The 57,671-nt window shown below is 52.1% G+C and carries 57 protein-coding genes and 2 tRNA genes (2 of these 59 only partly in view); 51 read left to right on the forward strand and 8 right to left on the reverse strand.

The window, feature by feature from the left end; all coding sequences use genetic code 11:
* Positions 1-254: the start of a S8 family serine peptidase gene (locus KNP79_RS03700; protein ID WP_215191325.1), read on the reverse strand. It extends 3,412 nt beyond the left edge of the window; 254 of the gene's 3,666 nt are visible here — the first part of the coding sequence; its start codon is at positions 252-254; the stop codon falls past the left edge of the window.
* Between the two features lie 343 nt (positions 255-597).
* Between KNP79_RS03700 and KNP79_RS03705 the strand changes: the two genes are divergently transcribed.
* From KNP79_RS03705 to KNP79_RS03830, 26 genes are all read left to right on the forward strand, one after another.
* Positions 598-1,227 carry a class I SAM-dependent methyltransferase gene (locus tag KNP79_RS03705; protein WP_251132861.1) on the forward strand — a complete coding sequence of 210 codons (630 nt, stop codon included), beginning with the start codon at positions 598-600 and terminating at the stop codon, positions 1,225-1,227.
* Complete coding sequence (locus tag KNP79_RS03710; protein ID WP_021065678.1) at positions 1,224-1,691, forward strand: S-ribosylhomocysteine lyase; 468 nt, start codon at positions 1,224-1,226, stop codon at positions 1,689-1,691. Before KNP79_RS03705 ends, KNP79_RS03710 begins: the two co-directional genes overlap by 4 nt.
* A complete protein-coding gene (locus KNP79_RS03715) occupies positions 1,692-2,630 on the forward strand; it encodes a PLP-dependent cysteine synthase family protein (protein WP_215189972.1) in 939 nt (312 codons plus the stop codon). It abuts the gene before it with no gap.
* On the forward strand, positions 2,596-3,753 hold the full coding sequence (locus tag KNP79_RS03720; RefSeq protein WP_214797266.1) for a bifunctional cystathionine gamma-lyase/homocysteine desulfhydrase: 1,158 nt from the start codon (positions 2,596-2,598) through the stop codon (positions 3,751-3,753). The genes KNP79_RS03715 and KNP79_RS03720 overlap by 35 nt, the downstream gene beginning before the upstream one ends.
* A 122-nt stretch (positions 3,754-3,875) precedes the next feature.
* Positions 3,876-4,763: an EamA family transporter RarD gene (gene rarD, locus KNP79_RS03725; protein WP_214797265.1), complete on the forward strand. Its 888-nt coding sequence runs from the start codon at positions 3,876-3,878 to the stop codon at positions 4,761-4,763.
* Positions 4,764-4,854: 91 nt separating this feature from the next.
* Positions 4,855-5,520 (forward strand): deoxyribose-phosphate aldolase, encoded by a 666-nt coding sequence (gene deoC / locus KNP79_RS03730; RefSeq protein WP_029595219.1) that lies wholly within the window; start codon positions 4,855-4,857, stop codon positions 5,518-5,520.
* A 77-nt stretch (positions 5,521-5,597) separates the two neighbouring features.
* Entirely contained in the window at positions 5,598-5,792 is a 195-nt protein-coding gene (gene rpsU, locus KNP79_RS03735) for a 30S ribosomal protein S21 (RefSeq protein WP_029334745.1), read from the forward strand.
* A 33-nt stretch (positions 5,793-5,825) separates the two neighbouring features.
* Entirely contained in the window at positions 5,826-6,275 is a 450-nt protein-coding gene (locus KNP79_RS03740) for a GatB/YqeY domain-containing protein (RefSeq protein WP_034778124.1), read from the forward strand.
* A 136-nt stretch (positions 6,276-6,411) separates the two neighbouring features.
* Positions 6,412-6,924, forward strand: coding sequence for an NfeD family protein (locus KNP79_RS03745; protein WP_034778122.1), 513 nt, complete (start codon positions 6,412-6,414; stop codon positions 6,922-6,924).
* Positions 6,921-7,901 carry a flotillin-like protein FloA gene (floA, locus tag KNP79_RS03750; protein WP_034778121.1) on the forward strand — a complete coding sequence of 327 codons (981 nt, stop codon included), beginning with the start codon at positions 6,921-6,923 and terminating at the stop codon, positions 7,899-7,901. The genes KNP79_RS03745 and floA overlap by 4 nt, the downstream gene beginning before the upstream one ends.
* Positions 7,902-7,906: 5 nt before the next feature.
* Positions 7,907-8,347, forward strand: a complete 441-nt coding sequence (locus tag KNP79_RS03755; RefSeq protein ID WP_034778119.1) for a hypothetical protein — start codon at positions 7,907-7,909, stop codon at positions 8,345-8,347.
* A gap of 134 nt (positions 8,348-8,481) precedes the next feature.
* Positions 8,482-9,438: a PhoH family protein gene (locus KNP79_RS03760; protein WP_034779973.1), complete on the forward strand. Its 957-nt coding sequence runs from the start codon at positions 8,482-8,484 to the stop codon at positions 9,436-9,438.
* 18 nt (positions 9,439-9,456) lie between these two features.
* On the forward strand, positions 9,457-11,538 hold the full coding sequence (locus KNP79_RS03765) for an HD family phosphohydrolase (protein WP_034778117.1): 2,082 nt from the start codon (positions 9,457-9,459) through the stop codon (positions 11,536-11,538).
* On the forward strand, positions 11,516-11,992 hold the full coding sequence (gene ybeY, locus KNP79_RS03770; protein ID WP_034778115.1) for an rRNA maturation RNase YbeY: 477 nt from the start codon (positions 11,516-11,518) through the stop codon (positions 11,990-11,992). The genes KNP79_RS03765 and ybeY overlap by 23 nt, the downstream gene beginning before the upstream one ends.
* Positions 11,989-12,339, forward strand: a complete 351-nt coding sequence (locus KNP79_RS03775) for a diacylglycerol kinase family protein (protein WP_034778113.1) — start codon at positions 11,989-11,991, stop codon at positions 12,337-12,339. The genes ybeY and KNP79_RS03775 overlap by 4 nt, the downstream gene beginning before the upstream one ends.
* A gap of 35 nt (positions 12,340-12,374) precedes the next feature.
* Positions 12,375-13,283: a GTPase Era gene (gene era, locus KNP79_RS03780; protein WP_214753083.1), complete on the forward strand. Its 909-nt coding sequence runs from the start codon at positions 12,375-12,377 to the stop codon at positions 13,281-13,283.
* A 3-nt stretch (positions 13,284-13,286) separates the two neighbouring features.
* On the forward strand, positions 13,287-14,036 hold the full coding sequence (gene recO, locus KNP79_RS03785) for a DNA repair protein RecO (RefSeq protein WP_034778111.1): 750 nt from the start codon (positions 13,287-13,289) through the stop codon (positions 14,034-14,036).
* A gap of 287 nt (positions 14,037-14,323) precedes the next feature.
* The gene (glyQ, locus tag KNP79_RS03790; protein ID WP_371743415.1) at positions 14,324-15,217 is read left to right on the forward strand and encodes a glycine--tRNA ligase subunit alpha; all 894 of its coding nucleotides are present in this window, start codon (positions 14,324-14,326) and stop codon (positions 15,215-15,217) included.
* Entirely contained in the window at positions 15,210-17,264 is a 2,055-nt protein-coding gene (glyS, locus tag KNP79_RS03795; protein WP_215191329.1) for a glycine--tRNA ligase subunit beta, read from the forward strand. The genes glyQ and glyS overlap by 8 nt, the downstream gene beginning before the upstream one ends.
* A 21-nt stretch (positions 17,265-17,285) precedes the next feature.
* Entirely contained in the window at positions 17,286-17,915 is a 630-nt protein-coding gene (ccpN, locus tag KNP79_RS03800; RefSeq protein WP_034778102.1) for a transcriptional regulator CcpN, read from the forward strand.
* Positions 17,902-18,750: a pyruvate, water dikinase regulatory protein gene (locus KNP79_RS03805; protein ID WP_214711413.1), complete on the forward strand. Its 849-nt coding sequence runs from the start codon at positions 17,902-17,904 to the stop codon at positions 18,748-18,750. Before ccpN ends, KNP79_RS03805 begins: the two co-directional genes overlap by 14 nt.
* 107 nt (positions 18,751-18,857) lie before the next feature.
* Positions 18,858-20,678 carry a DNA primase gene (gene dnaG, locus KNP79_RS03810; RefSeq protein WP_233004389.1) on the forward strand — a complete coding sequence of 607 codons (1,821 nt, stop codon included), beginning with the start codon at positions 18,858-18,860 and terminating at the stop codon, positions 20,676-20,678.
* Positions 20,679-20,713: 35 nt separating this feature from the next.
* Complete coding sequence (gene rpoD, locus KNP79_RS03815) at positions 20,714-21,808, forward strand: RNA polymerase sigma factor RpoD (RefSeq protein WP_034778096.1); 1,095 nt, start codon at positions 20,714-20,716, stop codon at positions 21,806-21,808.
* 132 nt (positions 21,809-21,940) lie between these two features.
* A complete protein-coding gene (gene cccA / locus KNP79_RS03820) occupies positions 21,941-22,279 on the forward strand; it encodes a cytochrome c550 (RefSeq protein ID WP_215191331.1) in 339 nt (112 codons plus the stop codon).
* A gap of 97 nt (positions 22,280-22,376) precedes the next feature.
* The gene (locus tag KNP79_RS03825) at positions 22,377-23,093 is read left to right on the forward strand and encodes a tRNA (adenine(22)-N(1))-methyltransferase (protein ID WP_034778092.1); all 717 of its coding nucleotides are present in this window, start codon (positions 22,377-22,379) and stop codon (positions 23,091-23,093) included.
* The gene (locus KNP79_RS03830) at positions 23,093-24,205 is read left to right on the forward strand and encodes a Nif3-like dinuclear metal center hexameric protein (protein ID WP_215191333.1); all 1,113 of its coding nucleotides are present in this window, start codon (positions 23,093-23,095) and stop codon (positions 24,203-24,205) included. The genes KNP79_RS03825 and KNP79_RS03830 overlap by 1 nt, the downstream gene beginning before the upstream one ends.
* Before the next feature lie 48 nt (positions 24,206-24,253).
* Here KNP79_RS03830 and KNP79_RS03835 read toward each other — a convergent pair whose 3' ends face one another.
* On the reverse strand, positions 24,254-25,207 hold the full coding sequence (locus KNP79_RS03835; RefSeq protein WP_214753094.1) for a 4-hydroxy-3-methylbut-2-enyl diphosphate reductase: 954 nt from the start codon (positions 25,205-25,207) through the stop codon (positions 24,254-24,256).
* Positions 25,208-25,327: 120 nt separating this feature from the next.
* On the opposite strand from KNP79_RS03835, the gene KNP79_RS03840 reads away from it, so the two are divergent.
* The 5 genes from KNP79_RS03840 (at position 25,328) to KNP79_RS03860 (ending at position 30,980) form a co-directional block, all read left to right on the forward strand.
* The gene (locus KNP79_RS03840; RefSeq protein WP_215191335.1) at positions 25,328-27,091 is read left to right on the forward strand and encodes an ATP-binding protein; all 1,764 of its coding nucleotides are present in this window, start codon (positions 25,328-25,330) and stop codon (positions 27,089-27,091) included.
* Positions 27,088-28,026: a sugar ABC transporter substrate-binding protein gene (locus KNP79_RS03845; protein WP_034778085.1), complete on the forward strand. Its 939-nt coding sequence runs from the start codon at positions 27,088-27,090 to the stop codon at positions 28,024-28,026. Before KNP79_RS03840 ends, KNP79_RS03845 begins: the two co-directional genes overlap by 4 nt.
* A 52-nt stretch (positions 28,027-28,078) precedes the next feature.
* Positions 28,079-29,431, forward strand: coding sequence for a DEAD/DEAH box helicase (locus tag KNP79_RS03850; protein WP_353047329.1), 1,353 nt, complete (start codon positions 28,079-28,081; stop codon positions 29,429-29,431).
* 81 nt (positions 29,432-29,512) lie between these two features.
* A complete protein-coding gene (locus KNP79_RS03855) occupies positions 29,513-30,415 on the forward strand; it encodes a deoxyribonuclease IV (RefSeq protein ID WP_034778080.1) in 903 nt (300 codons plus the stop codon).
* 1 nt (position 30,416) lies between these two features.
* Entirely contained in the window at positions 30,417-30,980 is a 564-nt protein-coding gene (locus tag KNP79_RS03860; RefSeq protein WP_214797324.1) for a hypothetical protein, read from the forward strand.
* 33 nt (positions 30,981-31,013) lie between these two features.
* Here the strand turns inward: KNP79_RS03860 and KNP79_RS03865 are convergent, their stop codons facing one another.
* The 3 genes from KNP79_RS03865 to KNP79_RS03875 form a co-directional block, all read right to left on the reverse strand.
* Entirely contained in the window at positions 31,014-31,184 is a 171-nt protein-coding gene (locus KNP79_RS03865) for a DUF1427 family protein (RefSeq protein ID WP_021065708.1), read from the reverse strand.
* Between the two features lie 92 nt (positions 31,185-31,276).
* Positions 31,277-33,442 (reverse strand): RNA degradosome polyphosphate kinase, encoded by a 2,166-nt coding sequence (locus KNP79_RS03870; RefSeq protein ID WP_215191337.1) that lies wholly within the window; start codon positions 33,440-33,442, stop codon positions 31,277-31,279.
* Positions 33,439-34,971: a Ppx/GppA phosphatase family protein gene (locus KNP79_RS03875; protein ID WP_215191339.1), complete on the reverse strand. Its 1,533-nt coding sequence runs from the start codon at positions 34,969-34,971 to the stop codon at positions 33,439-33,441. The genes KNP79_RS03870 and KNP79_RS03875 overlap by 4 nt, the downstream gene beginning before the upstream one ends.
* 189 nt (positions 34,972-35,160) lie before the next feature.
* Between KNP79_RS03875 and KNP79_RS03880 the strand changes: the two genes are divergently transcribed.
* The 4 genes from KNP79_RS03880 to KNP79_RS03895 are packed head-to-tail and all read left to right on the forward strand — an operon-like array spanning position 35,161 to position 38,633.
* A complete protein-coding gene (locus tag KNP79_RS03880) occupies positions 35,161-35,919 on the forward strand; it encodes a metal ABC transporter ATP-binding protein (RefSeq protein ID WP_034778073.1) in 759 nt (252 codons plus the stop codon).
* Positions 35,916-36,779 carry a metal ABC transporter permease gene (locus KNP79_RS03885; protein ID WP_034778071.1) on the forward strand — a complete coding sequence of 288 codons (864 nt, stop codon included), beginning with the start codon at positions 35,916-35,918 and terminating at the stop codon, positions 36,777-36,779. The genes KNP79_RS03880 and KNP79_RS03885 overlap by 4 nt, the downstream gene beginning before the upstream one ends.
* Positions 36,766-37,176: a Fur family transcriptional regulator gene (locus tag KNP79_RS03890; protein ID WP_034778069.1), complete on the forward strand. Its 411-nt coding sequence runs from the start codon at positions 36,766-36,768 to the stop codon at positions 37,174-37,176. Before KNP79_RS03885 ends, KNP79_RS03890 begins: the two co-directional genes overlap by 14 nt.
* Before the next feature lie 59 nt (positions 37,177-37,235).
* On the forward strand, positions 37,236-38,633 hold the full coding sequence (locus KNP79_RS03895) for an NAD(P)H-hydrate dehydratase (RefSeq protein WP_215191341.1): 1,398 nt from the start codon (positions 37,236-37,238) through the stop codon (positions 38,631-38,633).
* Positions 38,634-38,664: 31 nt separating this feature from the next.
* Here the strand turns inward: KNP79_RS03895 and KNP79_RS03900 are convergent, their stop codons facing one another.
* Together KNP79_RS03900 and ispG are read right to left on the reverse strand one after the other, a co-directional pair.
* A complete protein-coding gene (locus KNP79_RS03900; RefSeq protein ID WP_233004382.1) occupies positions 38,665-39,246 on the reverse strand; it encodes a hypothetical protein in 582 nt (193 codons plus the stop codon).
* A 71-nt stretch (positions 39,247-39,317) separates the two neighbouring features.
* Positions 39,318-40,439, reverse strand: coding sequence for a flavodoxin-dependent (E)-4-hydroxy-3-methylbut-2-enyl-diphosphate synthase (gene ispG / locus KNP79_RS03905; protein WP_021065716.1), 1,122 nt, complete (start codon positions 40,437-40,439; stop codon positions 39,318-39,320).
* Between the two features lie 271 nt (positions 40,440-40,710).
* Between ispG and KNP79_RS03910 the strand changes: the two genes are divergently transcribed.
* Positions 40,711-42,342, forward strand: a complete 1,632-nt coding sequence (locus tag KNP79_RS03910) for a methyl-accepting chemotaxis protein (protein ID WP_251132862.1) — start codon at positions 40,711-40,713, stop codon at positions 42,340-42,342.
* A gap of 15 nt (positions 42,343-42,357) precedes the next feature.
* Here KNP79_RS03910 and KNP79_RS03915 read toward each other — a convergent pair whose 3' ends face one another.
* Positions 42,358-42,834 carry a hypothetical protein gene (locus KNP79_RS03915; RefSeq protein WP_251132863.1) on the reverse strand — a complete coding sequence of 159 codons (477 nt, stop codon included), beginning with the start codon at positions 42,832-42,834 and terminating at the stop codon, positions 42,358-42,360.
* Between the two features lie 181 nt (positions 42,835-43,015).
* On the opposite strand from KNP79_RS03915, the gene KNP79_RS03920 reads away from it, so the two are divergent.
* The 15 genes from KNP79_RS03920 to KNP79_RS03990 all read left to right on the forward strand — a co-directional run.
* Positions 43,016-44,659 (forward strand): Na/Pi cotransporter family protein, encoded by a 1,644-nt coding sequence (locus tag KNP79_RS03920; RefSeq protein ID WP_215191345.1) that lies wholly within the window; start codon positions 43,016-43,018, stop codon positions 44,657-44,659.
* A gap of 108 nt (positions 44,660-44,767) precedes the next feature.
* Positions 44,768-44,844, forward strand: a tRNA-Met gene (locus KNP79_RS03925).
* Positions 44,845-44,848: 4 nt separating this feature from the next.
* A tRNA-Ile gene (locus KNP79_RS03930) sits at positions 44,849-44,922 on the forward strand.
* 126 nt (positions 44,923-45,048) lie between these two features.
* Entirely contained in the window at positions 45,049-46,518 is a 1,470-nt protein-coding gene (locus tag KNP79_RS03935; protein WP_215191347.1) for an alpha-amylase, read from the forward strand.
* Between the two features lie 84 nt (positions 46,519-46,602).
* On the forward strand, positions 46,603-47,211 hold the full coding sequence (locus KNP79_RS03940; protein ID WP_214711426.1) for a superoxide dismutase: 609 nt from the start codon (positions 46,603-46,605) through the stop codon (positions 47,209-47,211).
* A 222-nt stretch (positions 47,212-47,433) separates the two neighbouring features.
* Positions 47,434-49,434, forward strand: a complete 2,001-nt coding sequence (locus KNP79_RS03945) for a peptidoglycan D,D-transpeptidase FtsI family protein (RefSeq protein ID WP_251132864.1) — start codon at positions 47,434-47,436, stop codon at positions 49,432-49,434.
* Between the two features lie 152 nt (positions 49,435-49,586).
* Positions 49,587-50,525: a PstS family phosphate ABC transporter substrate-binding protein gene (locus tag KNP79_RS03950; protein WP_034778056.1), complete on the forward strand. Its 939-nt coding sequence runs from the start codon at positions 49,587-49,589 to the stop codon at positions 50,523-50,525.
* Positions 50,526-50,608: 83 nt separating this feature from the next.
* Positions 50,609-51,553 (forward strand): phosphate ABC transporter permease subunit PstC, encoded by a 945-nt coding sequence (gene pstC, locus KNP79_RS03955; protein WP_138859246.1) that lies wholly within the window; start codon positions 50,609-50,611, stop codon positions 51,551-51,553.
* 1 nt (position 51,554) lies between these two features.
* Positions 51,555-52,466: a phosphate ABC transporter permease PstA gene (gene pstA, locus KNP79_RS03960; protein ID WP_034778052.1), complete on the forward strand. Its 912-nt coding sequence runs from the start codon at positions 51,555-51,557 to the stop codon at positions 52,464-52,466.
* A gap of 103 nt (positions 52,467-52,569) precedes the next feature.
* A complete protein-coding gene (gene pstB / locus KNP79_RS03965; protein ID WP_052090224.1) occupies positions 52,570-53,331 on the forward strand; it encodes a phosphate ABC transporter ATP-binding protein PstB in 762 nt (253 codons plus the stop codon).
* 15 nt (positions 53,332-53,346) lie between these two features.
* Positions 53,347-54,009: a phosphate signaling complex protein PhoU gene (gene phoU / locus KNP79_RS03970; RefSeq protein ID WP_034778050.1), complete on the forward strand. Its 663-nt coding sequence runs from the start codon at positions 53,347-53,349 to the stop codon at positions 54,007-54,009.
* A gap of 118 nt (positions 54,010-54,127) precedes the next feature.
* Entirely contained in the window at positions 54,128-54,895 is a 768-nt protein-coding gene (locus tag KNP79_RS03975) for a DUF4912 domain-containing protein (RefSeq protein WP_215191351.1), read from the forward strand.
* A 14-nt stretch (positions 54,896-54,909) separates the two neighbouring features.
* Positions 54,910-57,111 (forward strand): 1,4-alpha-glucan branching protein domain-containing protein, encoded by a 2,202-nt coding sequence (locus tag KNP79_RS03980; protein ID WP_215191353.1) that lies wholly within the window; start codon positions 54,910-54,912, stop codon positions 57,109-57,111.
* A gap of 84 nt (positions 57,112-57,195) precedes the next feature.
* Entirely contained in the window at positions 57,196-57,360 is a 165-nt protein-coding gene (gene rpmG, locus KNP79_RS03985; RefSeq protein ID WP_255313299.1) for a 50S ribosomal protein L33, read from the forward strand.
* A gap of 54 nt (positions 57,361-57,414) precedes the next feature.
* A protein-coding gene (locus tag KNP79_RS03990; RefSeq protein ID WP_215191355.1) for a 5-formyltetrahydrofolate cyclo-ligase crosses the window boundary here: on the forward strand, positions 57,415-57,671 show its start. It continues 298 nt past the right edge of the window; 257 of the gene's 555 nt are visible here — the first part of the coding sequence; its start codon is at positions 57,415-57,417; the stop codon falls past the right edge of the window.

The raw sequence follows: 57,671 nt of genomic DNA on the forward strand, positions 1-57,671 counted from the left end.
ACCTTTTGGGCGCCATCTTTCTCGGTCTTCGTCAATTCATTGAATTTCTTGCCTTTCTTTTTTGCTTGATCGATCGCCGGGGCACCGACGAGTTCGACGACGACACGTAACTTCTCGTGTTTGTCCGTCGTGTTCACGCTTTGTTTGACGGACGGTTTGGCCAAGACCGGTTCGGCACCGAGACCGAGCAGGCCAGGGGTCAACGCGAGACATGTCGCGAGGGAGACGTTCAAATAAAATTTTGGTTGTGGCAATTTAGTATCCTCCAATCGTTTTTTGAAAAAATAAATCCATTTGTGGAAAATGATAGCGGATTTAAACCCAAAAATCCTCCTGTTTTTTAAACGGAAGGGTAATGAATTTGAACAAATTAAAAGATTCTGACAATTACTTTGGACCTATGTGCTCAGATTGGCATATAGGTCTTTTTCCAGTGTAGGGCCCCAAGTCTCAAAAAATGAATTCTCTAAAACGAAATGGACAATTTACTTGAGATTTCTAGCGTAAGTTGATACAGTCTGTAGTAGATAAATCATATAAAACTTATCGATATAGTCGGAATAAAGATGATGGGGTGACAGAATGGGATTACAGTTCATGGACATTTTTAAGGAGTGGGCGTCGGAATATGACGCGGCCGTGACCGGACACGACGAACAATATCGCGAAGTATTCGCGGGGTACGAGACGATGCTCGGCGAGGTCGTCGACCAGTTAGAAGGCCGAGTGATGGAATTCGGGATTGGGACTGGGAACTTAAGCGCAAGAATTCTAGAGAGGCACGACCTCATCCCTGTCGAACCGTCGCCAGAGATGCGGGCCGTCGCGACCGAGAAGTTACAGCTCGATATCGTCGATGGTGATTTTCTCAACTATCCGACTGACAAGTCCGTCGATACGATCGTGTCGTCGTATGCGTTCCATCATTTGACGGATGACGAGAAACGGACGGCGATTCGAAGTTACGTCGAACACCTTGACGCCCCGCGCTTCGTTTTGCTTGATACGATGTTCGCCTCGCAAACAGCGAAACGGGACATCTTGGACTGGGCCGAAGCGAACGGCTATACCGATTTACTCGAAGATTTGAATCGAGAGTTTTATCCGTATACCCAGACGATTCAAGCGATGCTCGAAGCAAACGGCTACACGGTCACCCTTACGCAAAAAAATAAATTCGTCTGGCTCGTCGTGGCCACGAAACAAACAGGAGGAACTCAATCATGAAAAGTTATAAAGTCGAGAGCTTCAATTTAGACCATACAAAAGTACAAGCGCCTTACGTCCGTTTAGCCGGAGTGAAGAAAGGGACGGCCGATACGATTTATAAATATGATATCCGTTTCATTCAACCGAACGAAGGGCTCATGCCAATGCGGGCCGTCCACTCGCTCGAGCATTTGATCGCCGAGAACAGCCGTAGCCATTCGAATCAAATTATCGACGTCTCGCCGATGGGTTGCCAGACAGGCTTCTATTGGACGATGTTGAACGATGGGGATTACGAAGCGATGCTCGACCTCGTCGAAGCGACACTCCGCGACGCAGCAAATGCGACGGAGTTGCCGGCACAAAACCCGATTCAATGCGGGAGCGCGAACCATCACGATTTCGAAGGCGCGAAGAAGCTTGCGGCCGATATGCTTGCCAAGCGTGACGAGTGGCACATCATCTTCAAGGACGAAGCGTAAATGATTGTCCAAAGCGTCTATGAATTGATTGGGGAGACGCCGCTTCTCGAATTGCGGACGTTGCCGGTACCTGCGGGTGTGAAAGTATACGGCAAGCTCGAGATGATGAATCCGGGTGGTAGCGTCAAGGATCGTCTCGGTCTGCAATTGATTGAACGGGCGCTTGAACGTGGACAACTTGAACGCGGGGGAACGGTCGTCGAACCGACGGCCGGGAACACCGGAATCGGGCTCGCGCTCGCCTGTCAACGTCACGGCATCAAGTTGATGACCGTCACGCCGGAAAAGTTCAGTCAAGAGAAGCAGGCGCTCATGGCGCTACTCGGGGCGACCGTCGTCAACACGCCGACCGAACTCGGGATGAAAGGCGCCATCGCGCGGGCGAAAGAGCTCGCCATCGAATATGACGCCTATGTGCCGGAACAGTTCTCGAACCCGGATAACCCGGACGCGTACGTCGACACGCTCGCACTCGAGCTTCAGGCCGACCTTCCCCACATCGATGTGTTCGTCGCCGGGGCCGGCTCAGGCGGCACGTTCACCGGTGTCGCGAGCAAGTTGCGGCCGAACGGGACGAAGGCGATCGTCGTCGAGCCGGAAGGGTCGATTTTGAACGGGGGAGCTCCTGGCCCCCATAAGACAGAAGGAATTGGGGTCGAGGCGTGGCCGGCATTCTTGCCGCACGACCTCGTCGACGGGATTTACACGATTACGGACGAAGAGGCGTTCTATTATGTCGCTCATCTCGCTAAACAAGAAGGCTTGCTCGTCGGAAGTTCATCCGGAGCGGCCATCGCGGCATGTGTTCAAGAAGCAGCGAAGATGACAGAAGGTGTCATCGTCACGATTTTACCGGACAGTGTCGAACGGTATTTAAGTCAAGGAATAGTCAAGGAGGCAGAATATGCGTACAAAAACAGCACTCATTCATGGCGGTAAAACGACGGATCCCCTGACAGGAGCCGTCACACCACCGATTTATCAGACGAGCACATACAAGCAAGACGGCATCGGCAATCTCCGGGACGGATATGAGTATTCGCGGACGGCCAACCCGACGCGGACGGCACTCGAGACGCTCATCGCCGATATCGAGGGCGGTGCCCGCGGATTCGCGTTCGGCTCTGGGATGGCAGCCATCTCGACGATTTTAATGTTAATGAAATCAGGGGACCACGTCATCGTCGGTTCTGACGTATATGGGGGAACGTACCGTGTATTCAATCGAGTATTTCAATCACTTGGCTTGGAGGCATCTTTTGTCGATACGGCCGATACGCAAGCGGTCCGTGAAGCGCTCCAACCGAACACAAAAATGATTTACGTCGAGACACCGACGAACCCGCTGTTGAACGTGACCGACATGCGCCTGATTCGCGCCATCGCTGACGAGGCGGACGTCTTGTTCGTCGTCGACAACACGTTCATGACCCCGTACTTCCAAAATCCGATCGAATTCGGGGCCGATTATGTGCTTCATAGCGCCACGAAATATTTGGGTGGCCACAGCGACGTCGTCGCCGGTCTCGTCGTCGCTCGGACGGAAGAACTCGGAGAGCGTCTCGCATTCCTTCAAAATTCAGTCGGCGCGGTACTCGGACCGCAAGACAGCTTCCTCGTCGTCCGTGGCATCAAGACGCTCGCGGTCCGCATGGAAGCGATCGAGTCAAACGCGCTCGCGCTCGTCGACTACTTGACGAAGCACGAGGCGGTGAGCCGTGTCCTACATCCGAGTGTCGGCAGCGAAGAAGCGAAGCGGGTCCACTTGTCGCAGGCACGCGGCTTCGGTGGAATGATCGCCTTCGATGTCGGTTCAGCCGATGCGGCCGAACTCGTCGTCGCGAAGACGAAATACTTCACGCTCGCCGAGAGTCTCGGCGCGGTCGAGAGCTTGATTAGCGTCCCGGCCCGGATGACCCATGCGTCAATCCCGGCGGAACGTCGTCTCGAGCTCGGCATTACGGACGGGCTCGTCCGCATCTCCGTCGGTCTCGAAGATGTACAAGATTTGATTGAAGATTTGGAGCAAGCGCTCGCGACCGTGGCGACGATTCCGAACTAACATTCATAGTGATGCGAGGTGCGCTTGCGAGCGCACCTCTTTTGTCGTGTGCATGGCGAAAGAATTCGCTTGAATGTCCTAATCGCATCGACTACACTGACGATAATTGATTACGAGAGCGGGTGAACGAAGTGAACAAAGGCGTCATGCCGACGGTCGGAGCCTACGTCATGTGGGGCGTCCTACCGATTTATTGGAAGTTTTTACAGGAGATACCGAGCGGTCAAATCTTGGCCCATCGGATCGTCTGGTCATTTCTCTTCATCTTACTCGTCTTGAAATGGACGAAGCAGTGGACTGAGTTCAACTATGCGCTCCGGCACCGGGCGACGCGGAACGCCTTTATGTTGAACGGCTTCATCGTCAGTGCCAACTGGTTCGTGTACATATGGGCGGTCAATCACGGCTATATCATCGAGGCGTCACTCGGCTATTACATCAATCCGCTCGTGAGCATGGTGTTAGGTGTGCTTGTTTTTCGGGAATCATTAAACCGAGTCCAATGGCTCGCGGTGACCGTGGCGGCGATCGGCGTGCTCGTCTTGACGTTCGGGTATGGGTCGTTCCCTTGGATCGCCTTCATTCTGGCCAGTACGTTCGGATTTTACGGCATGGTGAAGAAACGCCGACCGCTTGCCTCGACGGTCAGTCTCGGGATTGAGACGCTCGCGGTCGTGCCGGTCGCTATCATTTTCTTAGGTTGGCAGACGTCTCAGGGCGGATTGACGATGACGACCGAACCGGTCATTTGGGTCGCCTTGGTCGGGACAGGCGTGATGACGGCGTTGCCGCTTCTTTTGTTCGGGTACGGAGCACAACATATCCCGTTCACGCTTGTCGGGTTTCTTCAATTCATCGCACCGACGCTCAGTCTCGCGATCGGGGTCATCCTCTATAATGAGCCGTTCACGGGTTATCACATTTTTGCGTTCACGTGCATCTGGATTGCGATTTTCTTCTTTAGTTGGAACAGCTGGATCCAGACACGAAAACGTCGTCAACTCGTCTGAATTGAAAGCTGTTACATTTCAAGAAAACATGATAATATGTTAGATGTCAGACCTATATGTCAGACCGATACATCAGAGGAGGAATTTTACGATGGAATTAGCACGTTATATCGACCACACAGCCTTGAAGGCAGAAACAACGAAAGATCAAGTCACGAAACTTTGTGCCGAGGCGCTCGAATACAAATTCGCAAGCGTCTGTGTCAACCCGACATGGGTGAAGTACGCGGCGGAACAACTCAAATCAGATGACGACGTCAAAGTATGTACGGTCATCGGTTTCCCGCTCGGAGCCAACACGCCAGAAGTGAAAGCGTTCGAAACAAAAGACGCGATTGCCAACGGTGCAGATGAAATTGACATGGTCATCAACATCGGCGCCATGAAAGACGGCGACTTCGACCTCGTCGAGCGCGATATCCGCGCAGTCGTCGAAGCGGCAAACGGGACGCTCGTCAAAGTCATCTTTGAGACGTGCCTCCTTACGAAAGAAGAAATCAAAAAAGCGGCTGAGCTTTCAGTCAAAGCAGGCGCAGACTTCGTGAAAACGTCGACTGGCTTCTCAACAGGCGGCGCGACGGTAGAAGATATCCGCCTCATGCGTGAGACGGTCGGACCAGATCTCGGCGTCAAAGCTTCAGGCGGCGTACGTGATTTCGAAGGCGCACAAGCGATGATCGATGCCGGCGCGACGCGCATCGGCGCATCAGCTGGAATCGCCATCGTCACAGGCGGACGTTCAGATAGCGACTATTAATAACTAGTGGTTGACCGCACGACTTACTTTCACTATAATATGTTATGACGTGTGAAACACGTTTCCTTAGTCGTGTAATTCGGAGGGAGGGAAAACTAGTGGAAACTCGTGTCCGTAAAAACGAATCGCTTGAAGACGCTCTTCGTCGTTTCAAACGCGGTGTTTCGAAAGATGGCACTCTTGCCGAAGTTCGCAAACGTCGTCACTACGAAAAGCCAAGCGTAAAACGCAAATTGAAATCAGAAGCTGCGCGTAAGCGTAAGAAATTCTAATTTCAGTTTCATTTGTAGAGAGGGTGTTAGCTCATGAGTCTTCAAGAACGCTTGACGGACGACATGAAGCAAGCCATGCGCGCAAAACAGAAAGATCGTCTCACGACGATCCGAATGGTCAAAGCGTCGCTCCAAAATGAGGCCATCAAATTTGGTCGACAAGATCTTACTGAGGAAGAGGAACTCACGGTGCTCAACCGAGAGATGAAACAGCGCAGAGACTCCCTCCGAGAATTCGAAAGCGCTGGTCGTGAAGACCTTGCATCTAAAGTAGCTGACGAGATTGTCGTACTAGAGGCCTATATGCCTGAACAACTTTCTGAAGATGAAGTCACGGCGATCGTGAAAGCAGTTATTGCTCAAACGAATGCCACAGGCCCGTCAGATATGGGTAAGGTGATGGGCGTCGTCATGCCTCAAGTTAAAGGCAAGGCAGACGGTGGTCTTGTGAACCGCATTGTCAAACAACAATTGACGAATTAATGAAAGAGACAGGAGCTTTTGGGTCAAACCAAAAGTTTCTGTCTTTTTTTGCGTATTCTGAAACCACAAGCAAACTTGTTTCGTATACACTAGAGATAAGAGGTAGCTTGTGAACTCGGAAGGGGGTTGCAATACGATGACATTTGGTCTCGGAGTGATTCTGACGGTGTTTTTTGTCGGGATCGTCCTTCTAGGAATTGAAGTGTTCGTTGCCGGTTTTGGATTGTTCGGCGTGCTAGGGATCGGGGCGGTCGTCGCCAGTTTGATTATGGCGGGCGCCACGATCGGGCAACTATGGTTGTCGCTCGGTTTAGCCACGGCCATCGTCGCTGGACTCGGATTTTGGGCATATCGTCGCCTGCAGTCCAATCGTTCGCTCATGTATAAAGGGTTGATTTTGACCGATTCGACGTCATCAGACAAAGGGTACCTGTCTCACGATGACCGCAAACGGTTACTCGGGAAAGTCGGGGTCACATTGACGCCGCTGCGCCCGGCGGGTACCGCTGAGATTGACGGAGAACGGATTGATGTCGTGACAGAAGGTAGCTATCTCGATTCGCAAACGAAAATTCAGGTGTATAAAGTCGATTCAGGGCGCGTTGTCGTCCGTAGCTTTATAGAGCCGAAGGAGGATGTAACAGAATGACACCAGAACTATTGACCACGTTACTCATCTCAGGTGGAGGATTGATTGCGCTCGCCGTATTCTTCACGTTCGTCCCGGTCGGGCTGTGGATCAGCTCGTTCGCCGCTGGCGTCCACGTCTCGATTTTCACATTGATCGGGATGCGACTCCGTCGCGTCGTCCCATCGAAAATCGTCAACCCGCTCATCAAAGCGGTCAAAGCCGGTATTGGCTTAAATACGAACCAGCTCGAGAGTCACTTCTTGGCTGGGGGTAACGTTGACCGTGTCGTCAACGCCTTGATTGCGGCCCACCGTGCCGATATCGAATTGTCGTTTGAACGTGCCGCAGCAATCGACCTTGCCGGCCGAAACGTGTTAGAGGCTGTTCAAATGTCCGTCAACCCGAAAGTCATCGAAACGCCGTTCATCGCCGGTGTGGCCATGGACGGGATTGAAGTGAAAGCGAAAGCCCGGATCACGGTTCGTGCCAACATCGACCGTCTTGTCGGGGGTGCCGGAGAAGAAACGATTATCGCCCGTGTCGGTGAAGGGGTCGTCTCGACGATCGGTTCGCAACATAACCATAAACACGTTTTGGAAAATCCGGATATGATTTCACGTACCGTATTGACGAAAGGTCTTGATTCAGGGACCGCGTTTGAAATCTTGTCCATCGATATCGCCGACATTGATATCGGTAAAAACATCGGAGCGGTTCTTCAGACCGACCAAGCCGAGGCTGATAAGAAAATCGCGCAAGCGAAAGCGGAAGAACGCCGCGCGATGGCTATCGCCCGTGAGCAAGAGATGAAGTCATCAGTCGAAGAGATGCGCGCGAAAGTTGTCGCGGCCGAGGCTGAAGTCCCGCTTGCGATGGCAGATGCGCTTCGCCACGGCAAGCTCGGTGTCATGGACTACGTCAACTACTTGAACGTCCAAGCCGATACAGAAATGCGTAAAGCGATCGGTCACCCAGTCGAATCTGACAAAGAGTGATCGGGATGGATGGACTTTGGGTACTACTCCTCGCCGCATTCGGGATCGCTTCGGCGGTCATGAAGCGGATGGAGAAATCATCTTCTACTGGAGAACGGCCGCCGAGTACGGATTTGAAACGCTATCTCGATACGGTCGGTGACATGATGAAAGAAGTCGAGGCGACATTTGACGAGCCACGCGATGGCAAGGAAAAACCGACGCCGCAAAAACTGCGTCGTCGTGTCGCTGCCCCGGCTGAATCAAGAGAGTCTCAGCCGTCGCGCCGGCGGGAAGAATTACCGCACGTGAGTGCGCAGTTCGAACAGACAGTCAAGATTCCGCCGATTTCGGAGGCGACCGAGTCTCGGCCGCAACCGCAACCGCGCATGTCGATGAAGCAAGTTCGGCAAGCTGTCGTTTGGAGTGAAATTTTGCAGCCGCCGGTGTCGAAACGCCGTCGCTAAGCCTGAAGCAGTGACATCGAGTCACTGCTTCTTTTTATGGCCGAAACGGACGGTCTTTCTTTCACGAACGGCTTGATAGTGCTAAAGTAAAGAAGGAACAATCTACTGATGGGGAGGAGAAACAACCATTGATTATGACTGATAAGATACCGTTCGTCATGGAACATGCGAACGAAGCACAGGCACTCCTCGGGCCGAAAGACGAGGTCTTTCACGCTATCGAGGCAGAACTCGCGGTCGCACTCACTCCTCGTGGAGAAGAATTGATCATTCAGGCCGATACTGCTGACACACTTGAATTGACGAAAACCGTCATCAAGACGCTACAACAGCTTGTCAAAAAAGGGGCTCGCTTGAACGAGAGTGATGCCATCAGCGTGATTCAACATATCAAGGTCGGCAAAGGCGATGAACTGCTCGAGCATTATGAGCGGGTCGTCTTCACGACGAACAAAGGCAAACCGATCCGGGCGAAAACAGTCGGACAAAGCCGCTACGTTCGTGCCATTGAAAAACGCGATCTTGTCTTCGGAATCGGGCCGGCCGGGACCGGAAAGACCTATCTGGCCGTCGTTTTGGCAGCACGGGCATTGAAAGAAGGACAAGTCAAACGTATTATTTTGACGCGTCCAGCCGTCGAAGCAGGGGAAAACTTGGGTTTCTTGCCAGGCGACTTGAAAGAGAAAGTCGATCCATACTTACGTCCGCTCTATGACGCCTTGTTTGACGTCTATGGCGTCGAGCAGACGAATCGGTTGCTCGAACGTGGCACAATCGAAGTCGCCCCGCTCGCCTATATGCGAGGACGCACGCTTGAAGATGCGTTCGTCATTTTAGATGAGGCGCAGAACACGACGAAAGAGCAGATGAAAATGTTCTTGACGCGACTCGGTTTCGGGTCGAAAATGGTCGTCACAGGCGACTTGACGCAAGTGGATTTACCTAAAGGGAAGGCGTCAGGTCTTCAAGAGGCGTTACATCTGCTCGAGCGAGTCGAAGGAATTCATTTCGAACACTTTACGTCGTCCGATGTCGTTCGACATCCGCTCGTCAAGAAAATTATTAACGCCTATAGTACCGAACTCACATAACAAAAAGGGGGGGCACTGATGCAGCAAGCACGTCATTGGACGGTCGCGACAATCTCCGTCCTCTTTTTTCTCATTCTAGGCGCGATTCTCTATTTTACGGTGCGCCCATCTATTATTAGCGTCGAACCGCTCGGGATTGCCGAACAGGATATCCGCTCGCCCATCACGGTCGAGGACCGAACGGCGACGGAACGGTTGCAACAAGAAGCCGTCAATGGCGTCGGTAGTCAATTTTCGCTCCGACGCGAGTTTGCCGATCAACAAATCGCCAAAGTCGAGCAACTGTTCGCGGCGTTCGAGGAGACGGGAGAAGAGACCGAACTCTCGGATATTAAGAACCGGTTGAACTCGACCGAAGTGAATGGCTTTCTCGGTGACGATGAGTTGAATCTGTTGCTCGAGGCGAGTGAGAACACGCGTCGAACGGTCGAAGACGTCACCGTGACGGCGCTCCAAGAAGTAATGGGCAACCGCATCGAGACGAGCTCACAGTCGATTTCAGAAGCGAGAGACCGGGCCGAGACGCTCGTCGACCAATCCCCGCTCTCACTCGAGTTCCGGGCCATCGCCAACAGCCTGAGCGATCAATTGATCGTCCCGAACTACGTGTTCGACTCTGAGGCGACGCGCGAGAAAGAACAGCAGGCGCTCGACGCGGTCGAGCCGGTCATCATCCAAGAAGGACAATTGCTCGTCAATCAAGGCGAGGTCGTGACACGTGAGATTTATCGGAAGCTCGAATTGACCGGTGCGATCGACCCGAACCGTTCGTTCGCACCGCTGTTCGGGGCTTACTTACTGAGCGGACTGTTGACGACCGGATTTCTGTTCATGTTGATCCGGTCGAAGATTCAACAGTTGTTGCTTCGTCCTAAAATTTTGATTACCGTGTACGGGTTGTTACTGCTTCAACTCGGCATCTTTTTCGGGGTCGGCTATATCGGCATCGAGTTTACGACGTACGCATACGTGCTCGCACCGACGGCGTTCGTTGTCCTCTTGCTCCGTATCCTCGTCGATGAACGGGTCGCGCTCGCCTCGGCACTCATTACGATGATCGCCGGATCGATCGTGGCGAGTTTCGGGCAAAACACGAGCTTCATGACGGTCGTCTATTTTGCGACCGGTAGTTTCCTGGCTGTCTTCCTCGTCGAACCGAAGATTCAGCGGAAACGGTTATTCTTGTCAGGTGTCTTGCTCGGCATCATCAACATCATTATGGTGCTCGCGCTCTTGTTCCTGCGTAACACGGTAGTGACATGGGAGATGGTCGCGTATCTGTCAGGCTTCGCGATTACGAGTGCCCTGTTATCAATCGTGCTCACGTTCGGATTCCTGCCGTTTCTCGAGCCGTGGTTCGGCGTCTTGTCATCGGGTCGCTTAATCGAATTGATGAGCCCGACGCATCCGCTGTTGCGGAAATTGTTGATGGAGGCACCGGGTACGTATCATCACAGCATGATGGTCGCCAATCTGGCTGAATCGGCTTGTGAGGCGATCGGAGCCGACGGATTGCTCGCCCGGGTCGCTAGTTATTACCATGATCTTGGGAAGACCGAGCGGCCGCTCCACTTCATCGAGAACCAACAGAGCGGCGTCAACCCGCACGACCGGCTCACGCCGGAAGAATCGGCCGACATCATCATGGCCCATCCGTATGACGGTGCTGATCTGTTGCGCCGCTACAAGCTACCGAAAGAAATCATCGATATCGCCGAGCAACATCACGGCACGTCATTGTTGAAGTTCTTTTATGTGAAAGCGAAAGAGACACGAGATGTCACTGAGTCGCGCTTCCGTTACCCGGGACCGAAACCGCAGACGCGCGAGGCGGCGGTCGTCATGATCGTCGATTCGATTGAGGCGGCGGTAAGGTCACAGAAGCAGCCGACACCAGAACGGATCCGGCAGCTCGTCAGCGCGATCATCCGTGACAAGTTGCAAGACGGACAGTTCGAAGACTGCGAGTTGACGACGAAAGAAGTATGGCGGGTCGGGGAGAGCGCGTGTGAGACGTTGACCGGCTTGTTCCATGAACGGATCGAGTACCCAGAACTGAAGAAAGAAGGCGAATTACATGCAAATCATTTCGAACGATGAGCACGGGTTATTGACCGATGCTCAAGTCGAGCTCGTCGAATCTATTTTGATGCACGCAGCGCTCGAAGAGGACATTGAAGAACCGAGCGAACTGTCGGTCACCTTTTTGACGAACGACGAGATTCAAGCAATCAATCGGGAATGGCGCGGGAAAGATGCGCCGACCGACGTGATCAGTTTCGCTTTTGACGAGATGGGCGAAGAAGAGATGGATTTCATGCTCGATGAAGACGAGCCTCGTCTCCTTGGTGATTTACTCATCTCGGTCGAGCGTTGCCGCGAACAGGCGGCCGACTATGGCCACTCATTCGAACGAGAACTCGGATTTTTGGCCATTCATGGCTTCTTACATCTCCTCGGCTATGATCACATGACGCCTGAGGAAGAAGCGGAGATGACGGCGCGCCAAGAACAAGTGCTCGCTCACTTCGAGCTGAAACGAGGCGAAGTGTGAAACCGTTCTGGTTCGCCGTGCACGGCATCGTGCACGCAGTGCGGACCGAACGCAACATGCTGATTCATCTCGCATCGAGCCTGCTCGTCGTCGTATTTGCCTGGTGGCTCCCAACGACGAAACTCGAGAACTTGATTCTGTTCGGTTGGGTCGTACTCGTCATCGCGCTCGAGCTGATGAACACGGCGGTCGAGCGCACGGTCGACCTCGTCACGAAAGACATCAAACCGTTAGCGAAGCAAGCGAAAGACGTCGCAGCCGGATCAGTGCTCGTTGCCGCCATCGGGGCCGCCATCACGGCACTTTTCATTTTTGGCCCTTATGTAATCGACAAATTCGTTATATGATTGAACGTATTGGAAATTTAGAAAGCAGGTGCATTATGTATCAAGAAGATTTTAAATCAGGGTTTGTGTCCATCATCGGTCGTCCGAACGTCGGGAAATCGACGTTCTTGAATCGGGTCATCGGACAAAAGATTGCCATCATGTCAGACAAGCCGCAGACGACGCGCAACAAGGTCCAAGGTGTATATACGGCGGATGATTCGCAAATCATCTTTATCGACACGCCAGGGATTCATAAGCCGAAACACCGTCTCGGCGATTTCATGATGAAAGTCGCGACGAACGCACTCCGTGAAGTCGACGCGATCCTCTTCATGGTCAACGTCACGGAACCGCGCGGCGCCGGCGATGAGTTCATCATCGAGAAGTTAAAAGGGCTCGATACGCCAATCATCCTCGTCATGAACAAAATCGATTTGATTCATCCGGACGAGATTCCGGCTGTCATCGAGCAGTATACGAACCAACTCGATTTCGCGGCGTACGTCCCGATCTCGGCACTTCAAGGCAATAACGTCGAACCGCTCCTTAAAGAAATCAAAAAGTTGCTCCCGGAAGGACCGATGTATTACCCGGCCGACCAAGTGACCGACCACCCGGAACGGTTCATCATCTCTGAATTGATTCGCGAGAAAGTGCTCCATAAGACGCGTGATGAAGTGCCGCACTCAATCGCGGTCGCTATCGAATCAATCAAGAAACGGGAAAACTCGGAAATGATTGATGTCGAGGCCGTCATCATGGTCGAGCGTGATTCGCAAAAAGGAATCGTCATCGGCAAAAAAGGTGCGATGCTCCGCGAAATCGGGACAGAAGCACGCCACGACATCGAGGCACTCCTCGGGACAAAAGTGTATTTGAACCTATGGGTGAAAGTACAAAAAGATTGGCGTAACAAGATGGGTCAACTCCGCGACCTCGGTTTCCGCGACGACGAGTATTAAGCCATGTTGCAAAAGGTCACGGGAATCGTCATTCGGACGGTCAATTACGGGGAATCGAACAAAGTCGTCACGTTGTTCACCGAAGAACTCGGGAAAGTCGCCGTCATGGCGCGCGGTGCGAAAAAGCCGGGCAGTCGCCTGCATGCGTCGAGCCAGCCTTTCGTCGAGGCGGTGTATATTTTCCCGGCGAGCCGTGGCCTCGGTCAACTGAAGTCGTCGGATGTGATCACGTCCTATCCGGAAATCCGAAAAGACGTCGAGCGGATGGCATACGCCATGTACTGGCTCGAGCTCGTCGACCGCACCGTCGAGGACCGGGTGCCGAACCGTCCGCTCTATCGCATCTTGAACGATGCCCTGCAGGCGCTCAATGCAGGGATGGACCCGGATGTGATCACGCACCACTTTGAACTGCGGATTTTGCACCTGCTCGGGGTCGCACCCGTTTTGACCGGGTGCATCCGTTGCAACGATGTGACCGACCCGATGTATTTTTCAGTGGCGGCCGGTGGTTTTCTTTGCTCGCGTCACCAAGAAGAAGGGTCGGCCCGCATGAGCGAACGTCTAGCGAAGCTCCTCTATTTGATGAGCCGACACGAGCTGTCCGAATTCAGTAACGTCCCGCTCACAAAAGAGACGCGGATTCTGCTCAGGCAGCTGTTCGACGCCTATATGGAATCATACAGTGGCTTGCGGCTGAAGACGAAACGTGTCCTCGATCAAATGCAACGCCTTTACTTGAACGATGATTGACTTTTTCGACAAGATTCGATACCATAATCTACGATTAGACAAATGAAATAGCGTGCGCAATGAAGGAAACGAGTAGCTTTTACGCCATGGGTACAGCGAGTTCGGGGAGGTGGGAGCCGAACGCCAGGGGGAAGTGAATGGCAATTCCGGAGCGCCCACAATCCAAAGAGTGGCCTCATCTCGAGGCAAGTAGGGTGGAACCGCGGGTAATCCCGTCCCTATGTGCATGGCACATAGGGGCGTTTTTTGTCGTTTCAATACTTTTGGAGGTGTCACATATGAAGCACATGACCGTGCAAGAAATTATTTTGACGTTACAAAATTTCTGGGCGTCGAAAGGCTGCTTGACAATGCAAGCGTATGACGTTGAGAAAGGGGCCGGTACGATGAACCCGATGACGTTCTTACGGAGTCTCGGACCAGAGCCGTGGAACGTCTGTTACACGGAGCCGTCACGTCGTCCGGCGGATGGACGGTACGGAGAAAACCCGAACCGTTTGTATCAGCATCATCAGTTCCAAGTCATCATGAAGCCGTCACCGAGCAACATCCAAGAGCTTTACTTAGAAAGTTTAGAGTTGATCGGAATCAACCCACTCGAGCACGATATCCGTTTCGTCGAAGACAACTGGGAAAACCCGACGTTCGGCGCGGCCGGTCTAGGTTGGGAAGTTTGGTTGAACGGGATGGAGATCACCCAGTTCACGTATTTCCAACAAGTCGGTGGCATCGAGTGTGACCCGATCGCCGTCGAGATCACATACGGTCTCGAACGTCTCGCGTCGTACATCCAAGAAGTCGAGAGCGTGTTTGACCTCGTCTGGACGGACGGATTCAAATATGGGGACATCTTCTACCAGCCCGAGTATGAACACTCAAAATATACGTTCGAACTTTCAGACGTCGACATGTTGTTCACGTTGTTCGATACGTACGAAAAAGAAGCGAAGCGTGCCCTTGATGAGAACCTCGTCTTCCCGGCTTACGACTATATCCTCAAATGTTCGCATACGTTCAACCTACTCGATGCGAAAGGCGCCATCTCGGTGACGGAACGGACCGGTTTCATCCAACGTGTCCGCAACATGTCCCGTGCGTGTGCTGCCAAATTTATCGAAGAGCGGGAACGTCTCGGTTTCCCACTTTTGAACCAAGAGAAAGCAGGTGCCCTTGATGCGTGACCTTTTATTAGAAATCGGACTTGAAGAATTACCAGCGCAATACGTCCTCCGTTCGGAGAAACAATTGGCAGAGCGTGTGACCGCCTTCTTGACGGACGCCCGTGTCCAGTTCGGGACATTGACCGTCTATTCAACACCGCGCCGTCTCGCCGTTCTTGTCAAAGACGTCGAAGAGAAGCAACAAGACTTGACGGAGACGCTTCGCGGACCGGCGAAAAAGATCGCTCAAGACGCTGAAGGAAACTGGTCGAAAGCAGCCGCTGGGTTTGCCCGTGGCCGTGGTCTCTCGGTCGACGACTTGTACTTCGCTGAAGAGAAAGGTGTCGAGTACGTGTTCGCAGACCGTCACGAGTCAGGTCAGGCGACGAGCACGCTGCTTCCGGCACTCGAAGACGTCGTCCGTGGTATGACGTTCCCGAAAAACATGAAGTGGGGCACGAGCAGTCTCCGCTACATGCGTCCGATTCGTTGGCTCGTCGCGTTGTTCGGTGCCGAGCAAATCGATTTTGAAATCGAAGGCGTAAAAACAGGAAACGTGACACGTGGTCACCGCTTCTTGAGTAAAGGCGACGTCACGATCGCCGAGCCGGCCGGCTACGCCGAGACGCTCGAACGCGAATTCGTCGTCGCGTCATATGAAGACCGTAAGGCCCGCATCGAGCGTCAAATCGACGAGTTGGCTTCAGAACAAGGGTGGACGGTTCCGCTCGACGCCTCATTGCTCGAGGAAGTGACGAACCTCGTCGAATGGCCGACTGCGCTGTTCGGTGAATTCGATGCAAGCTATCTCGAACTTCCGGAAGAAGTATTGATCACGACGATGAAAGAGCACCAACGCTATTTCCCGGTCTATATCGGTGAAACGCTTAAAAACTATTTCGTGACCGTCCGTAACGGGAACGCAGACCATCTTCAAAACGTGGCCAAAGGGAACGAGAAGGTCATCCGGGCCCGCTTGGCAGACGCCGTCTTCTTCTATGAGGAAGACCAAAAGACGAAGATTGACGATCAACTCGTCCGTCTCGACCGCATCGTCTTCCATGAGAAGTTGGGCACGACGGGAGACAAGGTCCGTCGCGTAGAACAACTCGCCGGAACGCTGGCGCCATTGTTCAATGCGGATGCAGCCAAAGTCGCCCGGGCTGGTGCCATCCATAAGTTCGACCTCGTCAGCCAAATGGTGTATGAGTTCACAGAACTCCAAGGGGTGATGGGTGAGAAGTATGCGCTCCAACAAGGTGAGGACAAAGAAGTGGCCGCGGCCATCCGTGAACACTATATGCCACGCTTTGCGGGCGACGCGTCACCATCGACGCCAACGGGTGCGGTTCTCGCACTCGCCGATAAATTGGATTCGATCGCTGCATTCTTCGGAATCGGCATGATTCCGAGCGGTTCGCAAGACCCGTTCGCGCTTCGTCGTCAAGCCCAAGGGGTCGTCCAAATTCTAGCGGATTGGAAGATTGCGCTCCCACTCGACAAATTACTTTCACAAGTTGTCGATTCGCAACTTCAGGCAGGACTTTATGATGCCGATAAAGAACAAGTCAAGGCGCAACTAAAAGACTTCTTCATGCTTCGCCTGAAGTATCGTCTCCAAGAACGGCAAGTCCGTTATGACGTCATCGACGCCGTATTGACGACAGAGCTCGCCATCAACCGGCTCGATGCCCGAGCGGACGCGGTTCAAGCCATGCTCGCAAACGATGCGAAACTACTCATTGAGCAATTGACGCGTGTCGTCAATATCGCCAAGAAAGGTGAGGCTGGAGAGGTCGATCCGGCATTGTTCGAAAACAAAGAAGAGAACGAACTCCATGTCGCCATCGAAGCGACGCTACCGGAAACGGAGCGAGCCGTCGAGGATGGGGATTATCATCAAGCGATCGCGTCATTGCGCGTATTGGAACAACCGATTAGCGCTTATTTCGAAAATACAATGGTCATGAGCGACGTTGAAGCGATTCGCGAGAACCGTCTGCGCGAGATGAAACGACTCGCCATGACGATCGAGAGCGTCGCCGACTTTAGCGCGCTCGTACTCTGACCAAACTTGAGGGGGTTGGCTATGCAGCTGAATGAACGCCAACAGAAGATCGTTGAGATCGTCAGGGTCAACGGACCGATCACGGGTGAGCAGATCGCGCAAGAGCTGTCGCTCACTCGCGCCACGCTCCGCCCGGACCTGGCCATCTTGACGATGACTGGAATACTAGAAGCCCGGCCACGTGTCGGCTACACGTTCGTCGGCAAACGAAACTCATCCCTGCTTCGGGAAAAATTGGATTCATTGACGGTCGGCGACTTCATGTCGTCCGCGAAAGTCGTCAGTGACGAGATGACGGTGTATGACGCCGTCGTGACCTTGTTTTTAGAAGACGTCGGTTCGCTGTTCGTCGTCGGCAAGGACAACGAGCTCGTCGGTGTCTTGTCACGTAAAGACTTACTTCGGGCCGCCATCGGCAATCAAGACTTGGATCAATTGCCGGTCAACGTCATCATGACCCGCATGCCGAACATCACGGTGTGCGAGAAGAGTGAGACGTTGATTCGGGCCGGGATGAAGCTGATCGAGAAACAAATCGATGCCATGCCAGTCGTCGAAGAGAAAGACGGCAAGCTGATCGTGCTCGGTCGCATGACGAAGACGAACATGACGAAAGTATTGATCGCACTCGCCAACGATGAGTCGTTCTGAGGAGGAATCTGGTTTGACACTGACACAAAAACAACTCGTATTTGTCGTGAGCGATTCGGTCGGGGAGACGTGTGAACTCGTCGTCCGCGCCGCGAGCATCCAGTTCCACGAGAATGCGATTGAGACGCTTAGAATTCCGTTCGTGGAAGATGAACAGACGATTCACGATGTCGTGACACAAGCGCGTGCCCAAGGAGCAGTCATCGCCTTCACGTTGGTCAACGAAGAGCATCGTGCCCTCCTCGTTCAACTCGGACGAGAGCATGACGTGAAGACGGTCGACTTGCTCGGCGACTTACTCGACGTGCTCGCCGGTCAACTCGGAGAGAGTCCGCGCGAGAAACCGGGACTCATCTATCGTCTCGATGAGGATTACTTCCGGAAAATCGAAGCGATGGAGTTCGCGGTCAAGTACGACGACGGACGTGACCCAAGAGGCTTGAAAAAAGCTGATATCGTCCTCGTCGGCGTATCACGCACATCCAAGACGCCGCTCTCACAATATTTGGCGTTGAAGCGGTATAAGGTCGCCAACGTACCGCTCGTGCCGGAATCACGCCCGCCGGAAGAACTGTTCGATTTGCCGCCTGACAAGTGCGTCGGGTTGATCATCTCGCCGGATAAGTTGATTTCGATTCGGATGGAACGGTTGAAGTCGCTCGGTTTGAAACCGGAGGCCGACTACGCCCAACTCGAACGCATCAATCGTGAACTCGAGTATGCCCGAGGGATTTACGAACGAATCGGTTGCGAGGTCATCGACGTGACGAACAAAGCCGTCGAAGAGACGGCAGGCATCATTTTACGGATGCTCGACCAATCGAAAGACGATTGAGTACTCGGATTAGTAATCGACTGGTGTTAACGGTATAATAGAGTACTGACATTACAGTGAAACGGAACGTGGTGAGCGTTCCGTTTCGTTGCGAGTTTGGATAGGGAGTGGTCGAGTTGCCGCGAATACCGGATGAAGTCATTGCGGAAGTGAAACAAGCCACAGATATCGTTGATTTAATCAGTGAACGCGTTGAATTGAAGAAGCAAGGCCATCGCCTCGTCGGTCTCTGTCCGTTCCACTCGGAGAACAGTCCATCGTTCTCCGTGTCCCCGGAAAAAGGGATGTACCATTGTTTTGGATGTGGAGCCGGCGGGAACGTATTTACGTTCGTCATGGAGACAGAAGGTTTGTCGTTCCCTGAGACGATTGAACGTCTCGCGACGCGGGCGAACATCGCCATCGAGGGCGGGGTGTCTGGCGATGAGGAGTTGTCACGAGACCAAGTCATTCGTAAACAGATGCGCGATGCCCATCGTGTCGTGGCGGATTTGTATCATGAAGTGTTGATGAAGACCGAAGCGGGCGAAGTCGGATTGACGTATTTGCAAGCGCGCGGTCTACAGGAGACGACGATCGGACAGTATAAGATCGGTTATGCGCCTGATCATCGCCGTTTTACCGTTGATTCACTGGAACGAAGAGGTTTCGACCTCGAGGTCATGGTGGAGGCGGGGTTGATTTCTAAGTCGAGGTCCGGTGAATATTTTGACCGGTTTGAAGGCAGAGTCGTCTTTCCGATTGCGGATCGAGACGGCACCATCGTCGGATTTAGCGGACGGGCGATCGATGAGCGACAGCCAAAGTACGTCAACACAGCGGATACGCCCTTGTTCAACAAGAGTGAACTCCTCTTCGGCTTTTCACAGGCACGGGCCACGATGCGAAAGCAAAAACGGGTCGTGCTCGTGGAAGGGAACGTCGACGTCTTGCAAGTCGCGCAAGCTGGGACGAAGGAAGTCGTCGCGTCGCTCGGGACGGCGTTTTCGACGCAGCATGCCCGTGCGTTAGCACGCATGGTCGAAGAAGTGATCATCTGTTATGACGGTGATACGGCCGGACAAGAAGCGACGATGAAAGTCGTCCGCTTGCTCGAGGGCTACCCGCTCGATGTCCAGGTGCTGATGTTACCTGAGAAGACCGACCCGGATGATTATATTCGGACGAATGGGGCGGAGCAGTGGCACAGACTTGTCGAATCGGAGCGTTTATCCGTCCTCGATTTCATGAACCGGACGCTACGGCGTGGGAAAAATATGAATCGAGAAGGAGAACGGATTCGTTTTATTGAATCTATGCTTGTGGAAATCAGTAAAACGGACAATTCGATTCGACGTGATTTATATGTGAGAAAGCTGGCCGACGAATTTGAGATTCCAGTCGAGACATTGTTGTCACGGATGCCCTCGACAAGACCGAAAGAAATCGCACCCCAACGAGTGCCGGAAGCTGAACCGGTTCGCCGGCGTTCATCTAAGACGAATGAACCGCGTTATGTCAAAGCCGAAAAGCTGTTGCTTCGGGCCATGCTGAGTGGTCCGGAGCGGGTCCGCTTCGTCAGGGACCGCCTCGGGCTAGCCTATCAGGACGAAGTGCATCGCATGCTGGCGACGGCCCTCTATGAGATCGTCTCGGAGGACATGACGCATGAAGAATTCGAACAAGTGGCGCCCCCGTTCATGGAACGGTATTGTGACCAACGTCCGGACTATGCGAATCGGTATGCCGAGATTCGGCTCATGTCCGCACCGGACGAACTGACCGAAGAGGTTTTAGATGAATACATTAAGGTCATAAACAGTTATGAGGAACAGCGTCAAATCGAACGAGCGAAAAGGGAAATCGGACAAGATGCCGAAAGTATAGTAGACCAGGCATCCAAGTTACAAGAATTGATTACCCGGAGTCGTCGTCTTCGTGAACGATGAACGTGAAGGAAGTTTGGAAGGAGTTGAACTGCTAGATGGCAGAGAAGAAAAAAGAGGATTTATTTAACGCCATAGACGAACTCGAGAAATTAGGTAAGAAAAAAGGCGTCGTATCCATGCAAGCAATCCAAGATCGCCTCAGCCATTTCGAGGTGGATTCGGACTTTATCGATAACTTCATTGAAGACTTAGAAGGTAAAGATATCCGCGTCACAGAAGATGCGGCCGATGCCGAAGAAACACCAACAAAAAAAGAGGACGAAGAGGTCGATTTGAACGACTTGTCCGTCCCGCCAGGTATTAAGATCAACGACCCGGTCCGCATGTATTTGAAAGAAATCGGGCGCGTCGATCTCCTCAGTGCGAAAGATGAGACCGAACTCGCGAAACGGATTGAACAAGGGGACGAAGAGGCGAAGAAACGTCTTGCCGAAGCCAACCTCCGTCTCGTCGTATCGATCGCGAAACGCTATGTCGGGCGCGGTATGCTCTTCCTTGACTTGATTCAAGAAGGAAACATGGGCCTCATTAAAGCCGTCGAGAAGTTCGACTACATGAAAGGGTTCAAGTTCTCGACGTACGCGACGTGGTGGATTCGTCAAGCAATCACCCGCGCCATCGCCGACCAAGCTCGGACAATCCGGATCCCGGTCCACATGGTCGAGACGATCAACAAGTTGATTCGTGTTCAACGTCAACTGTTGCAAGACCTCGGGCGCGAACCGGCACCTGAAGAAATCGCCAAAGAGATGGAACTCACACCTGAAAAAGTGCGTGAGATCTTGAAAATCGCCCAAGAGCCTGTCTCGCTCGAGACACCGATCGGGGAAGAGGATGATTCGCACCTCGGCGACTTCATCGAAGACCAAGATGCGATGGCACCGCAAGACGCCGCTGCCTATGAGCTACTCAAAGAACAGCTCGAAGACGTGCTCGACACGCTCACGGACCGCGAAGAAAACGTACTCCGTCTTCGCTTCGGTCTCGATGATGGCCGTACGCGCACGCTCGAAGAAGTCGGGAAAGTGTTCGGCGTCACCCGCGAGCGGATTCGTCAAATTGAGGCGAAAGCGCTCCGGAAGCTCCGTCACCCGAGCCGTTCGAAACGCTTGAAAGACTTCCTTGATTAATTGTGTTTTTGAATAAAATGTGAAGTTTTAGAAGAAAGGAAGGAAAATGAGTGATTTTCCTTCCTTCTTTATTATTTTTTGAGTAAAATAGTGATGGGTAGAAATTTGGAATGAACATGAGGGGGAAATACAATGCGTAATCCATTGTTACCGTTTGCAGCGATTGCGATCGTCGCAATCATTGCCATGGTCTCATTATCGTATTTTGGCGTGAACCAAGCTCAGCAGGCTGCTGAAGGTCCATCGGTCACTGAGATGAACCCGGAAGACTTGTACGCGGCGAAAGGCTGCACAGGTTGCCACGGTGGAAATCTCGAAGGTGGCGTCGGTCCTGCGTTGACAGGCGTCGGCGAACGTTTATCGGCGGAAGAGATCACAAACATCATCGTCAACGGTAAAGGTTCAATGCCAGCCGGTCTCGCGACTGCCGAAGAAGCAGACGTACTCGCGACTTGGTTGCTCGAACAATAAGGGTAAAACGTACTCCTTCTGGGGTACGTTTTTTATTGTCCTGGATATAAATATTCGTTACCCTAATAGTGAAGAAGTAGAAAAAGGAGTTGTCCCTATGCAAGAACAAGTGACGTTAGACCGCCGGCTGAAGCAAGTCGTCGATTTCATTCCGAAAGGCAGTGTAGTGGCGGACATCGGCTCTGACCACGCCTACGTGCCATGCTATCTCGTTCAGCAAGGTATCGTCGACCGCGCCATCGCAGGCGAAGTGAACCGTGGACCGATGGAAGCGGCCAAAGCTCAAGTTGAGCTCATCGGGGCGACCGAAAACATCGACGTCCGTCTCGGTGACGGGCTCGCCGTCCTCGAAGCAGATGAGGCGACATGCATCTCGATTTGCGGGATGGGCGGAAGTTTGATTCGATCGATTTTAGAGAGCGGCCGTGACAAGTTAGGAGCGGTCGAACGGCTCGTCCTGCAACCGAACGTGGACGGGCAACACGTCCGCGAATGGTTGCTCGACGCAGGATTCGTCCTAGTCGCGGAATCAATCGTTGAAGAGAATGACAAAGTATACGAGATTCTCGTCGGCGAACGTGGCACGGAGACGTGCTATAGCCTAGATGACACAGAACGCGCGTGGCAGCTCATGTTCGGACCGTACTTGCTCACGACACGCCCAGAGGCGTTCAAAATGAAATGGGGCCGCGAGGCGGACAAGCTCGATTACGTGCTCGGTCAGATGGCGGCAGGTGCCCAAACCGAAGCGCTCATCCGCAAACAGGAGGAGTTCAAGACGCTGCGTGACAAAATGAGAGAGGTGAGCAACTGATGGCGAACGGAAATCATGTCATTCAATTGTTTGAGGAGTTCGCCCCGAAACATCTCGCGGTCGAGGGCGATAAAATTGGTCTTCAAATCGGTACGTTGAATAAACCGGTACGACGAGTCATGGTGACGCTAGACGTGCTCGAGTCGGTCGTCGATGAAGCGATCGAGCGAGACGTCGATTTGATTATCGCCCACCACCCACCCATTTTCAGCGCGCTTGCGCAAGTGAACGATCGCAGTGCCGCTGGCCGGATCGTCATGAAATGCATCCGGCATGACATTGCCGTCTATGTCGCCCACACGAACTTGGACGTCTGTCAGGGCGGGGTCAACGATTGGATGAGTCAGGCACTTGGACTCGTCGACCCGACGGTACTCATTCCAACGTATGAAGAACCGGTGTATAAGCTGTCCGTCTTCGTTCCGGTGACCCATCGGACCGCCGTCTCGGATGCGCTAGGACGTGCCGGCGCCGGCCGAATTGGGGATTATGGGGACTGCCAGTTCACTGTTTCAGGAGAAGGGCAGTTTACTCCGCTTGCCGGGTCCGACCCGTACATCGGTCAGCATGGCAAGACGGAGCGTGTCGAAGAAGTGAAAATCGAGACGATTGTCACGGAGAGCCAAAAGAAAAGAGTGCTTAAGGCGATGACGGACGCACATCCATACGAAGAGGTGGCCTACGATTTGATTCGTGACGACATTGACGGGCCTGTGTTCGGCCTCGGTCGTATCGGACGTCTCGAGGTGCCTCTCACACTTGAGTCGTTCGCCGAACACGTCAAGACGAGCTTTGACGTCGAAGCCGTCCGTGTCGTCGGCGATCCGAACCGGATCATCGAGAAAGTGGCGGTGCTCGGCGGGGACGGGAATAAATACGTATCGGCAGCCCATTTCAAAGGTGCGGATGCGTATGTGACGGGCGACCTGTACTTCCATGTGGCCCACGATGCAATGGCGCTCGGACTTTCTGTCGTCGACCCGGGTCATCACGTGGAGAGCGTGATGAAGCAAGGCGTCGTCGATGTAATGCGCGAGAAGTGTGAACGTGCGAAACTCGATGTCGAATTGTTTGTTTCGGAAGCCGATACAAACCCGTTCCGCTTCTACTGATGATTAAACGAAAAACCCCCGGACCTCATGAGAGGACGGGGGTTCATGTCATTTACGGAGCGCCTTCACTTTCGGAAGAATGCTGCGCAGTTCAAGATATGGCGTCTTATCGTGCGTGCTCAAATCGAGCGGGTCATATTGGGTCAAGAAGTCGATGACTTTTTTTGTGATTGGTGTCGGTGTCGACGCGCCTGACGTGACGGCGACCGTTTCGACACCTTCGAGCCAAGCCAGGTCGAGTTCGCTCAAGTCGCCGATGCGATAGGCGTTCGTGCCTGCAATCTCTTTCGAGACCTGGGCCAAACGGTTCGAGTTGTTCGACTTCGGGTCACCGACGACGATCAATAGTTCACAGTCACCGGCTTGTTCAGCGACAGCTTCTTGTCGGACTTGGGTCGCGTTACAGATTTCGTTGTGGACCTCGACATGAGGATACCGTTCTTGAATCATCTCAATCAAAGCCGAGACGTCCCATTGGCTCATCGTCGTCTGGTTCGTGACGAGAATTTTTGCATCATACAGGTGAGCCGGGAGCGCCTCGAAGTCACTCTCGTATTGGACGAGATGAACTTTTCCTGGAGCGACGCCCATCGCGCCTTCCGGTTCCGGGTGGCCATGCTTGCCGATGTAGATGACTTCATAGCCGACCGCTGTCTTTTCGCGAATCAAATCGTGGGTGACCAGTACATCCGGGCACGAGGCATCGACAATCGTCAAGCCTTTCTCAATGGCACGCTTACGCACGAGCGGCGAGATGCCGTGGGCGGTAAAGACGACCGTTCCACGATCAATTGTCTCGAGTGCTTTCATTCGATCCTCACCGTCGACCGTCTTGACGCCGAGTTCCTCGAATGCTTGGGTGACATGACGATTATGGACAATCATGCCAAGTATATGGATAGGACGCGGTAAATCTGGGTTGGCCACAGCTTCGTTGGCGAGCTTCATGGCATCGACGACGCCGTAGCAATATCCGCGTGGACTAATTTTTTTAACTTTCATTTTGTAAGGAACGCTCCTTTCGCGATGCTTTCATACGTATTAGTCTAACATTGTTTCGAAAATACGAAAAGATTTCCGTGTATTCATGCTATAATCTTAAGGTTAGAAAGGAGGGACACCGTGGAACGCCTAAGAACATTGCTTGAAGTTCGAAAATCGTACTTCTTTCAGATTACATTTATTATCTTCATTATACTAGGACTTGTCATCTCTTCATTAGCCTTCTCTGCCGACCGCGTGACGGTGTCCCGCGCGGAAGAACTGGCGAAAGAACAATTCGACTACGCGATTGACGGGAGTATTGAAAACCTGGAGACGCGGCTCGGTAAACTATACGAAGACTTGGTCTATCTCGGTGCTTACGTCGGGAATGAGACGTATATCGAAGAGCGGATCCGCACCGGTTATTTGAATCAGCGGACGAGCTTCACCTCGATTTTTTATTACGATTTAGAAGGCGATGCGTTCACGTGGTACTCGCAACGCCAAGTACCGGCGCTGACGCTCAAGAGTGATCCGAAATTTAAAGAGGTGCTCACCGGCGGCAGGAACGACTTGTTTATGAGTGACCCGATTTCGATCTCGGGTGACGTCGGGACGTATTTATACGTACCGGTGCTTGAAGACAACCGGATGGTCGGGATGTTCGGCGGTAGTATCAGCGTGCTCAATTCCGATTTATATCGTCGGATGCTCGAATCGGCGAATGATGACATGATTCTCTACTTGTTGAATGAACGGGGCGAAGTATTGTCGACCTCGTTCAATCTCGTCACGGACGCAGAACGGCGTTTGTCCCGGTCCATCATCGAAGCGACGGACACCTACGACGTCCGTTCGGTGTTCAGTACGAAAGACGATGTCCTCATGTTTGAGCCCGATGCGCGTGTCAACGGATGGAGCGTCCTTGCAAAGCATAGTACCGATTCGGTCTACGAAGCGGTGTATGCGACGCGTTGGCAATACTTGATGATTACGCTCGTGACGTTCTTCTTGAGTATCATGGTCGGTCTACTGTTGTCGAAGACGTTGACAAGTCCGCTGCTTGAACTTGTGCAAAACATCAAGAAACAACAGTCGCTCGAACCGATCCAACTCGAACGGACCGGCTCCAAAGAAGTCGAGACGCTGCTCGATACGTACAACGATTATTCCCGCCGCATGGAGACGGCCCGACGCGAACAGCTCAGTCAACAGCAACTATTGTTGCAGCAAGAGAAGCTCGCCTCGCTCGGACAGCTCGCGGCAGGGATTGCCCACGAGATTCGCAATCCGCTCACGCCGGTCCAAATCACGTTGCAGATGGTGAAAGAAGGGCACAGTAGCAGTGACATGCTCGATCTCGCCCTTTCAGAACTTGATCGGGCCAACCATTTGATCACGACGATGCTCACGCTCGCGAAGCCCGACCAGGCGAAGCTACAAGAAGAGTGGCTCGACATGACCGAGTTTGCGAAACGTCTCGAATTCTTGCTCGACGCCGAATGCTATAAGCGGGTCACGAACTGGGAGTTGAACGTCCCGAACGACATGCCGCCGTTTTACTGTTCGAACGACATGCTCGTCCAAATCATCTATAACTTGTTCAAAAACGCGGTCGAGGCCGTCGATACGAAAGGTGCCGACGGCGTCGTGACGGTCACGATTCAATTCACGGAACGGGACTACCGCTTCTTGATCGAAGACAATGGGATCGGGATGACCGAATCTCAAGTCAAGTCGGTCGGGTCCGCGTTTTATACAACGAAAGAGAACGGCAACGGCTTAGGGCTCTACATGATTCGGGAATACTTGAAAGCCGTGAACGGTCACATGGAAATTGAAAGTGTTGAAGGAGAAGGTACGGCCATGATGATTAAAATCCCAAGGCGGTCGCACCCATGACGAAAGGGTTCAAACATTACTGGCTTTGGCTGCCGATCGTCTGGGCGCTATCGATTCTATTGATTACGTCAATCCAATTACCGGAACGGGCGAGAGAAAATAATGAAGTCGGTTTCGTATTCGTCAGTGAAAAGCATGAGCATGCCAATAAACTGTTAGCCGCGTTCGTCCGGACGGCGAATCAAAAAGGTTTTATCCCTGTCCCGACGACGAGTGAGGATTCCCGTGTCCTGGAGAAAGAAAAATTGGACGCGCTGATCGACCGCGGGGTCGAAGCGATTTTCGTGACGACGCTCGATGAAGCATTCATCCGGCCATCGCTCGAACGGGCCGAACGGGAGGGTATTCCGATTATCGCCATCGATCGGATGATCGACCATGACAGCGTCTTGACGTCGGTCATGTCCGATAACGTCGAGATCGGCCGGATGGCAGCGAACCATATCGCCGCCCAACACGCCGGGCTCGACCGTCCGATTCGTGTCGTCGAAGTGAGAGGAACCGCCAAAGTCCGTTCGACGATCGATCGGAGCCTCGGGTTGACGGAATATGACAAGGCCAACGACAACCTGCAAGTCGTCGCCTCGATCACGGGTAATTACGACACGTTCCAAGCCGAGATCGAGATGTCTCGGTGGCTCGATGCCGGTATTCCGTTCGATGCCGTCTTTTCTCACAATGATGACAATACGTTCGGTGTCGTCCGGGCCCTCGAAAGCCATGGCCTCAGTGACAAAACGCTCGTATCGGTCGACGGTGTGACCGGCATTTATCCGCTGATTCATAGCGGGAAAGTCGATGCGACCGTCGTCCAATCACCGAACGAAATGATCGAGGTCGGATTCAAGGCGCTCGAACATCATTTGAACGGCAAGAAAATTGCGTCACACTACTATTCGTCGAGCTATTTATACGAAGGGCTCGCAAAAGATTAATTGACAAATGATTAGATTCCGCTATGCTAGGAAAAGTGGAAAGAAACAGGAGGTGTATCGATTGAACAGCTTCCAACAGTTCAAATTGTTACCGTTTATCGTCGATGCCTTGACAGAAAAGCGCATCACAGTACCGACGGACATTCAAGCCCGGATTATTCCGGCTGCGATGAATGGCCGCGATATCATTGGGAAATCACAAACCGGGACGGGGAAGACGCTTGCGTTCCTCTTACCTATTTTAGAAGCAATCGATCCGAAAGAAGAATCGGTCCAAGCCATCGTCGTCGCACCGACGCGCGAACTCGCATGGCAGATTCACGAAGAGTTGAAAACGCTCCTCGTCAAACAGCCGGACTACATTAAAACAAGTCTGATTGTCGGAGGAACTGACCGGGAACGACAAATCGACAAGATGAAAAACCCACCACAACTGATCATCGGGACACCAGGTCGTCTACTCGACTTGATGAAAGTCCAAGCGTTATTCCCGCACAAAGTCACGCATTTCGTCGTCGATGAAGCCGACCAAATGCTCGACATGGGCTTCTTGCCTGAAGTCGACCGCATCGCGCAGTCGTTGCCAGAGAAACTTCAAACGATGGTCTTCTCAGCGACGATTCCTGAGAAGCTACAACCGTTCTTGAAGAAATATTTGCATGACCCGCGTTACGCGGAAGCGAGTGAAGAGCACCGCGTCGTTCCGAAAATCAAGCATCACGTCATCCCGGTCCGTCACCGGGACCGCAAGGCATTGACGGTCGACATCGCAAAAGCAATCAACCCGTTCGTCTGTCTCGTGTTCACGAACACGAAACAAGATGCGGATGAGTTGGAGACGTCGTTCCGCGAGGCGGGACTCAACGTCGGCACGCTTCATGGGGACATGCAAGCCCGTCGCCGGAAGCAAGCGATCAAAGACATCAACGACGCGAAATATCAGTTCGTGATTGCTACCGACTTGGCGGCGCGCGGCATCGATATTAAAGGTGTGTCGCACATCATCAACTTCGGCATTCCGAAAGACCTCGACTTCTATACGCACCGTGTCGGCCGGACGGGCCGCGCTGGTGAGACTGGCGAAGCGTACACGCTGTATGAAGATCACGAGAACGGTCCAATCAATCGACTCGAAGAGCGTGGATTCACGTTCAAGCACGTCGATTTGAAGAACGGATCGCTTCAAGAGATCAAGACACGCAAACGCCGCACGACCGACCGGAAGATGAAAGTCTCGCAAACGGCGCACAGCCGGATGGCGGGCGAAATCAAGAAGGCGAAGAAAAAGGTCAAACCTGGTTACAAGAAGAAGTTCAAGTATAAATTGAAAGAGACGGCCTCACGTGAGCATATGCAGAGCCAACGTAAGGAACGTCGCGAAGTTCGTAAAAAGAACCGACGCTAAGCAAAAGAAGAATCGACTTCGTGGAGTCGATTCTTCTTTTTGTGTACACTAAGGACAGATGAGAATGAAGGAGAAATGACTATGTTAAAAATTGGTTCCCACGTTTCTGTATCCGGTAAGAAAATGTTGCTCGCTGGCAGTGAAGAAGCCGTCTCATACGGCGCTAACACGATGATGGTATATACGGGTGCGCCCCAAAACACACGGCGCAAGCCAATCGAGGATTTGAATATCGAGGCGGCGCTCGCCCATATGGCGGCGCACGACATCGATGAGATCGTCGTCCATGCCCCTTATATCATCAACTTGGGCAACACGACGAAACCGGAGACGTTCGAACTCGCCGTCTCGTTTTTGGCCGCCGAAATCAAACGGGCCGAAGCGCTCCAAGTCGCACGTCACGTCGTCCTTCACCCGGGCGCGCATGTCGGTGCAGGGGAAGACGTCGGCTTGGCCCGCATCATCGAAGGCTTGAACGAGGTGCTCACCGGTGACGAGACCGTGAAAATCGCACTTGAGACGATGGCTGGAAAAGGCAGCGAACTCGGCAAGACGTTCGAAGAACTGGCAACGATCATCGACGGGGTGACACACAACGACCGGCTCTCGGTCTGTTTCGACACATGTCACGTTCATGACGCGGGTTATGACCTCGTCGGCGATTTGGACGGTGTCATTGAACAGTTCGACCAAATCGTCGGACTGGACCGTCTCGGCGTCATCCACGTCAACGATTCGAAGAACGTGCGCGGCGCGAAAAAAGATCGTCACGAGAATATCGGCTATGGCGAAATCGGCTTCGACACGTTGAACCGGATCATCCACCACGAGGCGTTCACCCACTTGCCAAAAATTTTGGAGACGCCGTATATCCCGATCAGTGAGAAGACGAAAGTGGCACCATACAAACAAGAGATCGAGATGTTCCGGGCGAACCGATTCGATGCCGAATGGCGCGAACAGTTCACGCTCGCGCACCAGTAAGATGAACATCATCCGAATCGATCCGAACGAGTATGATGTCTGGTCCGCGCTCCCGATCTACTTTCAGGAAGCGAGCCCGTTCTATGTGGAAGGCCGGCTCGAAGAGGGGACAGCTTGGATTGAGATTCTCGGATACGGTATCGTGGCTGAAGTCGAAGTCATGCTCGTCGAGATGACCAAGCGCCCGGCCGACCGCTATTGGCGGACGGAGGCGGTACCAGAGGCGAAGGCGTATAGCCTCGTCGACGTGGTCGGTCTTGATTTCCATCATCCGTTGCTTCAATCAGGTATGTACGAGGAAGACACGGACGCCGTCATCCGTACCAAATGGGAGCAAGGGTACCGCGTCCCGTCTGCCAAGTGGACCCGGGAGACGTTCACTGCCCACTTGACCGAAGAGCAGGCAGTGTCACAGCTCGCCCCGATGGCCATCTGTGAAGCGTGCGGGGATGACATGAACCGTTTCGGGCCGATCGGCATTCGTTTGATGGAGTATCATCTCGAAGCAGGGAGCGGCACGTGGCTCTGCCCGACGTGTCACAAAGCGAGACATTATAATCTATAAAAAAAACGAAGCCCGCGGGCTTCGTTTTTTGAATTAAAAGGGCCAGTTCGCGAGTGCGAATTGATATACTTTCATCCCAAGAAACACACCGAAGATGCCGATGACGCCCGGTAAGACCGGCGGGGCAGGGAGCGGCAACTTCAAGGCCGTGAAAATCATGCCACAAATGAGACCAGCGAGCAATGACAATAGGATTTCTTGCATGAATGATTCCTCCATAATCGAAATGAAAACGCTTAACTAACAGGTAACCGAGTTCATTATACAATGTTCATTCTCGTTTGAGAAGTCTAACATCAGTCATCTGTCATTTTCTCGTTTTCGGCTCGCAAGCGGAGGACTTCCCGTTCGGCCCAGTTCGACGGTTCGCGCTCAAACACGCTCGGGATGTTGTTCCAACGTCCGCCCGTGTATTGATGGATGATGATTTGTGATTGGATGCGCTCTTGTCCGGCCTCTTGTTTCAAATAGACGTAACTGCCGTCAGCACGCTGGATTCTCGCTTTCACGTTATCGACGAGTTGCAGCGCGAGCATATCTTTGATGTATGACTTGTGTCTCGCGTCAAGAATCGGGAAGAGGATCTCGATCCGTTTGCGCATGTTGCGCGTCATCCAGTCGGCCGATGAGCAATACAAGTCTTCTTTCCCATTTTGATAGAAGTAGAAGATGCGCGAGTGCTCCAAATACCGGTCGATGATGGACACGACGCGGATATTATCCGAGATGCCTTTGATTCCGGGACGTAAACAACAGATGCCACGGATGATCAAATCGATTTTGACCCCGGCCTGTGAGGCATCATACAGTTTTGTGATGATTGGTTTGTCGGTGATCGAGTTCATCTTGGCGACGATGCGACCGTTCCCGTATTTCTCATGCAGTTTAATCTCTTCGTCAATCTTTTGAAGGAAGAAGTCGTGCATGTCGTCCGGTGACGTCTCGAACTTGTGCCATGACGGGCGTTCGCCGTAACCGGAGAGCCAGTTGAAGAAGTTGGTCGCATCTTCAGCGAGTTCTTCATTTGTCGTCAACAAACCGATGTCTGTGTACAGTTTGGCGGTCGAGTCGTTATAGTTGCCGGTACCGAGATGAACGAACCGCTGCAGCACCCCGCCTTCTAAGATGCGGACGACGAGCGTGATCTTCGAGTGGGTCTTCAACTCCTTATAGCCATAAATGACGTGGGCGCCGGCCTTCTCGAGCTGTTTCGCCCATTGGATGTTCTTCTCCTCGTCGAACCGTGCCTTCAATTCGACGAGAACGGTCACTTGTTTCCCGCTCTCGGCGGCGTCGGTCAACGCCTTGATAATCGGTGAGTCGCCGGAGACACGATAGAGCGTCTGCTTGATGGCGAGCACGTTCGGGTCTTTGGCGGCTTGGGCGATGAAGCGGACGATCGGGTCGAACGAATGGTACGGGTGGTGGAGCAAATAGTCGCGTTTGAGTAACGCTTGGAACAAGTCTTTCCCCGGCTCGAGTCCTTCTGGGACGAACGGGATGAGCGTCTCATTGATCATGTCATCGTATTCGATACCAATCTTGTTATACACCCCAAACAGGAACGTCAAATCGATCGGGCCGTCGACGAGGAAGATGTCGCGGTCATGCAAGTCGAGCACGTCTTGAAGCATGAACAATAGCTCTTTACTGAGCGACCGTTGCTGAACCTCAAGGCGTATCGCGACACCATAACGCCGTTTCTTCAACTCTTTTTCAATCTGTTTAAGGACGTCGCGGCTTCCTTCCTCATGGAACGGCATATCCGCGTTCCGTGTGATCCGGAACGGCATCGTCGACTCGACTTCAAAACCTTTGAACAGCGAGTCGATGAACTGGATGATGACGTCCTCGAGCAACATCAAATCGGTATGGTCCTCGTCCTCTGTCGGCAATTCGAGATAACGCGGCAACACGGCAGGGACTTGGACGAGGGCGAGCCGTTTTTTGCCTTCATCGGTCGAGGCGATCTCGACGGCGATATTGAGTGATTTGGACAACAGCATCGGGAACGGTCGATAAGCGTCGACGGCAATCGGCGTCAACACCGGGAAGACGTGGGTCCGGAAGTATAACTTGACGAAGTCGAGCTGTTCTTTGTTCAAATGTTTCGGACGTAGGAAGCGGACGTTCTCCGAGGCGAGCTGTTTGACGATTTTCTTATATGTCGCGTACTGGACCTCCACGAGTTCCTGAGCTTTGATAGAGATGGCTTTGATTTGCTGTTTCGGTGTCAATCCGGCCTTGTCTTCCGGACGGTTGAAGCCGGCGAGCACTTCATCTTTCAATCCGCCGAAACGGACCATGTAAAACTCGTCGAGGTTCGAACTGAAGATGCCGAGAAACTTCAACCGTTCCATGAGCGGGTTGCGTTCGTCCATCGCTTCTTGGAGGACGCGTTCGTTGAAGCTCAGCCAACTGAGCTCGCGGTTATTGAAATGTTCGGGTAAGTAGATGGTCATGAATCTCTCTCCTCTACACGTAACTCGATCGTTTGGTCGATGGCACGTTCCAAATGTTTTTTATGACGGATGCCGCGCTGGACTTCAAAACGCGGCGAGCTGTGCGTATGAAGCGTGAAGACGAGTCCCTCGTCCGTCGAAGAGACGTCGATGTCCTCGACGACTTGACGTTCGGTCAAATCGAGCGCATCGACGAGTTTGACGATTGAGCCGAGCAGCTCTAAGCTCTTCAACATCTTCGAGTCGAACCATTCCGGGAAGCCCTCGATGTGTTGTTCGAGCAGGCGGCGCGATTTATATGACGTCACCAAGGCGAGTGCGAGCCGGTCCTCATTGTTCATCCCTTTAAAGTCGTTCGTCGTGATCAAGTGGAACGTGTGGTCACTTTTATTGTTATGGTCGATATATTCCCCGACGTAGGCGAGGCGACAGGCCCCTTCTAACAGGCCGGGTTCGAACGGTTTCGGTTTAATCGTCTTCGTCTCGATCAGGCCGGTATAAATTTGACGGGCCAAGTGAATCAAATGTTTGTGCCGGATTGGGTCGACGTCATACTGCTTCTCAAAGTGACGGAAACTTTCCTCTTTGACGTCGCCGAAGCGGACACGGTTGTTTTCTTTTAAGTAATATTCGTAAAATAAGCCCTCGCGCAGCCCGTTGTTGCTCATCATGAACTCGGGCACTTTCAAATATTTCGCTAGTTCATCGATGGCGGTCACAGCTGGGGCGATGATATCGATTCGGTCTTTCGACAACCCGTCAAGTCGGCCCAGTTGTTTACTCGACATATCGATGAGCTCATCGACGACATCGTGCAAGCGGTCGGCCCCGATCGTGTATTGATGGATGCCTTCGAGCGGGAACAATGACAGCGACTGTTCGACCCGGACGAGGTTTCGAGCGGTCCCTCCGACTCCGACGAGCGGAATGCCATGCGGCACGAGCCAGTCGATGTCTTTGAACGACTTCTTCAAAAACGACGTCAGTTGCTTGCGCTCGTCTTTTGAGAGCGTGTCACCTTTCATGAAGTCTTCAGTCAACGTGACGGCGCCGAATGGAAAACTGTGATAGAAGACGAGTTCACGGTCTTTGAAGTACGTCACTTCCATCGAACCGCCGCCGATGTCGACCGAATAGCCATCCTCGATATACGTCGAATTGACGATGGCTGAATAGCCGTAAAAGGCTTCTTCATAATCGCTCAACAGTCGAATCTCCATCCCTGTCGCCTGTCGCACTTCCTCTAAGATGGCTTCAGAATTGCTGGCGTTACGGATGGCGGCTGTCGCGACCGGCAGTACTTCTTTCACTCCATGATGATCGTTCAACCAGCGGAAATGGTTGAGCGTCTCGATGAGCGCCTCGATGCCGGAATCGGACAGTTCATTGTCGTCGGTAATATGACTCGATAACCGGGCCACTTCTTTTACGTTCAGCCGTTCGAAATATTGGCCGTGCCCGTTCACTTCAAAGATGACGTTTCGAATCGAGTTCGATCCGATATCGATGACTGCTAGCTTTTTCTCCACGGAAAAACCCCCTCTGCGTTATCTCTAGTGTACAACGAAGATCCTGAAAAGACATATGCATTTCATACGGACGGACCGACCATCCTCTCTCATCGCCTCATACTTGAAGCCTCGCCTGATATTCTGTATAATACAGACGCCAAGCAAGTAGAAATGATTACGATTTATAACACGAGAGAAGGGTAGCTTATGACGACATCCGTCGTAAAATTAAATCATGTTTCCTATCACTACGATGGGACCGCCGCGCTACAGGACGTGTCCATCGATATCAAACAAGGCGACTTCGTTGCTGTCGTCGGGGAGAACGGATCCGGGAAATCGACATTGATTCGAACGATTCTCGGACTGTTATCCCCACAAACCGGGACAGTGGAACTGTTTGGACGCCCTCAAGGCCAGTTCAAAGACAAGTCCCGTATCAGTTACGTTTCCCAAAAAGCGGCATCGTTTAACTCGGGTTTTCCGGTGACGGTCGAGGAAGTCGTTGCCATGGGCCGCTATGGACGGCTCGGTTTGTTCAAGCGTTTGAACATCGAGGATAAGGCGGCCATTCAAAACGCCCTTGAGACAGTCAACATGTGGCAGTTCCGGCATCGGAAGATCGGTAGCTTGTCTGGTGGGCAACAACAGCGCGTCTTTATCGCCCGGGCCATCGTCAATCAGCCGGACCTGCTGATCTTGGATGAGCCGACGGTCGGCGTCGACCAGAAGCATTTGCGCGACTTCTACGAAGTGCTTCATCTGTTGCGTGAACATACGACATGTACGTTCATTCTGGTCACCCATGACTTGAACGTCGTCACCGACCTCGTCACGAAAGTCGTCCATCTCGACCACGGACGGATGGCGTGCAACTGTGGATTGAAAGAATATAGTGAACTCGGCGAATTGACCGCGATCAAGCCATATCCGGTCAAAGTGCTCGTCCATGAAGGTACGTCATGATTGCGGATCTGTTTACGTACAGCTTTTTACGTTATGCGTTCATCGCAGCCGTCGTCATCGGGTTCACCGCACCGCTCATCGGCTCATTTGTCGTCGTCAGACGGATGAGCCTGATTGCCGACGCGCTATCCCACATGACGCTTGCCGGAATATCGTTCAGTCTATTTCTCGGACAGTACGTTTTACTGTTCAACGAGTTGAACCCGCTTTACCTCGGGACGCTCGTATCCGTCCTCGCAGCACTCGGGCTGAACTGGCTTCGCGGGAAATATGTGCACTTCCAAGAGTTGTCGATTCCCATCATGATGTCGGCAGGGATGGGGCTTAGTGCCATCTTCATCTCGCTATCGCGTGGATTTTCAATTGATTTATCGACGCTGTTGTTCGGATCGATTTCGGCGGTCAGTCTGTCGGATATTTGGTTGATTTTGGCGGTGGCCGGTATCACCTTGCTCGTCATCGTCATGTTTTATAAACAGCTGTTGTTCTTGTCGTTCGATGAGGAACAAGCCAAAGTGTCCGGCTTGCCGAGCACGATGTTGCATGTGTTGTTCATGTTCGTCGTCGCACTCGTCATCGCCGTCAGCATGCGCATCGTCGGTACGCTTCTCGTATCGAGTCTCATTACGTTACCGGTCGCGGCTGCACTCCGGTTCACAAACAGCTTTAAACAGACGATTCTTTGGTCGATCGTCTTCGGTGAGGTCGCGACAATCGGTGGGCTCGTGCTCGCCTATGAACTTGATGTCGCCCCAGGCGGTGTCATCGTTTTGCTCGCCGTCTTGATTTTGGCCGTCGTCATGTTGGCCGAGCGATTCGGGATCGCCCGGAAAAAGGAGGTTCGCTATGAAGGAAACTGAACAGTTGGCCCGCTTGCAGTCCTCGTCGCTCAAAGTGACGCCGAAACGGATCGAGATGTTTGCCTTTCTCGCAGCGGAAGAACGCTATGTCAGTGCGAAAGACGTCCTCGATTATATGCGCTCAAAGCATCCGACGATGAGTTTTGACACGGTGTACCGCAACTTGAAATCGTTCGCCGAAGAAGGTCTGCTCGAGGCGACCGAGTTGAACGGGGAAAAAGCGTTCCGTGTCACCTGCGGATCGAATCATCACCATCACCATCTCATTTGTCGAGGTTGTGGTAAGACGAAGTTGCTCGAACTCTGTCCGATGCGCTACGTCGAGACGCTCGACCCTGATTTTGAAGTCGTCGATCATAAATTTGAGATTTATGGGTATTGTAAACAATGTAAGTGACCAAAAAGGGATTGTTCATGCAATCCCTTTTTTGTCGAATCACGAAAGGGGGAGTCGGAATGATTTACACGGCAGCTGAAATCAAGCAGGCCGATGAGACAGCGCTCCGACATGGCATGCCGGCTGACGTCTTGATGGAGCGGGCGGCCTCGGCCTTGGCGGCACGTCTTACCTTCAAGTTGAGAACGTCCGTCCTCATCGTCTGTGGAGCGGGCAACAATGGGGGAGACGGTTGGGTCGTGGCGCGCGAATTGGCGCAACGAGGTCATGCCGTCACTGTCTATGCCCCGTTCGGTGAACCGAAATCGACAGAAGGCAGCAGGCATGCACAGTACGCGCGACAGTTTGTCACGGTCAGCGATGAGCCGCAAGACGCCGATCACGTCATCGATGCATTGTTCGGAGTCGGTTTCCATGGTCCGGTCACGGGTAAGGCTCGTGACGTGATCACATGGATACGCGAGCAACAAGCACCCGTTGTGGCAATCGATGTCCCGTCCGGTGTCCCGAGTGACGACGCAATCAACTTTGACGGGCACGCGGTCGAGGCAGAAGTCACTTTCTCGCTCCACGGCTATAAGCGAAGCGCGTTTTTAAAACGGACTGCGCCGTATTACGGCAAGGTCGAGGTCGTTGAGATCGGACTGCCGCATACGTCAAGATGGCGCGTGCTGACGGAATCAGACTTTGACCGTAACCTACTCGAACGGGATTCCTATAGTCATAAAAATACGTATGGACACGGTCGCTTGATTGGCGGAAGTCGTCATTTGATCGGCGCCCCGTTCTTGGCGGCGCGGTCGGCGCTCCGGACGGGAGTCGGTCTGCTCGATCTGGCCATCCCGCATGAGGCGCTCGCGCTCGCCTCGAGTTTGCCGGAGGCAATGTATTACGACATCGACGAGTTACCGGACAAGGACTACGCTGCCACGGCGATCGGTCCTGGCCTCATCGATGACGAGCGTCTCAAGCGAGTGTGGGCACTCATCAGCAACGTGAGCGCGCCGCTCATCGTCGATGCCGGAGCGCTGACGAAAGAGCGCCTCGAGGCATCTGGCCCGCTCACGCTGACACCGCATCCGGGTGAACTGGCGCGCTTGATCGATAAATCAGTCGACGAGATCGAAGCGAATCGATTTCAGGTTGCCTCAGAATTTGCGAGGACGCACGAGGTACATCTCATCTTGAAAGGGACGTTTACCCTCATCGTCAATCCGGATGGTACCGGGGCGGTCAATACGGTCGAGGCTTCAGCGCTCGCGAAAGGTGGTAGTGGGGACGTGTTGACGGGGATGTTGCTCGCGTTATGGGCGAGAACGGACCGAATCCATGCCGACAAGTCCCCGAATGAGCAAGCGGTTCTCTGGCATGCGCTCGCGGCGAGAAAGGCGAGCGAACAGGTTCATCCGGCGAGCGTGCTCGCGACCGATGTCATCGAAGCGATCGGACGCATCTAAAAAAGAGGAATCCCGAGTGGATTCCTCTTTTTTAGATGGTGATTGAATTCGTCGTCTCGATGTGACGCACGATGTGCTGGGCCTCGCTCCACGTGGAGATGCGTTTCACGCCGGTCGGCAACGGCTTACGATTATACGGGGCGTCGAACAACAGCACCGGAATCGACGTCTGTTCATGGATGGAGATCGCGTTCTCATAGCGGTCTTCCATAAACAAGTCGAGGTCGAGCTGTTTGACGACACCGACCTTGTCATGACTCCCCGTCATGATGAGGGAGTCGAGTGGGAGTTCATGCTGTCGAATCCACTCCTCGGTGACGGCGCGCACGGCCTCGCTCCGGGCCGTGACGTAATGGAGGCGGTGCGACTTGCGCATATTCCATAAGACGGCGTTCACTTCGGAATGCGGAAGTGAGCGACGATAAATCGCTTCCTCATGACCTTGTTCAATCATGAAGCGCCAAAACGCCTCTTGTGTCATATCTGTATAAGTGTGCAGCTCGTATTCGGTCGCCTGATGATAATCGATGGCGTATCCGAGCGCATCGTTCATATAATGAAAACAACTTTGCGGATCCGTGACGGTTCCGTCGAGGTCAATTCCAATGTGCATATTCGTCCCTCCTTGCTCATAACCCTTATTGTACCAAAAGCCCGCTCGGTTGCAACCGAGCGGGCAAAGGATTAGTTAGATTGGTTGGCGAGCTCTTGCTCTTCGAGTTCACGTGCGGCCAATTTTTCGGCGACGATGGCGTCGATTTCTTTTTTCAATTCTTCGACCATCGTGGCTTCCGGTACTTTCCGGATGATTTTCCCGTGACGGAAGAGAAGGCCTTCGTTGCGGGCGCCGGCGATCCCGATATCGGCTTCACGGGCTTCCCCTGGTCCGTTTACTGCACAGCCGAGAACGGCAACTTTAATGTTGACGTTGATGTTTTGGATATACTCCTCGACTTCTTTGGCGATCGAAATCAAGTCAATTTCAATGCGACCACATGTTGGGCATGAGATGAGTGTCGCTGCGTTAGCCGCGAGACCAAACGATTTGAGCACTTCTTTGGCAACTTTGATTTCTTCGACCGGATCGTCCGATAGTGAGACGCGGACCGTCGAACCGATACCGAGCGAGAGAATCGCACCGAGGCCAGCTGCTGACTTGAGTGAGCCTGAGAAGAGAGGACCCGACTCGGTGATCCCGACGTGGAGCGGGTAGTCAAACGTCTTGGCCGCGAGCGTGTATGCTTCGAGGGCGAGGTTTACGTCAGACGCCTTGAGCGAGATGATCGTGTTATAGAAGCCGAGATCTTCCAAAATCTTGACGTGGTGCATGGCACTCTCGACCATCCCTTGGGCCGTCGGGTAACCATATTTCTCGAGAAACTGCTTTTCGAGCGAGCCGGCGTTGACACCGATTCGAATCGGGATACCTTTTGCTTTAGCAGCGTTGACGACCGCTTCAACTTTCTCGCGGCGACCGATGTTACCCGGGTTGATGCGGATCTTATCGACACCGCTCTCGATGGCTTTGAGCGCCAGTTTATAGTCAAAGTGAATATCGACGACGAGCGGGATATTGATGCGGCTCTTGATTTCAGCGAGGGCGTCAGCCGCACGCTCGTCAGGACAAGCGACGCGGACGACTTGGCAGCCCGCTTCTTCGAGACGTAAAATCTCAGCGACGGTTGCTTCGACGTCATGAGTTTTTGTTGTCGTCATCGACTGGATGACGACTTCATTGGATCCACCGATGATGAGGTTACCGACACGGATCGGACGGGTTAATGAACGATGCAAAATTTCTGACATATACGTAATCTCCTTCTTTTGGAAAGGTTCCAATCGATTTCAGATGAGTGGTTTCCTTATTATCATAACGAAATGTTTGTGAAAAAGCACCCGGCAAGCGCTTGATCGGTGTGCTCTTACGAAACGCTAACGTTATCTTAACAGATGCTTCATAATTTTCCACCGTCTCAGGACCGATATATTCAAAGAAATGACGTCTGAAAAGGTGGAATGTATGATGTTGGAACGATTGAAACGAATATGGAGTAGGAATCATCAGGCGGAGAGAAAAATGAGTCAACGTTTGCTATGGACGTTGATGCCGGTCATGCTCGTCCTGTTTTTAACCGTGTTCGGCTGGTTCGCTTTGAAAGCGGAGCAGTTGTTGACGAACGAGGTTGAGAAACGGCTACATCGTGAAGCGACCGTCGTCCGCGAAACGGTCAAGACGACGTATGGGGCGTACGTCGCAAATGAAAAAGTGTTGAACCGGGCGTTGAAGTCGATGTATATGCAACAGGCTTCCATTCTATCGGCGGATGGTCTAGTAGCGAGTCAATATTTATTGCGCGACACAGAAGTCGAGCAATTGAGCGGTCGACAAGTGGAGGATCGGTTCATGAATCGTATGGCCGACATCATATCGAACGATGTGAGTGTCAGCGAACAAAAAGACGTGTTTATCGTTACGGCACCGATTCCCGAGTTGAAAGCCCATTATGCGATTGTCGTCATGAAACAGTCGGTGCTCGGCACGATGTGGAATTTAAGAGAACTTGTTTTCGTCGCAATCACGATCATGCTCGTTATGATGATTGGCTTATTCTCGTTCATGATTCGGCGTGAAATCAAGCCGTTGACGGCATTTGCGGTCCGGCTTCGCGAATCAGTCGCCACGCGTTCGTTCTCAGAGGTTGAACTTCACGCAAAATCGTTTGAAATGCGAAGTTTGGAACGAGAGTACAACACGTTTATCGGGCTATGGAAACGTTCGTTGTTGACGATGCTCGAGACATCGACCGCTTTCGAATCGAGTCTACCGGTCTTTATGCAACAACTTGAAGCGAATCAAGAGCAAGTGACAGGGTTCAAACAAGTTGCCGCGACCGTCGCGTCGACGAGTCAGTCTTATCAGTCGATCACGAACGAATCGACGCACCGCTTTTCAGATTTGGCGGGACACGTCCGTTCGCTCGAACAAGAGATCGGTTCGGTTGATCAGCGGGCTGAGGCGTTGAAACAGACGATTAAGACAGAGATTGAATCATTCTCGACTGTCAAAGGAGCCAGCGAGCGATTCGCAAGAAAAGCGAGTGCGGTTCAGAACCGGTTGCTAGAAAGTGAAGCGACGTCTGAACAGGCGGATGACGCACTTCAGAAGATTTTGTCTGTCGCGGCTGCGACGAAGATGTTGGCACTCAATGCCTCGATTGAAGCGGCACGGGCTGGAGAACACGGCAAAGGATTTTCCGTCGTCGCCCATGAGGTCGGCCAGTTGGCGAAAGTAACGAACGAATCGACACTGTCGGCCGTGGCTGCCATCGAAGCCATTCGATTGGAGCGGGACGAGATTTTCAATGAGATGAAACGCTTCGAAGAAGATATCTTTTATTTAGGCGAGACGTTGCGCCGGGTTGAAGGCGGGATTGAAACCATTGACCAGGAAATGAGAAGACAAATGACGCAGTTCCAATCCATCACCGAGCAAACGACGGCCACCGGACATCAATTACTACATATGGCGGAAGCAAATGAGCAATTAAAAGAAGTCGGCGTGGCACTCGAACGCAAATTAGACGAATTATATGAAGGCGTCGAGGGTTGGTCGGACGTGCAACAGACGTTACAAGGCGCTGGGGTCGACTTAGGCAAGCAAAGTCAACGGCTTCAAACCGTATTATCTGATTTGGCACCGACGTTATAACGATAGAAAGCCGGTTCAACGCAAACGTGCGTTGTCCGGCTTGTTTGATGACTTCGATTTGACGGGGATATGACGCAACGGAACAATCAAATAGACGAGGGATAAGAGAACTCCGACCCAAGTCAACGAAGGAGCGATGTGGTACAAGACAATCAGGGAAAGGACTGGAACAAGTGTCATCGCGACGGCGTACGGCCAAGCCTGGCGATACGGCCACGTTTTCTTAGTGCGCCATTTCGTGGCGAGTTGGACGTAAAGGGCACTGAGCGCGACGAACCCCATATAGAAGAAGAAGATGGCGAAGCCATGTAAAAAGATCCACATCGGCCAAAAGAAATCGGGCTGTAATACGATGTAATCGAGCAACGTGACCACAACCGTCAAGACGAGACTCGCCAACATATAGGCGTGGAGTGGGGCGAGGCGCAACCGTAACGCCTGCTTGGACGGGAAGAGGCTGTGGCGGAGAAACTGTGACGTCGTTTTGAGCATAAAATCTAACTCCAATCTGTTATAGTACAAATCTAGTAAAACACACGTAAATCATACAGTGTTTTAATAAAACCTTAACATTAAACCTGTTTACATCGAATGGGTGATGCGGGCATAATGAGTAGGGCAATAAAAACCAAGCAAACACAACTAATTCACAATCAAAAGGAGTACAAAAATCGTGGAATACAATTTGCAAGAAATGTTATTCATGTTTTTTGGAGGATTAGGAATCTTCCTCTTCGGTATCAAATCGATGGGAGACGGCCTCCAAAAGTCAGCAGGTAACCGCCTGCGCGACATCCTTGATAAGTATACATCGAATCCGTTCCTCGGAGTACTAGCCGGGATCATTGTAACGGTCTTAATTCAATCATCGTCAGGTACGACGGTCATCACGGTCGGTCTCGTCAGTGCCGGCTTCATGACACTCCGTCAAGCAATCGGAGTCATCATGGGGGCGAATATCGGTACGACGGTGACGGCGTTCATCATCGGTTTCGACGTCGGCGCCTATGCATTGCCGATTATCGCTATCGGCGCGATTCTCCTGTTCTTCTTTAAAAAAGAGAAGTTACAACACTTAGGTCAAATCTTCTTCGGGTTCGGGATGCTATTCTACGGTCTTGAACTCATGGGCAGCGGGATGAAGCCGCTCCGTTCGAGCGAATACTTCATCGACTTGACGCAATCGATGAGTGACAACCCGTTCCTCGGTGTCGTCGTCGGTACGGTCTTCACGGTCATCGTCCAATCATCGTCAGCGACGATCGGAATCTTGCAAGAATTGTACTCTGGTGGATCGATTCAACTCGACGCGGCACTCCCGGTCTTGTTCGGAGATAACATCGGTACGACGATCACGGCGATTCTTGCTTCGATTGGTGCTTCGGTCGCGGCCCGTCGTGCAGCAGCAGCCCACGTTATCTTTAACTTGATTGGAACAACAATCTTCATGATCTTGTTGATTCCGTTCACGCAATATATCTACTGGATCACAGATCTCTTAGCAATCGAAGACAAGATGCAAATCGCTTTCGCTCACGGGACGTTCAACGTCGTCAACACGTTCATCCAGTTCTGGTTCATCGGAACGATCGCATGGATCGTGACGAAATTCGTACCAGGGGAAGATTCAATCGTCGATACGAAAGCACAGCACTTGGATCCAATCTTCATCCAACAGTCGCCATCAATTGCTGTCGAGCAAGCTAAATATGAAGTCATCCGCATGGGCGATTTCGCAAAACTTGGTCTCGATGAAGCACGCAAATATATGGCAACTGGTGATAAGAAACATGCTGAGAAGTCGGCGCACATCGAAGACGCGCTCAACTCACTCAACTCAAAAATCACGGATTACCTCGTGAAGCTTGCCGCTGTCGATTTGACAGAACAAGAATCACAAGAACACAAGACACTCATGCATGCGATCAATGATATTGAACGCATCGGTGATCACGTCGAGAACATCATCGAGTTGATCGACTATAAGACGGCAACGCGCGTCAATCTCTCGGCCGACGCTCAAAAAGAGTTGACGGAGATGTACGATTTGACTCGTTCCACGCTTGAGAAGTCGCTTCAAACGCTTGCGAGCGGCGACATGGTCGAAGCTCGTCAAGTCATCGAGATGGAAGCGAAACTCGACATGCTTGAACGTCAATTCCGTAAAAATCACGTCGTCCGCTTGAACACAGGCGAGTGTAACGGTCAAGCCGGGATGTTCTTCGTCGATATGCTCTCGAACTTGGAGCGCATCGGTGACCACGCGATGAACATCACAGAAATCACGCTTGAAGATGCAAACGAAGGAATCGTTTAATCAAACGGTCCCTCTGGCTCGGTTGAGCCAGAGGGACTTTTTGTATAGATGTGACTTTTGATTGACAGTCACGCCTGCATTCAGTATATTATTACTGTATAACAACGTGGCGGTGTAGCTCAGCTGGCTAGAGCGTACGGTTCATACCCGTGAGGTCGTGGGTTCGACTCCCTCCGCCGCTACCAATTAGGACCCTTAGCTCAGCTGGTTAGAGCAGACGGCTCATAACCGTCCGGTCGTAGGTTCAAGTCCTACAGGGTCCATTTGTGAACAGCTTTCAGATGAAAGCTGTTTTTTTTGTTTTCATTTTTAGTTTTCAAATCCGAAGTCCTGGGTAAATATCCGTTAGCATTTTGTTTTTTGAAAAATATGAAATGAGGCGAAGCGAGATGGAACGAAATCATACGATGATGCAATTTTTTGAATGGCACGTCCCGGCTGACCAGAAGCATTGGAAGCGATTGAAAGAACGGGCTTCCGAGTTGAATGAAGCTGGAATCACCGCATTATGGTTGCCGCCGGTCACGAAAGGCCAGAGCGACGAAGATACGGGATATGGCGTGTACGATTTGTATGATTTAGGAGAGTTTGACCAAAAAGGAACCGTCGCGACTAAATACGGGACGAAACAAGAACTGCTCGAGGCGACAAAACACGCGCAAGAGCTCGGTATGCAGATTTATATGGATGTCGTCTTGAACCATAAAGCCGGTGCCGATGCGACCGAGAAGTTCGATGTGCTCGAGGTCGACCCGGAGGACCGTACGAACGTACTTTCAGAAGAGCCGTTCGAGATCGAAGGATGGACGAAATTCGATTTTGAAGGCCGCAAAGATAAATACTCTTCATTTAAATGGAACTTCCATCATTTCAACGGGACGGATTATGACGCTGCGAACGACAAGAGCGGCATCTTCTTCATCATGGGTGAGAATAAGAAGTGGAACGATAACGTCGACGACGAGTTCGGCGTCTATGACTATTTGATGTTCGCCAATATTGACTATCATCACCCAGAAGTGAAGGAAGAGGTACTCAGCTGGGGAAAATGGTTTATCGAAGAGACGAAGTGTGACGGGTTCAGACTCGACGCGATTAAACACATCAACTATGATTTCGTCAAAGAGTTCAGTCAGACGATGAAAGCTGAAAAAGGTGAGAACTTCTATTTGGTCGGTGAGTTTTGGAAGTCAGAGCTCGAGGCATGCCGTGAGTTCCTCGACAACATTGACTATCATGTCGACTTGTTCGACGTGCCGCTCCATTACAACTTGCAACGCGCCTCGACCGAAGGAGAATCGTTCGATATGCGGACCATCTTTGACGACACGCTCGTCCAGTCCCACCCGCTCCATTCGGTGACGTTCGTCGACAACCACGATTCACAGCCAGAAGAGGCGCTCGAGTCATGGGTCGAAGATTGGTTCAAACAGATTGCTTACGGGTTGATCTTGCTTCGCCAAGACGGTTATCCGTGTGTGTTCTACGGTGACTATTACGGGATCAACGGTCCGCATCCGGCCGAAGGGAAAAAACCGGCGATCGATCCGCTTCTTTATGCCCGTCGTGAAAAGGCATACGGCCAGCAAGATGACTACTTCGATGACGAGCACGTCATCGGCTGGGTCCGTCACGGCAGTGAAGATATCGAGCGCTCAGGATGTGCTGTTGTGATTTCAAACAGCGAAGCGGCTGAGAAGCAGATGTTCGTCGGGAAACAACGAGCCGGTGAGAAATGGGTCGATTTGACGCAGACCGTCGATGAGGTCATCGAGATTGACGAAGACGGAAAAGGGGTATTTAAAGTGGCGGCAGGGTCGATTTCCGTATGGGCGTTGCCGGAACAAGACGTCGAGTGAGGCATTACAATTGAGTCAGCCGTCACAAATCTGTTACATTTAAAACGAACGTTGTTCAAAACAATTTTAAGGGGGATTTTAGTTATGGCTAAATTTGAATTACCACAACTTGATTACGCATACGATGCACTTGAACCACACATTGACGCACGCACGATGGAAATCCACCACACGAAACACCACAACACTTACGTCACGAACGTGAACAATGCACTCGAAGGAAAAGATGTGGAATACTCTTCGCTCGAAGACTTGCTCCAAAAAATCGATTCGCTTCCTGCTGACATTCAAACAGCAGTCCGCAACAACGGTGGCGGTCACTGGAACCACTCATTCTTCTGGAAATTGTTGAAGAAAAACGAGAACGGCGCACCGACAGGCGAACTCGCTTCTGCCATCGATGAGGCGTTCGGTAGCTTTGATGCCTTCAAAGAGGAGTTCACGAAAGCAGCAACAACTCGCTTCGGCTCTGGTTGGGCTTGGCTCGTCGTGAAAAATGGTAAGCTCGAAGTCACATCGACACCAAACCAAGATTCACCGATCATGGAAGGCGTTCAGCCAATCCTCGGTCTTGACGTTTGGGAGCATGCGTACTACTTGAACTACCAAAACCGTCGTCCGGATTACATCCAAGCGTTCTTCCATGTCATCGACTGGGATTACGTCGCGAAGCTCTACGCAGACGCAAAATAATGCCACTGTCCCGGGATTCTATTGAATCTCGGGATTTTTTCTACATTTCATTATTTTGTAAACAAATTATGATATAGTGAAAATCGAGTCTAAAAATAGAAATATCATCGACATATATGTCACCTATACTTATAGAAAGAACGAGTCAGGAAGGAGACAACTGAATTGGCCAGACACCGTGTGAAAGTGCCGAAGAAACGGCGCAACCACCTGCCCTTGCGATTGAACTTATTGTTTTTCATCGTGTTCATCTTGTTCGCGACGCTCATTTTTCGTTTAGGCGTCGTTCAAATCGTCAACGGCGAGTTGATCGCCCGTGAAGTGCAAAAGACGGAATCGAGTAAAATCAAATACGAGGTGCCGCGTGGCAAGATTTACGACCGGAACGGGCAAGTGCTCGCCGATACTATCTCAAACTATTCGGTCATGTACCGTCGTTCGCAAGTGACAAAGACGGAAGAACGGCTCGATGTCGCCATCAAGCTCGCTGAGATCGTCGACGTCCCAGAGAAAGACCGCAAAGTGACGGAGCGGGACCGCAAGGATTATTGGATCGCCATCGATCCTGAGCGCTCGCAAGAACGCGTCCAAAAGCTATTGGCCGATCTCCCGGAAGAAGAGCGGGCCGCCTTGTCGAACCAAGACGTCGACCAACTGCTGCTCGATTCGATCACAGAAGCGGAAATCACGTTCGATGATGCGACCGAGGAAATCATCGCCATCAAACATAACATGGAGTCAGGTTACGCCCTCGACCCGCAAGTCATCAAAATCGGGGCATCTCCGAAAGAGATGGCACTGATTGAAGAAAACTTAGAACTGCTCCCTGGCGTCAGCGTCGAACCGTATTATCAGCGGGATTATCCGTTCGGTGAGACGTTCCAAAGTTTCCTCGGAAGTTATCGTCAAATCCCGGCCGAGCAACGCGCCTCATATCAAGCGAAAGGCTATGGCTTGAACGACCGCGTCGGCACATCTTATCTCGAACAACAGTATGAGGACGTGCTACGCGGAACCCCGGCCTATGACGTCTTTACAACGTATAAAGGGGAACCGGTCGGAGAACCAACTCGTGTCAGCGGGAACCCAGGGAAAGATATCATCTTGTCGACCGACATCGAGTTCCAAAAAGAAATCGATGAGATTTTGAAGAAAGCGATTCGAGCCGGCCGTTCGGGAAGCCCACACTTTGACCGTGCTTTCGTCGTCGTCATGAACCCGCGGACGGGTGAACTGCTCGCCCTATCGGGACAAGAGCTCGACTATGAAACGAACGAATTCAAAGATGTCTCGACCGGGACGGTCCTGCGAGCGAGTCAAATCGGCTCGACGATCAAGGGAGCGACGGTCGCGTTCGGCCTTGAAGAAGAAGTCATCCAACCAGGTGAATACATTTATGACACGCCGATTCGCATCGGCTCGTCACTCAAGTCGTCGTATCGAAACATGGGGAACATCAACGACCTTGATGCCCTCGCTTTGTCATCGAACATTTATATGTTCCAAATTGCCCTGCGGCTCGCCGATTATTACTCGACCGGCCAAATCGTCGGCGACAACGTGACCGAGGCGTTCAATACGATGGAACATTACTACAAACAGTTTGGGCTCGGAATCGAGACAGGGATCGACCTCCCGTACGAATCAATCGGATTCCGTAGTGTACCGGACCGTGTCACACTCCTCATGGACATGTCGATCGGTCAGTTCATCTCGTACACGCCGATTCAATTGGCGCAGTATACGTCGACGCTCGCGAACGGCGGCTACCGGATTCAACCGCACCTATTGAAAGAAATCATCGAACCGGGTTCGCTCGACGAGTCGAACAAGCAAGTCGTCAGCACGTTCCAACCGAATGCGCTCAATAAAGTCGACATCCGTGATGAATTCATTCAACGGGCGCGCCAAGGCTTCCGACAAGGGGTCGAGAGCGGAACGTCTCGTATCCTGCAACAGACAGGAATCACGGCGGCCGGTAAGACCGGTACCGCTCAAGCGATCGCAGAAGGGCCGGATGGTCAAGCGAAGCGCAACGCGAACGGGGAACCGATCAAGACGCTCAACTCGAACCACGTCGGCTGGGCGCCGTATGATGACCCGGAAATCGCCTGGGCCATCATCATGCCAGGGCTCGAGGCAGAAGGGATCAACACCCGTGTCGCGCACGACATCATGAAGGCGTACTTTGATTTAGAAGACGTCCAAGCACAGCTCCAGTAAAGAAGTCACTTCGGTGGCTTCTTTTTTTGTCTTTACAATTCTTTTACGTTCCGTTTATTTCTCGTTAATAGTAGTTTATTAGGATGTTAATTGTAGGACAGAGCAAGGAAGCTACAACACAAATCAAAGCAAACTCAAGGAGGACGTCAGAAATGTCTTGGATGAAAAAATCAGCTTTAGTCGCTTCAATCACTTCGGTGGCCATTATCGGTGCCGCGTGTGGAAACAATGAAGAAGGAAACGGCGCAGCCGAAGGTGAAGGACTTTCAGGTAAAGTCGTCATGGATGGTTCGTCTACCGTATTCCCAATCATGGAAGCTGTAGCGGAAGAATACTCAGCTGAACAGCCAGACGTTGAAGTGACGGTCGGGGTTTCAGGTACAGGTGGCGGATTCAAACGTTTCGTCACTGGTGAGACAGACTTCTCGAACGCATCACGTGAAATCAAAGAAGAAGAAGCGGCTGAAGCCGAGAAGAATGGCGTTGAGTACACACAACTCGCTGTAGCGCTTGACGGTCTCTCGCTCGTCGTCAACCCAGAGAATGATTGGGCCCAAGATATCACGATTGATGAATTGAACAAAATGTGGACTGATCCGAACGTGAAGACATGGAAGGACGTCCGTTCAGACTGGCCGGATGAAGAAATCTCATTCTTCTCACCTGGTAAAGATTCAGGAACGTATGACTTCTTCAACGAAGCAGTCCTTGAAGATACAGACATCCGCGAAGACGCACAATTGTCAGAAGACGATAACGTTCTCGTAACAGGTGTTGCCGGTACGAAAGGTGCGATCGGATTCTTCGGATATGCGTACTACATTGAAAACAAAGATACGCTTCGCGCATTGAACGTCGAAGGTATTGAACCGACGACTGACACGATCAATGATCTTTCATACCCGCTCTCACGTGAAATCTACACATACGTGAACAACGCGTCGTTGAAAGATAAGCCGCAAGTCGCTGACTACACGCGCTTCTTGAATGAAAATGCAGCAGCCCTTTCAGAAGAAGTCGGATATGTCGGAATGGAACAAGCACGATACGATGAGAACGCTGAAGTGATCGACGAGATCGCTGGCGAGTAATAGCGCAGAAGGCAGAAGGTGAGAGTCGCTCTCGCCTTCTCGCCGTGCTTTCTAGTATGAAGAGGTAGGGAGCGATACACGAGATGAATCAACCAAACAAAGGGCTGTCAATTCGAGAGATGATTGAAGCCAATAAGAAAAAGAAATATAGTACGACGAACGTGTTTGATAAAGTCATGCCGTTCTTATTATTCTTGAGCGCATTCGTTTCGGTCGTCACGACGGTCGGCATCGCGTTCACACTCGGTTTTGAACTGTTCAAGTTTTTCGAGCGCGTACCGGTCGCCGAGTTTTTAGGCTCGACCGAATGGTATCCGCTTAGTGCCGATCAACGGTTCGGCGTCTGGGCCCTCGTCATGGGAACACTCCAGATCACCGTCATTGCCATGATTGTCGCTGTCCCGCTCGGTTTGGCATCGGCGATTTATTTGAGCGAGTACGCATCTGAGCGTGCCCGCACCATTTTGAAGCCGATTCTTGAAGTGCTCGCTGGCGTTCCAACGATTGTCTTCGGATTCTTCGCTTTGTCGTTCGTTACACCGATTTTGCAAGCGTTGATTCCGGGGCTTCAAATCTATAACGCACTCAGCCCGGGGATCGTTGTCGGAATCATGATTATTCCGATGATCGCTTCTATTTCGGAAGACTCGATGAGCGCCGTACCGAAAAAGATTCGGGATGGAGCCCTCGGTCTTGGCGCGACACGTCTTGAAGTCGCCATCAAAGTCGTCATGCCAGCCGCGCTCTCAGGGATTATCGCCTCGATCGTCCTCGGGATGAGCCGTGCCATCGGTGAGACGATGATCGTAACGATCGCTGGTGGGTCGCAGCCGAACTTCGAGTTCAACCCGCTCAACGCGATTCAAACGATGACGGCGTATATTGTCCAAATCGCCAAAGGTGATGCAGGATACGGGACAATCGAATACTACAGTATCTATGCGGTTGGTGCGCTATTGTTCGTCTTCACCCTTGTGATGAACCTATTCGCGAACTGGGTGACGCGCCGCTTCAGAGAGGAGTACTAATATGGCATTGCCGAACAGTGAGTTCAAGAATACGAAGAACTTGATGGATCGTGATTCGGTTTCACAACGAATCAAACGCCGTCTTCAATTGAATGAGATTTTTAAATATATCTTCTTAGCGGGGCTCGTTTTCGCCCTGCTCGTCTTGTCGACGTTGATTTATGACGTCGTTTCTAAAGGTGGCGGCTGGGTGAATTTGGATTTTCTCCGCAACTTCCCATCCCGTCGTCCTGAACAGGCCGGACTGTATCCTGCCTTGATTGGGACGTTTTGGTTGATGCTTCTCATCGTCCCGATGGTGTTTGTCATCGGTGTCGGTGCCGCGATTTATCTTGAAGAGTACGCACCGAAGAACCGCATCACGTCGTTTATCGAAGTGAACATTTCGAACTTGGCCGGCGTGCCGTCAATCGTATTCGGTTTGCTCGGATTGACCATTTTTGTACGTGTCATGGAACTCGGGAATTCGATTATGGCCGGAGCCTTGACGCTCGGACTGATGAGTCTACCGATTGTCATCGTCGCGTCGCAAGAAGCGCTCCGCTCGGTCAAAATGGAGTTGCGTCACGCATCGCTCGCGCTCGGAGCCTCGAAATGGCAGACGACGTTCAACGTCGTCTTGCCGTCGGCGATTCCAGGGATTATCACAGGGATCATCTTGGCCGTATCACGTGCGATTGGCGAGACGGCTCCATTGATCATGGTCGGAGCGGCGACGTTTATTTCGACGACGCCGAGCAGCGTGTTCTCGGACTTCACAGCGCTCCCGATTCAAATCTATAACTGGACGAGCCGTCCGCAAGCGGAATTCCAAAACTTGGCCGCTGCCGGTATCATCGTTTTGATGACGATGTTGATCATCATGAACTCGGCCGCCATCTATATCCGTAACAAATATACGAACCGACATTAAGTCGTAGCAGTAAACGAGGAGGACTCTCGAGATGATGAAACAAAAAGAACTCAAAGGAGATCATGAAGTGAATACAACGACGACCCAACCGAACGAAACGGTGATGCAGAAAGACAGTGCCTATGTCGTGAACAACTTGAACTTATGGTATGGTGACGATCAGGCGTTGATTGACGTCAATCTCGACATCAAGCAAAACGAAGTGACGGCCATCATCGGTCCGTCGGGTTGCGGGAAGTCGACGTTCATCAAGACGTTGAACCGAATGGTCGAGCTCGTCCCTTCGGTGCGTACGAACGGTGAGATTCTTTATCACGGCCGCAACATCTTTGACCGCGACTATCGGGTCGAAGATCTTCGGACGTCGGTCGGTATGGTATTCCAACAGCCGAACCCGTTCCCGAAATCAGTGTATGATAACGTGGCATACGGGCCGCGCACACACGGGATCAAAAACAAGAAAGTGCTCGATGAAATTGTCGAACGTTCGCTTCGCGGCGCGGCAATCTGGGATGAAGTGAAAGATCGTTTGAACGAGAACGCCTATGGCCTCTCGGGTGGTCAACAACAACGTCTCTGTATCGCGCGTACGCTCGCCATCGAACCGGACGTCATCCTCATGGATGAACCGACGTCAGCGCTTGACCCGATTTCGACGCTTAAAGTCGAAGAGCTCGTCCAAGAGTTGAAAGAGCAGTACTCGATCATCATCGTCACACACAACATGCAACAAGCGGCTCGTGTATCGGATAAGACGGCGTTCTTCTTGAACGGAGAAGTTGTCGAGTTCGATGCGACCGACAAAATCTTCTCGAATCCAACTGATAAACGGACTGAAGATTATATTTCTGGCCGGTTTGGTTAAGAAGGGGAGACAATCATGGCACAAAATCGCACATTCTTTGATATGAAGTTAAACGAATTAGAAGATAAAGTCGTTCGCTTGGCAAACTTGACGATGCGCCAAACGGCGACCGCCATCGAGGTGCTCGAGAAACGTGACCTCGAGCTCGCCCAGACGGTCATCGACAACGATAATGAGCTTGACGACCTCGAGCTCGAAATCAACGACGAGGCCATTCTATTGATCGCGAAACAGCAACCGGTCGCAACCGACCTCCGCCGCTTGATCGTGACGATGAAATCGGCGACGGACCTTGAGCGGATTGCGGACTATGCGACGAACATCGCCAAAGCCGTCGGCCGTATCGAGCACGTCCCGTACGTCCTCGACATCAAACCGCTCAAACAGATGGCCGAGCAGTTGATCGACATGCTCGAGCTCGCGACGCGCGCTTACCGGAAGGGTGAGGTCAGCCGGGTGCGTGAATTGAATGAGATGGATAAAGTCATCGATGATTTGAACTTACAGACAATCAAACAATACATGGGATTCGTTCCGAACATGACGGTTGGGACGAACGACGTGTATGAGTTTTCGAACATCGCCCGTTATTTAGAACGGATGGGTGATCATGTGACCAATTTCGGAGAACATCTCATTTTCCTTGAAAAAGGGAAACATTATGATTTAAATCAGTGATAAGAGTGGTAAAGAACAACAGACCAGTTGTTCTTTACTTTTTTTTGTGCAGGAATTCACGGATAAGGAGCGAATAGTAGAACACATGGATTTTTTTTAGGAAGGGAGCCACATATATATGGAAGAGAAAATCGTTTCCTTGAAACAACAAGGACTGACGTTAAAACAGATTGCAGAACAATTAGATATGCCAATCGGGAAAGTCCAATACGCTTGGCGTAAATGGCGTTCCCAACATGGGGAGCCGGCGAAGCCGGTAGCCGCACCAAAACGAAAGACTGAAGGGAAGAAAGCAATGACATCTAAATCGAAGCAAGTACCCGCCTCGTCTGTGAAGCAGGTCGCTTCGACACTGCAACACGAGGAGCCTGCCCAATCACCGCTTCTTGACAAAGGTCCAGAAGGGTTCTGGAAGCTCCCAGACCGCTACGATCAAGATTTGATGCATGCGGTCGTCCAATCACCGAACGCCGTTTACGTCTTCTGGGAAGTGTCGGACAGCATCAAAGAGACGCTCTCGATGCAATTTATGCGTCCATGGGAAGACTTGCCGAAAGCGTTCCGCATCCTTGACATCACATTGCTTGATTACGCGAGCGGGCATGCGAACCGGGCGTATACGTTCGAATTGCCGGAGATGACGAACAGTTGGTTCGTCCGTCCGCTCGACCCGAATACGACATACGTATTTGAGTTTGGGATTCGGACGATGGAAGGGGAGTTCCTGCCGTTGCTCGCATCCTCACCGATTGATACGCCACGGGCAGAGCCGGCCGGGCACGGTCGTTTCGCCGAACCGGTGCGACGCTGGCAATACGGGGAAGTCGAGGCTCCTGAACTACTCGACACGTTACCAAAATATTCCGCATATCGATTCGTGCGCTGAGGAGGATTTTTTAGATGAAACCAGGTTATTTTTCACTCGTCCTTCATGCCCACCTTCCGTACGTAAGACATGAAGAGAAACACCGCCTAGAAGAGAGATGGGTGTATGAAGCCATCTCCGAGACATATATCCCGATTCTTTGGCAAGTCGACCGTCTGCAAAAACCGCTCCATTGGACGGTCAGCATCTCACCGCCCGTCGTCGAGATGCTCGCCGACCCGCTCGTCCAGGACCGTTACGTGGAACATTTGGATGAGATGCTCGAATTGATTGAGATCGAGCTCGCCGAAGGACGGAGCGAACAGGAAGTTGAGACGCTCCATTTTTATCGCGGGCGCTACAACGATTTGAAAACAACGTTCCTGCATTGGGAAAAGAACTTGAACCATGCGTTCCGTACATATCGTGAGCAAGGGTTCATCGATATGGTCACGTGTACGGCGACGCACGGCTTCAACCCACACTTGTTCACTGAGCAGGCGGCTCGCGCTGAAATCCGGACGGGACTGAACTGTTTCGAACGTCATTACGGGTTCCGTCCGACCGGCATTTGGTTACCGGAATGCGCCTACACACCAGGTGTCGACCGTATCCTTTATGAAGAAGGGATTCGCTATACGTTCGTCGATGAGCACGCCTTGCTCGAAGCTGATCCGACGCCGGAGAAAGGCATTGGCGCTCCGGTCTACTCGCCACATGGCGTCGCCTTGTTCCCGCGTGACCAAATCATCTCCGGAAAAATCTGGAGCTCGATGATCGGGTATCCGGGCCATCCGGACTATCGCGAGTTTTATCGTGACCTCGCCTACGATCGCGACTGGGAGTATATTGAAAAGTTCATGCATCCGGAAGGAATTCGCTTCGATACGGGCTTGAAGATGCACCGCATCACGGGCGACTCGGATGAGAAAGACTATTATGTCCGCGCCTGGGCCGAACATCAAATCGACAACCACGCCCTCGATTTCGCACAGACGCTCGAAGGGCATCTCGAGGCCCACGGTGGACAGATGTTCCCGCCGTTCCTCGTGACGGCACCGTTCGATGCTGAGCTGTTCGGACACTGGTGGTTTGAAGGACCCGAGTTCCTCGGGAAAGTCGCCGAACGGCTCGAAGAGTTTGGCATCGAGACAATCACGCCAGCCTTGTTCCTCGAGCGTCACTTCCAAGACCTCGAGACGGTCCACGTATCGATGAACACGTGGGGACGTAAAGGGTACGGCGACGTCTGGATCAACGAACGCAACGAATGGATGCTACGTCACTTACACATGATGGAGACGCAACTCGTCAAAGACGTGGCCGACTATCGTCACAAGTCGCCACTCGTCGACCGGACACTGATCCAACTCATTCGCCATTACGTACTCGCTGTGTCGAGTGACTGGGCGTTTATCCTCGACGGGCAGACTACGGCCCAATATGCGGCAGAACGGTTCCGCGAGCATACGCGATTGTTCGCCGAGCTCGAGACGGCACTTTATCAAGACAAGCTATCAGACGAGTTGCTCGCTGAACATTATCGCGCGTATCCGTTCCTTGACGATGTGGACATCGACATCGACACGTTCTTGTCGCCACACGACTATTATGTGACTACGGAGCGTGGCCAAGAGGACGAGGCAATCCTCGTCTTGACGCCTGAATATACAGGCAACGTCGTCGGGGACCTCGGTCGTCGCGTCATCGACGAGGTCGAGGCACGAGCAGCGGACGGGGAGACAGTGTACGTCTTGACACCGTTCAAAGAAGGGTTGCCGGAATATGAACGCCACAACCGTGTTCACGTGTACCGCGTTCGCCTGACGAGCCCGTTCTTGGAGCATGTGATGAACCAAGTTGCGGCTCAAAACGTGGCCTACGTCAAACTTGCACATGAGCTTGTCTCGAAAGTCACCTTCAAAGCGATCCATCAATTCGATTGGATGACGATTACAGCGGCACGTTCACTTGCGAAAGCACTACACGTTCCGTTATACTCAACTATGTTGTCATTTGAAACGACTCGCAATCCGCATGGACACGGCGGACTGTTCGACGCAATCCATCGAATCGAGAGCAGCATCCTCGCTGAAGCCGATACGGTCTTTATTTGCGAACAACTGTCGACCGAGGAAGTCGGAATGCGCTATCCGATTGGCGATAACGTAAAAACCTGCCTGCCGCTCGATGCTTCGCCATACGGGCAGAAACGTTTGAAAAAGAACACGAAATAACCTTGCTTTTTCAAATAAAACTTGGTAGGATAATTGAGTATGCTTAGACTGTAAAGCAAAAGCACTTGATACAACATCAGTAAGATGGGAGTGAAAGAAATGCGCGTTAAAATCACACTAGCTTGCACAGAAACAGGCGATCGCACGTACATCACGAAGAAAAACAAACGTAACAACCCAGAGCGCCTCGAATTGCGCAAATACAACCCACGTCTCCGTCGTCACACGCTTTACCGCGAAGTGAAATAATGAGACTGGCCGTCACTCATGTGGCGGCCTTTTTTTGAACAAGGGGGAATTGAAGTGATTGAAAAGAAACTACTCCGGCAAAACGTACATCGTCAAATCCGTGAACTCGACGACCGACCGGACCGGGACCGCGTCATCATACATACATTGACCGAACTGAAAGCGTGGCGAGAGGCAGACACGGTGGCCGTCACGCTCGCCCTCGATTTAGAGATTGATACGTTGCCACTCATTCGCTTAGCTTGGCAGGCAGGAAAATCGGTGTTCGTGCCGAAAGTTACAAAACAGGGACTTACGTTCCATGAAATTCA

This window comes from Exiguobacterium sp. s7 (assembly GCF_018618195.1).
GTDB classification, from domain to species: domain Bacteria; phylum Bacillota; class Bacilli; order Exiguobacteriales; family Exiguobacteriaceae; genus Exiguobacterium; species Exiguobacterium mexicanum_A.

What these genes read in the sequence shown, in the direction of transcription:
- KNP79_RS03705 (WP_251132861.1), top strand. Translation starts at nt 598, where the DNA reads ATGGACATTTTTAAGGAGTGGGCGTCGGAATATGACGCGGCCGTGACC.
- KNP79_RS03710 (WP_021065678.1), top strand. Translation starts at nt 1,224, where the DNA reads ATGAAAAGTTATAAAGTCGAGAGCTTCAATTTAGACCATACAAAAGTA.
- KNP79_RS03715 (WP_215189972.1), top strand. Translation starts at nt 1,692, where the DNA reads ATGATTGTCCAAAGCGTCTATGAATTGATTGGGGAGACGCCGCTTCTC.
- KNP79_RS03720 (WP_214797266.1), top strand. Translation starts at nt 2,596, where the DNA reads ATGCGTACAAAAACAGCACTCATTCATGGCGGTAAAACGACGGATCCC.
- deoC (WP_029595219.1), top strand. Translation starts at nt 4,855, where the DNA reads ATGGAATTAGCACGTTATATCGACCACACAGCCTTGAAGGCAGAAACA.
- KNP79_RS03740 (WP_034778124.1), top strand. Translation starts at nt 5,826, where the DNA reads ATGAGTCTTCAAGAACGCTTGACGGACGACATGAAGCAAGCCATGCGC.
- KNP79_RS03745 (WP_034778122.1), top strand. Translation starts at nt 6,412, where the DNA reads ATGACATTTGGTCTCGGAGTGATTCTGACGGTGTTTTTTGTCGGGATC.
- floA (WP_034778121.1), top strand. Translation starts at nt 6,921, where the DNA reads ATGACACCAGAACTATTGACCACGTTACTCATCTCAGGTGGAGGATTG.
- KNP79_RS03755 (WP_034778119.1), top strand. Translation starts at nt 7,907, where the DNA reads ATGGATGGACTTTGGGTACTACTCCTCGCCGCATTCGGGATCGCTTCG.
- KNP79_RS03760 (WP_034779973.1), top strand. Translation starts at nt 8,482, where the DNA reads ATGACTGATAAGATACCGTTCGTCATGGAACATGCGAACGAAGCACAG.
- KNP79_RS03765 (WP_034778117.1), top strand. Translation starts at nt 9,457, where the DNA reads ATGCAGCAAGCACGTCATTGGACGGTCGCGACAATCTCCGTCCTCTTT.
- ybeY (WP_034778115.1), top strand. Translation starts at nt 11,516, where the DNA reads ATGCAAATCATTTCGAACGATGAGCACGGGTTATTGACCGATGCTCAA.
- era (WP_214753083.1), top strand. Translation starts at nt 12,375, where the DNA reads ATGTATCAAGAAGATTTTAAATCAGGGTTTGTGTCCATCATCGGTCGT.
- recO (WP_034778111.1), top strand. Translation starts at nt 13,287, where the DNA reads ATGTTGCAAAAGGTCACGGGAATCGTCATTCGGACGGTCAATTACGGG.
- glyQ (WP_371743415.1), top strand. Translation starts at nt 14,324, where the DNA reads ATGACCGTGCAAGAAATTATTTTGACGTTACAAAATTTCTGGGCGTCG.
- glyS (WP_215191329.1), top strand. Translation starts at nt 15,210, where the DNA reads ATGCGTGACCTTTTATTAGAAATCGGACTTGAAGAATTACCAGCGCAA.
- ccpN (WP_034778102.1), top strand. Translation starts at nt 17,286, where the DNA reads ATGCAGCTGAATGAACGCCAACAGAAGATCGTTGAGATCGTCAGGGTC.
- KNP79_RS03805 (WP_214711413.1), top strand. Translation starts at nt 17,902, where the DNA reads ATGAGTCGTTCTGAGGAGGAATCTGGTTTGACACTGACACAAAAACAA.
- rpoD (WP_034778096.1), top strand. Translation starts at nt 20,714, where the DNA reads ATGGCAGAGAAGAAAAAAGAGGATTTATTTAACGCCATAGACGAACTC.
- cccA (WP_215191331.1), top strand. Translation starts at nt 21,941, where the DNA reads ATGCGTAATCCATTGTTACCGTTTGCAGCGATTGCGATCGTCGCAATC.
- KNP79_RS03825 (WP_034778092.1), top strand. Translation starts at nt 22,377, where the DNA reads ATGCAAGAACAAGTGACGTTAGACCGCCGGCTGAAGCAAGTCGTCGAT.
- KNP79_RS03830 (WP_215191333.1), top strand. Translation starts at nt 23,093, where the DNA reads ATGGCGAACGGAAATCATGTCATTCAATTGTTTGAGGAGTTCGCCCCG.
- KNP79_RS03835 (WP_214753094.1), bottom strand. Translation starts at nt 25,207, where the DNA reads ATGAAAGTTAAAAAAATTAGTCCACGCGGATATTGCTACGGCGTCGTC.
- KNP79_RS03845 (WP_034778085.1), top strand. Translation starts at nt 27,088, where the DNA reads ATGACGAAAGGGTTCAAACATTACTGGCTTTGGCTGCCGATCGTCTGG.
- KNP79_RS03855 (WP_034778080.1), top strand. Translation starts at nt 29,513, where the DNA reads ATGTTAAAAATTGGTTCCCACGTTTCTGTATCCGGTAAGAAAATGTTG.
- KNP79_RS03860 (WP_214797324.1), top strand. Translation starts at nt 30,417, where the DNA reads ATGAACATCATCCGAATCGATCCGAACGAGTATGATGTCTGGTCCGCG.
- KNP79_RS03865 (WP_021065708.1), bottom strand. Translation starts at nt 31,184, where the DNA reads ATGCAAGAAATCCTATTGTCATTGCTCGCTGGTCTCATTTGTGGCATG.
- KNP79_RS03870 (WP_215191337.1), bottom strand. Translation starts at nt 33,442, where the DNA reads ATGACCATCTACTTACCCGAACATTTCAATAACCGCGAGCTCAGTTGG.
- KNP79_RS03880 (WP_034778073.1), top strand. Translation starts at nt 35,161, where the DNA reads ATGACGACATCCGTCGTAAAATTAAATCATGTTTCCTATCACTACGAT.
- KNP79_RS03885 (WP_034778071.1), top strand. Translation starts at nt 35,916, where the DNA reads ATGATTGCGGATCTGTTTACGTACAGCTTTTTACGTTATGCGTTCATC.
- KNP79_RS03890 (WP_034778069.1), top strand. Translation starts at nt 36,766, where the DNA reads ATGAAGGAAACTGAACAGTTGGCCCGCTTGCAGTCCTCGTCGCTCAAA.
- KNP79_RS03895 (WP_215191341.1), top strand. Translation starts at nt 37,236, where the DNA reads ATGATTTACACGGCAGCTGAAATCAAGCAGGCCGATGAGACAGCGCTC.
- KNP79_RS03900 (WP_233004382.1), bottom strand. Translation starts at nt 39,246, where the DNA reads ATGCACATTGGAATTGACCTCGACGGAACCGTCACGGATCCGCAAAGT.
- ispG (WP_021065716.1), bottom strand. Translation starts at nt 40,439, where the DNA reads ATGTCAGAAATTTTGCATCGTTCATTAACCCGTCCGATCCGTGTCGGT.
- KNP79_RS03910 (WP_251132862.1), top strand. Translation starts at nt 40,711, where the DNA reads ATGAGTCAACGTTTGCTATGGACGTTGATGCCGGTCATGCTCGTCCTG.
- KNP79_RS03915 (WP_251132863.1), bottom strand. Translation starts at nt 42,834, where the DNA reads ATGCTCAAAACGACGTCACAGTTTCTCCGCCACAGCCTCTTCCCGTCC.
- KNP79_RS03935 (WP_215191347.1), top strand. Translation starts at nt 45,049, where the DNA reads ATGGAACGAAATCATACGATGATGCAATTTTTTGAATGGCACGTCCCG.
- KNP79_RS03940 (WP_214711426.1), top strand. Translation starts at nt 46,603, where the DNA reads ATGGCTAAATTTGAATTACCACAACTTGATTACGCATACGATGCACTT.
- KNP79_RS03950 (WP_034778056.1), top strand. Translation starts at nt 49,587, where the DNA reads ATGTCTTGGATGAAAAAATCAGCTTTAGTCGCTTCAATCACTTCGGTG.
- pstC (WP_138859246.1), top strand. Translation starts at nt 50,609, where the DNA reads ATGAATCAACCAAACAAAGGGCTGTCAATTCGAGAGATGATTGAAGCC.
- pstA (WP_034778052.1), top strand. Translation starts at nt 51,555, where the DNA reads ATGGCATTGCCGAACAGTGAGTTCAAGAATACGAAGAACTTGATGGAT.
- pstB (WP_052090224.1), top strand. Translation starts at nt 52,570, where the DNA reads ATGCAGAAAGACAGTGCCTATGTCGTGAACAACTTGAACTTATGGTAT.
- phoU (WP_034778050.1), top strand. Translation starts at nt 53,347, where the DNA reads ATGGCACAAAATCGCACATTCTTTGATATGAAGTTAAACGAATTAGAA.
- KNP79_RS03975 (WP_215191351.1), top strand. Translation starts at nt 54,128, where the DNA reads ATGGAAGAGAAAATCGTTTCCTTGAAACAACAAGGACTGACGTTAAAA.
- KNP79_RS03980 (WP_215191353.1), top strand. Translation starts at nt 54,910, where the DNA reads ATGAAACCAGGTTATTTTTCACTCGTCCTTCATGCCCACCTTCCGTAC.
- rpmG (WP_255313299.1), top strand. Translation starts at nt 57,196, where the DNA reads ATGGGAGTGAAAGAAATGCGCGTTAAAATCACACTAGCTTGCACAGAA.